Annotated in this window: 59 protein-coding genes; 9 read left to right on the top strand and 50 right to left on the bottom strand. The window is 66.4% G+C overall.

Annotated features, from left to right (window positions below; translation table 11 throughout):
• Window positions 1–42: 42 nt before the first annotated feature.
• The 3 genes from folC to serA all read right to left on the bottom strand — a co-directional run bounded on the left by folC (window position 43) and on the right by serA (window position 3,897).
• Window positions 43–1,338, bottom strand: coding sequence for a bifunctional tetrahydrofolate synthase/dihydrofolate synthase (gene folC / locus EER27_RS16345; protein WP_123089210.1), 1,296 nt, complete (start codon window positions 1,336–1,338; stop codon window positions 43–45).
• Window positions 1,339–1,511: 173 nt separating this feature from the next.
• Window positions 1,512–2,153, bottom strand: a complete 642-nt coding sequence (locus EER27_RS16340; RefSeq protein ID WP_123089209.1) for a histidine phosphatase family protein — start codon at window positions 2,151–2,153, stop codon at window positions 1,512–1,514.
• A 163-nt stretch (window positions 2,154–2,316) separates the two neighbouring features.
• The gene (gene serA / locus EER27_RS16335; protein WP_123089208.1) at window positions 2,317–3,897 is read right to left on the bottom strand and encodes a phosphoglycerate dehydrogenase; all 1,581 of its coding nucleotides are present in this window, start codon (window positions 3,895–3,897) and stop codon (window positions 2,317–2,319) included.
• A gap of 458 nt (window positions 3,898–4,355) precedes the next feature.
• On the opposite strand from serA, the gene EER27_RS16330 reads away from it, so the two are divergent.
• Window positions 4,356–4,757, top strand: a complete 402-nt coding sequence (locus tag EER27_RS16330; RefSeq protein ID WP_123089207.1) for a DUF3224 domain-containing protein — start codon at window positions 4,356–4,358, stop codon at window positions 4,755–4,757.
• A 225-nt stretch (window positions 4,758–4,982) separates the two neighbouring features.
• Here EER27_RS16330 and EER27_RS16325 read toward each other — a convergent pair whose 3' ends face one another.
• Together EER27_RS16325 and EER27_RS16320 are read right to left on the bottom strand one after the other, a co-directional pair.
• Window positions 4,983–7,145, bottom strand: coding sequence for a S46 family peptidase (locus EER27_RS16325; RefSeq protein ID WP_123089206.1), 2,163 nt, complete (start codon window positions 7,143–7,145; stop codon window positions 4,983–4,985).
• A 195-nt stretch (window positions 7,146–7,340) separates the two neighbouring features.
• Window positions 7,341–9,491: a S46 family peptidase gene (locus EER27_RS16320; protein ID WP_123089205.1), complete on the bottom strand. Its 2,151-nt coding sequence runs from the start codon at window positions 9,489–9,491 to the stop codon at window positions 7,341–7,343.
• 156 nt (window positions 9,492–9,647) lie between these two features.
• Between EER27_RS16320 and tdh the strand changes: the two genes are divergently transcribed.
• Window positions 9,648–10,685, top strand: a complete 1,038-nt coding sequence (gene tdh / locus EER27_RS16315) for an L-threonine 3-dehydrogenase (RefSeq protein ID WP_190285842.1) — start codon at window positions 9,648–9,650, stop codon at window positions 10,683–10,685.
• Between the two features lie 130 nt (window positions 10,686–10,815).
• Window positions 10,816–12,009, top strand: coding sequence for a glycine C-acetyltransferase (gene kbl / locus EER27_RS16310; protein WP_123089204.1), 1,194 nt, complete (start codon window positions 10,816–10,818; stop codon window positions 12,007–12,009).
• A gap of 87 nt (window positions 12,010–12,096) precedes the next feature.
• Here kbl and EER27_RS16305 read toward each other — a convergent pair whose 3' ends face one another.
• The 4 genes from EER27_RS16305 to EER27_RS16290 form a co-directional block, all read right to left on the bottom strand.
• Window positions 12,097–12,975: a pseudouridine synthase gene (locus EER27_RS16305; RefSeq protein WP_223807380.1), complete on the bottom strand. Its 879-nt coding sequence runs from the start codon at window positions 12,973–12,975 to the stop codon at window positions 12,097–12,099.
• Window positions 12,976–13,126: 151 nt separating this feature from the next.
• Window positions 13,127–13,696, bottom strand: a complete 570-nt coding sequence (locus EER27_RS16300; RefSeq protein ID WP_223807379.1) for a hypothetical protein — start codon at window positions 13,694–13,696, stop codon at window positions 13,127–13,129.
• 160 nt (window positions 13,697–13,856) lie between these two features.
• Entirely contained in the window at window positions 13,857–14,945 is a 1,089-nt protein-coding gene (locus EER27_RS16295; protein ID WP_123089202.1) for an OmpA family protein, read from the bottom strand.
• A gap of 293 nt (window positions 14,946–15,238) precedes the next feature.
• Window positions 15,239–16,354, bottom strand: coding sequence for an OmpA family protein (locus EER27_RS16290; protein WP_123089201.1), 1,116 nt, complete (start codon window positions 16,352–16,354; stop codon window positions 15,239–15,241).
• A gap of 270 nt (window positions 16,355–16,624) precedes the next feature.
• Between EER27_RS16290 and EER27_RS16285 the strand changes: the two genes are divergently transcribed.
• The gene (locus EER27_RS16285) at window positions 16,625–17,416 is read left to right on the top strand and encodes a DODA-type extradiol aromatic ring-opening family dioxygenase (RefSeq protein WP_123089200.1); all 792 of its coding nucleotides are present in this window, start codon (window positions 16,625–16,627) and stop codon (window positions 17,414–17,416) included.
• A gap of 93 nt (window positions 17,417–17,509) precedes the next feature.
• Here EER27_RS16285 and prpF read toward each other — a convergent pair whose 3' ends face one another.
• Together prpF and acnD are read right to left on the bottom strand one after the other, a co-directional pair.
• Window positions 17,510–18,697 carry a 2-methylaconitate cis-trans isomerase PrpF gene (gene prpF, locus EER27_RS16280; protein ID WP_123089199.1) on the bottom strand — a complete coding sequence of 396 codons (1,188 nt, stop codon included), beginning with the start codon at window positions 18,695–18,697 and terminating at the stop codon, window positions 17,510–17,512.
• 156 nt (window positions 18,698–18,853) lie between these two features.
• Window positions 18,854–21,451, bottom strand: a complete 2,598-nt coding sequence (gene acnD, locus EER27_RS16275) for a Fe/S-dependent 2-methylisocitrate dehydratase AcnD (protein ID WP_123089198.1) — start codon at window positions 21,449–21,451, stop codon at window positions 18,854–18,856.
• Window positions 21,452–22,131: 680 nt separating this feature from the next.
• Here acnD and EER27_RS16270 point away from each other — a divergent pair.
• From EER27_RS16270 to EER27_RS16260, 3 genes are all read left to right on the top strand, one after another.
• A complete protein-coding gene (locus EER27_RS16270; RefSeq protein WP_425480858.1) occupies window positions 22,132–24,171 on the top strand; it encodes an oxidoreductase in 2,040 nt (679 codons plus the stop codon).
• Between the two features lie 365 nt (window positions 24,172–24,536).
• Window positions 24,537–24,995 carry a cell wall hydrolase gene (locus EER27_RS16265; RefSeq protein ID WP_123089196.1) on the top strand — a complete coding sequence of 153 codons (459 nt, stop codon included), beginning with the start codon at window positions 24,537–24,539 and terminating at the stop codon, window positions 24,993–24,995.
• Between the two features lie 122 nt (window positions 24,996–25,117).
• On the top strand, window positions 25,118–25,729 hold the full coding sequence (locus EER27_RS16260; protein WP_123089195.1) for a glutathione binding-like protein: 612 nt from the start codon (window positions 25,118–25,120) through the stop codon (window positions 25,727–25,729).
• Window positions 25,730–25,770: 41 nt separating this feature from the next.
• Here EER27_RS16260 and EER27_RS16255 read toward each other — a convergent pair whose 3' ends face one another.
• The 4 genes from EER27_RS16255 to prpE form a co-directional block, all read right to left on the bottom strand.
• Window positions 25,771–26,253: a hypothetical protein gene (locus tag EER27_RS16255; protein WP_123089194.1), complete on the bottom strand. Its 483-nt coding sequence runs from the start codon at window positions 26,251–26,253 to the stop codon at window positions 25,771–25,773.
• Between the two features lie 295 nt (window positions 26,254–26,548).
• Window positions 26,549–27,703, bottom strand: coding sequence for a bifunctional 2-methylcitrate synthase/citrate synthase (gene prpC, locus EER27_RS16250; RefSeq protein ID WP_123089193.1), 1,155 nt, complete (start codon window positions 27,701–27,703; stop codon window positions 26,549–26,551).
• Window positions 27,704–27,881: 178 nt separating this feature from the next.
• Entirely contained in the window at window positions 27,882–28,772 is an 891-nt protein-coding gene (gene prpB, locus EER27_RS16245) for a methylisocitrate lyase (protein ID WP_123089192.1), read from the bottom strand.
• Window positions 28,773–28,896: 124 nt separating this feature from the next.
• On the bottom strand, window positions 28,897–30,789 hold the full coding sequence (gene prpE, locus EER27_RS16240) for a propionate--CoA ligase (RefSeq protein WP_123089191.1): 1,893 nt from the start codon (window positions 30,787–30,789) through the stop codon (window positions 28,897–28,899).
• Between the two features lie 195 nt (window positions 30,790–30,984).
• Here prpE and EER27_RS16235 point away from each other — a divergent pair, with 195 nt between their 5' ends.
• Window positions 30,985–32,433 carry a hypothetical protein gene (locus tag EER27_RS16235; protein ID WP_123089190.1) on the top strand — a complete coding sequence of 483 codons (1,449 nt, stop codon included), beginning with the start codon at window positions 30,985–30,987 and terminating at the stop codon, window positions 32,431–32,433.
• On the opposite strand, the gene EER27_RS16230 is transcribed toward EER27_RS16235, so the two are convergent.
• From EER27_RS16230 to EER27_RS16210, 5 genes are all read right to left on the bottom strand, one after another.
• On the bottom strand, window positions 32,390–33,310 hold the full coding sequence (locus tag EER27_RS16230) for a glycosyltransferase (protein WP_123089189.1): 921 nt from the start codon (window positions 33,308–33,310) through the stop codon (window positions 32,390–32,392). The genes EER27_RS16235 and EER27_RS16230 overlap by 44 nt on opposite strands.
• 96 nt (window positions 33,311–33,406) lie before the next feature.
• Window positions 33,407–34,393 (bottom strand): malate dehydrogenase, encoded by a 987-nt coding sequence (locus tag EER27_RS16225; RefSeq protein WP_123089188.1) that lies wholly within the window; start codon window positions 34,391–34,393, stop codon window positions 33,407–33,409.
• Window positions 34,394–34,436: 43 nt separating this feature from the next.
• A complete protein-coding gene (locus EER27_RS16220) occupies window positions 34,437–34,793 on the bottom strand; it encodes a glutaredoxin family protein (RefSeq protein WP_123089187.1) in 357 nt (118 codons plus the stop codon).
• Between the two features lie 11 nt (window positions 34,794–34,804).
• Entirely contained in the window at window positions 34,805–36,049 is a 1,245-nt protein-coding gene (locus EER27_RS16215) for an aminotransferase class I/II-fold pyridoxal phosphate-dependent enzyme (RefSeq protein ID WP_223807378.1), read from the bottom strand.
• A 236-nt stretch (window positions 36,050–36,285) separates the two neighbouring features.
• Window positions 36,286–36,792 carry a peptidylprolyl isomerase gene (locus tag EER27_RS16210; protein ID WP_123089186.1) on the bottom strand — a complete coding sequence of 169 codons (507 nt, stop codon included), beginning with the start codon at window positions 36,790–36,792 and terminating at the stop codon, window positions 36,286–36,288.
• Between the two features lie 200 nt (window positions 36,793–36,992).
• On the opposite strand from EER27_RS16210, the gene typA reads away from it, so the two are divergent.
• The gene (gene typA, locus EER27_RS16205; RefSeq protein ID WP_123089185.1) at window positions 36,993–38,837 is read left to right on the top strand and encodes a translational GTPase TypA; all 1,845 of its coding nucleotides are present in this window, start codon (window positions 36,993–36,995) and stop codon (window positions 38,835–38,837) included.
• 338 nt (window positions 38,838–39,175) lie between these two features.
• Here the strand turns inward: typA and EER27_RS16200 are convergent, their stop codons facing one another.
• From EER27_RS16200 to EER27_RS16055, 30 genes are all read right to left on the bottom strand, one after another.
• Window positions 39,176–40,561: a class II 3-deoxy-7-phosphoheptulonate synthase gene (locus EER27_RS16200; RefSeq protein WP_123089184.1), complete on the bottom strand. Its 1,386-nt coding sequence runs from the start codon at window positions 40,559–40,561 to the stop codon at window positions 39,176–39,178.
• Window positions 40,562–40,651: 90 nt separating this feature from the next.
• Window positions 40,652–41,155 carry a disulfide bond formation protein B gene (locus EER27_RS16195; RefSeq protein ID WP_123089183.1) on the bottom strand — a complete coding sequence of 168 codons (504 nt, stop codon included), beginning with the start codon at window positions 41,153–41,155 and terminating at the stop codon, window positions 40,652–40,654.
• Window positions 41,156–41,410: 255 nt separating this feature from the next.
• Complete coding sequence (gene rplQ, locus EER27_RS16190; protein ID WP_123089182.1) at window positions 41,411–41,785, bottom strand: 50S ribosomal protein L17; 375 nt, start codon at window positions 41,783–41,785, stop codon at window positions 41,411–41,413.
• A gap of 15 nt (window positions 41,786–41,800) precedes the next feature.
• The gene (locus tag EER27_RS16185) at window positions 41,801–42,799 is read right to left on the bottom strand and encodes a DNA-directed RNA polymerase subunit alpha (RefSeq protein ID WP_123089181.1); all 999 of its coding nucleotides are present in this window, start codon (window positions 42,797–42,799) and stop codon (window positions 41,801–41,803) included.
• 52 nt (window positions 42,800–42,851) lie between these two features.
• Entirely contained in the window at window positions 42,852–43,481 is a 630-nt protein-coding gene (gene rpsD, locus EER27_RS16180) for a 30S ribosomal protein S4 (protein WP_123089180.1), read from the bottom strand.
• Between the two features lie 14 nt (window positions 43,482–43,495).
• Window positions 43,496–43,888: a 30S ribosomal protein S11 gene (gene rpsK / locus EER27_RS16175; RefSeq protein ID WP_055902370.1), complete on the bottom strand. Its 393-nt coding sequence runs from the start codon at window positions 43,886–43,888 to the stop codon at window positions 43,496–43,498.
• 12 nt (window positions 43,889–43,900) lie between these two features.
• On the bottom strand, window positions 43,901–44,257 hold the full coding sequence (gene rpsM / locus EER27_RS16170) for a 30S ribosomal protein S13 (protein ID WP_123089179.1): 357 nt from the start codon (window positions 44,255–44,257) through the stop codon (window positions 43,901–43,903).
• A gap of 280 nt (window positions 44,258–44,537) precedes the next feature.
• A complete protein-coding gene (gene secY, locus EER27_RS16165) occupies window positions 44,538–45,908 on the bottom strand; it encodes a preprotein translocase subunit SecY (RefSeq protein ID WP_123089178.1) in 1,371 nt (456 codons plus the stop codon).
• A gap of 7 nt (window positions 45,909–45,915) precedes the next feature.
• Window positions 45,916–46,353, bottom strand: coding sequence for a 50S ribosomal protein L15 (gene rplO, locus EER27_RS16160; protein WP_123089177.1), 438 nt, complete (start codon window positions 46,351–46,353; stop codon window positions 45,916–45,918).
• A 10-nt stretch (window positions 46,354–46,363) separates the two neighbouring features.
• Window positions 46,364–46,564 (bottom strand): 50S ribosomal protein L30, encoded by a 201-nt coding sequence (gene rpmD / locus EER27_RS16155; protein ID WP_123089176.1) that lies wholly within the window; start codon window positions 46,562–46,564, stop codon window positions 46,364–46,366.
• A complete protein-coding gene (gene rpsE / locus EER27_RS16150; RefSeq protein ID WP_123089175.1) occupies window positions 46,557–47,096 on the bottom strand; it encodes a 30S ribosomal protein S5 in 540 nt (179 codons plus the stop codon). The genes rpmD and rpsE overlap by 8 nt, the downstream gene beginning before the upstream one ends.
• 158 nt (window positions 47,097–47,254) lie before the next feature.
• Entirely contained in the window at window positions 47,255–47,608 is a 354-nt protein-coding gene (gene rplR / locus EER27_RS16145) for a 50S ribosomal protein L18 (protein WP_123089174.1), read from the bottom strand.
• Between the two features lie 29 nt (window positions 47,609–47,637).
• Window positions 47,638–48,165 carry a 50S ribosomal protein L6 gene (gene rplF, locus EER27_RS16140; protein WP_123089173.1) on the bottom strand — a complete coding sequence of 176 codons (528 nt, stop codon included), beginning with the start codon at window positions 48,163–48,165 and terminating at the stop codon, window positions 47,638–47,640.
• A gap of 14 nt (window positions 48,166–48,179) precedes the next feature.
• Window positions 48,180–48,578 (bottom strand): 30S ribosomal protein S8, encoded by a 399-nt coding sequence (gene rpsH / locus EER27_RS16135; protein ID WP_123089172.1) that lies wholly within the window; start codon window positions 48,576–48,578, stop codon window positions 48,180–48,182.
• Window positions 48,579–48,690: 112 nt separating this feature from the next.
• Entirely contained in the window at window positions 48,691–48,996 is a 306-nt protein-coding gene (gene rpsN / locus EER27_RS16130; protein WP_123089171.1) for a 30S ribosomal protein S14, read from the bottom strand.
• 18 nt (window positions 48,997–49,014) lie between these two features.
• On the bottom strand, window positions 49,015–49,557 hold the full coding sequence (gene rplE, locus EER27_RS16125; protein WP_123089170.1) for a 50S ribosomal protein L5: 543 nt from the start codon (window positions 49,555–49,557) through the stop codon (window positions 49,015–49,017).
• A gap of 11 nt (window positions 49,558–49,568) precedes the next feature.
• On the bottom strand, window positions 49,569–49,883 hold the full coding sequence (rplX, locus tag EER27_RS16120; RefSeq protein ID WP_123089169.1) for a 50S ribosomal protein L24: 315 nt from the start codon (window positions 49,881–49,883) through the stop codon (window positions 49,569–49,571).
• Window positions 49,884–49,897: 14 nt separating this feature from the next.
• On the bottom strand, window positions 49,898–50,266 hold the full coding sequence (rplN, locus tag EER27_RS16115) for a 50S ribosomal protein L14 (protein WP_027070130.1): 369 nt from the start codon (window positions 50,264–50,266) through the stop codon (window positions 49,898–49,900).
• Between the two features lie 15 nt (window positions 50,267–50,281).
• Window positions 50,282–50,551, bottom strand: a complete 270-nt coding sequence (gene rpsQ / locus EER27_RS16110) for a 30S ribosomal protein S17 (RefSeq protein ID WP_123089168.1) — start codon at window positions 50,549–50,551, stop codon at window positions 50,282–50,284.
• Window positions 50,552–50,560: 9 nt separating this feature from the next.
• The gene (gene rpmC, locus EER27_RS16105) at window positions 50,561–50,746 is read right to left on the bottom strand and encodes a 50S ribosomal protein L29 (RefSeq protein WP_123089167.1); all 186 of its coding nucleotides are present in this window, start codon (window positions 50,744–50,746) and stop codon (window positions 50,561–50,563) included.
• On the bottom strand, window positions 50,746–51,159 hold the full coding sequence (rplP, locus tag EER27_RS16100; RefSeq protein ID WP_036111797.1) for a 50S ribosomal protein L16: 414 nt from the start codon (window positions 51,157–51,159) through the stop codon (window positions 50,746–50,748). Before rplP ends, rpmC begins: the two co-directional genes overlap by 1 nt.
• Window positions 51,160–51,165: 6 nt before the next feature.
• Complete coding sequence (gene rpsC, locus EER27_RS16095) at window positions 51,166–51,918, bottom strand: 30S ribosomal protein S3 (protein ID WP_123089166.1); 753 nt, start codon at window positions 51,916–51,918, stop codon at window positions 51,166–51,168.
• Between the two features lie 14 nt (window positions 51,919–51,932).
• Window positions 51,933–52,268: a 50S ribosomal protein L22 gene (gene rplV / locus EER27_RS16090; RefSeq protein WP_123089224.1), complete on the bottom strand. Its 336-nt coding sequence runs from the start codon at window positions 52,266–52,268 to the stop codon at window positions 51,933–51,935.
• 10 nt (window positions 52,269–52,278) lie between these two features.
• On the bottom strand, window positions 52,279–52,545 hold the full coding sequence (gene rpsS / locus EER27_RS16085; RefSeq protein WP_123089165.1) for a 30S ribosomal protein S19: 267 nt from the start codon (window positions 52,543–52,545) through the stop codon (window positions 52,279–52,281).
• A 6-nt stretch (window positions 52,546–52,551) separates the two neighbouring features.
• On the bottom strand, window positions 52,552–53,379 hold the full coding sequence (gene rplB, locus EER27_RS16080; protein ID WP_123089164.1) for a 50S ribosomal protein L2: 828 nt from the start codon (window positions 53,377–53,379) through the stop codon (window positions 52,552–52,554).
• 10 nt (window positions 53,380–53,389) lie between these two features.
• Window positions 53,390–53,686, bottom strand: a complete 297-nt coding sequence (rplW, locus tag EER27_RS16075) for a 50S ribosomal protein L23 (RefSeq protein ID WP_123089163.1) — start codon at window positions 53,684–53,686, stop codon at window positions 53,390–53,392.
• The gene (gene rplD, locus EER27_RS16070; RefSeq protein ID WP_123089223.1) at window positions 53,683–54,288 is read right to left on the bottom strand and encodes a 50S ribosomal protein L4; all 606 of its coding nucleotides are present in this window, start codon (window positions 54,286–54,288) and stop codon (window positions 53,683–53,685) included. Before rplD ends, rplW begins: the two co-directional genes overlap by 4 nt.
• Before the next feature lie 12 nt (window positions 54,289–54,300).
• Window positions 54,301–54,954, bottom strand: coding sequence for a 50S ribosomal protein L3 (rplC, locus tag EER27_RS16065; protein WP_123089162.1), 654 nt, complete (start codon window positions 54,952–54,954; stop codon window positions 54,301–54,303).
• A gap of 11 nt (window positions 54,955–54,965) precedes the next feature.
• Complete coding sequence (gene rpsJ, locus EER27_RS16060; RefSeq protein WP_027070119.1) at window positions 54,966–55,277, bottom strand: 30S ribosomal protein S10; 312 nt, start codon at window positions 55,275–55,277, stop codon at window positions 54,966–54,968.
• Window positions 55,278–55,613: 336 nt separating this feature from the next.
• The coding region (locus EER27_RS16055) for an EF-Tu C-terminal domain-related protein (RefSeq protein ID WP_484502470.1) at window positions 55,614–55,734 on the bottom strand (121 nt) is incomplete at its 5' end.

Below are 55,734 nucleotides of genomic sequence, written 5' to 3'. Positions count from 1 at the left end.
TACGCGTGCACCGCGCCAGGGCCGGCGGCATCGCGCCAGCGTTCAGGCGACGCCGAGGTGCATGAACGCGTCCGCGGCCGTATGGAACGAGCCGAACACCAGCACGCGATCGCCCGGCCGGGCGGACGCCAATGCCGCATCGAGCGCCGTGGCCACGTCCGCGTGGCGCGTTCCGGCGGCCGCGGCGCTGCCGCCCAGCCGCTGCGCGAACGCGTCGACGTCGCTGCCGCGCGCGCCGTGCGCGGCCAGCCCGGCCAGGTGCCAGACGTCGACCTGGCCTGCCAGCGCCTCGGCCACGGCGGCGGCGTCCTTGTCGACCAGCGCGGCGTACACCGCGATGCTGCGCCCGGCAGCCGGCGTTGCCGCGAGCCAGGCCGCAAGTTCGCGTGCGGCCTGCGGGTTGTGGCCGACATCGACGACGACCGTGATGCCATCGCGTTCGAAACGCTGCAGGCGCCCGGCGATGTGCGCCCGGGCCACGCCGGCGACGATCGCGGCATCGGTCAGGCCATCGCCCGGCAACGGCGCGTCGAGGGCACGCAATGCGGCGATGGCCACGGCGGCATTGCGCTTCTGCACCGGCGCGGCCAGCGTCGGCAGCGGCAGTTCGAGCTCATACCCCACCTCGCGCCAGCGCCACGAATCCACACTGGCCTGCTCGCCGTAGCCGGGCTCGAAGAAGAAGTCGCAGCCGGCACGCACCGCCGAGGCGCCGATCGCGTACGCGTGGCGCAGCACGCTGGACGGCGGATCGTCGTCGCCGAGCACCAGCGGTTTCCAGGCGCGGGCGATGCCGGCCTTCTCGAAACCAATGGCCTCGCGGTCTGCGCCGAGGTAGTCCTGGTGGTCGAGATCGACCGTGGTGATCACCGCGACATCGGGGTCGACCAGGTTGGTGGCGTCCAGCCGCCCGCCCAGGCCCACCTCGAGGATCGCCAGGTCCAGTTCCGCGCGCTGGAACAACCACAGCGCGGCCAGCGTGCCGTACTCGAAGTAGGTCAGCTGGGTGTCGCCGCGGGCGGCTTCGATCGCCTCGAACGCCTCGATCAGTGGCGCATCGCCGGTGTCGGCGCCTTCGATACGAACGCGTTCGTTGTAGGCCAGCAGGTGCGGCGAGGTGTAGGCGCCGACCTTCCAGCCGGCCGCGCGCGCGATCGCCTCGATGAAGGCGACCGTCGACCCCTTGCCGTTCGTGCCCGCGACCGTGATCACGTGCGTGGCGGGGCGGCCGATGGCCAGCCGGTCGGCCACCGCGCGGATGCGCTCCAGGCCCATGTCGATGGACCTGGGGTGTATTCGCTCGATGTAGTCGAGCCAGTCAGCGAGGGAGCGAGTCATGCTGCGGATTCTCGCAGATGACGTGGCGGCGATGTTCCGGCGCTGGCAACGCAACGTTGCGTGCAGCGCCCACACGGCCGCATGAACGCAAGCGTTGCGATGCTGGAATCGGCGGCCGCGCCGGCCTGAAAGCGCGTGGTGGTGCCAGGGTTTCCGGCCAACACGATGCGCCGCTACAACGCGCGGTGCACCGCCTCGCCGAACAACGCGGTGTGGTGGCTGCAGTCGTTCAGGCGCACCACGTCGAGGTGGTCGATGTCGGCGCCTTCGAGCAGATTCAGCGTGGTGGGTGCCTGGCGGAATCCCCACAAACGCGCCAGCGGGATGCCCAGGATCCGGCACAGCAGCACGCGGTTGACCGCGTCGTGCGCCACCACCAGCAAGGTGTCGTCGTCGCCGAGGCCTTCGCAGGCCCGCGCGAACGCCGGCCAGGCCCGATCGAGCACGTGCTGCAGCGATTCGCCTTCCGGCATCAGCACCTCGTGCGGGGCATCGCGCCAGGCCTGCAGGCGATCGCCGTCCCGCTCGCGGATCTCGCTGGCCAGCAGGCCTTCCCACGTGCCGTGGGCGATTTCCATCAGGCCCGGGTCGAGCGTGAGCGGCAGGTCGCGCTCACCCAGAGCGAGTTCGGCGGTAAACCGCGCGCGACGCAGCGGCGACGCCACCGCGCGCGTGATCGGCAGCTCGCGCAGTCGCACGCCCAGCGCGCGCGCCTGTGCTTCGCCGACCGGCGACAGCGGAATGTCTTCCTGGCCTTGGTAGCGGCCTTCGGCGTTCCACGGCGTCTCGCCGTGACGTGCAAGCAGGATCTTCATGTAGGAGGAGTCGGTTGGGAGAAGTGGGAGTGAGATGTGGGATTGCGTGCAGGAAGCGGGACGCGAGGCGTGGAACGCGTCGGGAACCGTTGCCGGCGACGGCGTGCGGCAACCGCGCGGGTGGGCGGGCCGAAGCGCCCCACCCGCCCGCGCGGTGCGCTCGTCAGACCTGCTGCAACGACAGCACGCCGGGCACGGCGCGCAGCGCGACCAGCTGCTCGTCACTGACCGGGCGGTCGATCGTGATGGCGGCGCGGGCCTCTCCGTCGCCGGCCGCACCCAGTGCGAAGTTGACGATGTTGATGCCCGCCGCGCCAAGCTCGCTGCCGACCACGCCGACCATGCCGGGGCGGTCCTCGTTGCGCAGCAGCAGTACATGCGCCTGCGGGTCGAACTCGATCTCGACGCCGTCCAGGCGCACCACGCGCGGGCCACGGTGCAAGGTGGCTTCGATCTCGCGCGTGCGCACCTTGCCGCTGCTGGATTCACCGGTGACCTGGATGCGCAGCAGGCGATCGAAACCGTCGCCGTCGCCGCCCACGGTTTCCGAAACCACCAGCCCGCGCAAGGCGGCCTCCTGCAAGGCGTTGACCGGCGTCACGCGACCCGACGCCGTGCCCAGCAGCGCTGCCACCAGCAGCCGGCTCAGCGGTCGCGTGTCGAGCGCGTCGGTGCGGCCTGCGTAGGTGATGTGCAGTCCGGTCGGCGCCGGCACCAACCGCGCCGCCAGCCGGCCCAGTGCCGACATCAGCGGCATCCAGGGACCGACTTCGCGCGCGGCCTCGGCGGTCAGCGGCGGCAGGTTGACGCAGCCGGCGACGGCACCGGTGGCGCAGAAATCGATGATCTGTCGCGCCAGGATCGTGCTGACCGCCTGCTGCGCCTCGCTGGTGGAGGCGCCCAGGTGCGGAGTCAGGATCAGTCGCTCGTGGTGGCGCAGCGGCGAGTCCGCCTGCAGCGGCTCGGTGACGAAGGTGTCGAGCGCGGCACCGGCGATGTGGCCTTCGTCGAGCAGGCGCAGCAGCGCCGATTCGTCGAGCAGGCCACCGCGCGCGGCGTTGACGATGTAGGCACCCGGCTTCATCGCGCGCATGCGCTGCTCGGACAGCAGATTGGTGGTTTCCTTGGTGCGCGGGATGTGCAGGGTGACGATGTCGGCCCAGGCCAGCAGCTCATCGAGCGTCTTCAGGGGCACGCTGCCCTTGCCGGCCGCCGATGCGGGCAGGAAAGGATCGTGGGCGGCCACTTCCATGCCGATGCCCTGCGCCTTGCGTGCCACCGTGCCGCCGATGCGGCCCAGGCCGATCACGCCCAGCTTCTTGCCTTCGAGCTCGAAACCGGTGAGGCCGGCCTTCGGCCACAGCCCGGCCTTCATGCCGGCGTCGGCGCGCGGGATATGCCGGGCCAGGGCAAACAGCAGCGAGATGGCGTGTTCCGCCGCCGCCAGGGTGTTGCCGTCGGGCGCGTTCATCACCGCGATGCCACGCGCCGTGGCGGCATCGACATCGATGGTGTCGACGCCCGCACCGGCACGGCCAATCACGCGCAAGCCGGCGACGCCGGCCAGGGCTTCGGCCGGTACACGCGTCGCCGAGCGCACCAGCACGGCATCGACGTCGACCAGCGCGCGCGCCAGCGCATCGGGGTCCTTGATCGGTTCGGGGGCAACGATCACGTCCCAGCCCGCATCGCGGAACAGGGCAAGACCGTCGTCGTGGATTCCATCGCAAGCCAGTACTTTCATCGCAACCTCCGTAAGGGACGGGGCGCGGAATCACCTGGCAGCCGGCATTGCGGTGGAGCGGCCGCGCATGGCGGCGTGAAGCGGTCGATGGACCTGTCGTTGCGGGGTCCGGCGACGGGGTCGGCGGCGGCAACACGGGGACATCGGGTAATGCGGTTCGGAAGACGGGGCCGGCTGGCATGGGAATCCGCGAACACCGGCAGGTTCGCATCCACCGGTGCCTGGATGCAAGTCCTGCGTGCGGGCGGGCGCGCGCGCGGATCGGACGGGCGACGGGGCGCGGCAGTTGCCTGAGAGCGTGATGCGACGGGATGGCAGCGCCTTTTCCGAACCGGCGGCGCCCCGCTTCATGCACGAACGGCATCCGCCCGTGACGGCCACGCCGCCCGCGCGGGCGCGGCTGGCCATGCGCGGATGAACGGGCGAGGATGCGTGCTCCACACTTCCAGGAACAACCGATGCACCAGGTAAAAGGCGAGTTCGACGTCAATCGCAGCGCACAGCCCGAGCTCGACATGGGCGACGGCACCGTCGCCGGCCATCATCGGTTCGACAAGCGCTTCCACGGCGAGCTCGACGCCACCAGCGTGGTGCACATGCTGGCCGTCGGCACCCAGGTGCCGGGATCGGCGGCGTACGTCGCGATCGAACGCGTGACAGGCAGCCTGCAGGGCCGCAAGGGCGCGTTCTACCTGCAGCACAACGGCGTGATGGAGCGCGGCGCGGCGACGCTGTCGCTGACCGTGGTGCCGGACTCGGGGAGCGACGAACTCACCGGGCTCGTGGGCGCAATGGCCATCGACATCACCGACGGCAAGCACTTCTACCGCTTCGATTACCGCTTCGCCGAAGAGGCGTGACGGCTGCGCGCGCGACGGCGTCGCGCGCATCGCAGTTTCGGCCGGGGGCCGGGTTGGTGCCGGCTCGTGGCGATCACGCACGCGTTGCGCCGCACGACCGCACGACCGCACGACCGCACGACCGCACGACAGCACGCAGCGCGCAAGAAAAACGCCGGTCGGTTGCCCGACCGGCGTTCTTGTTGGTGCGTTGCGGTGCGGTGCGACGGCGTCGGGCGCGGTGATTTACTGCCTCGCCGGAACGCCCATTTCCTGCAGCAGGCGCGGGGCCGGATAGACCTCCTGCATGATCCAGCGCATGTAGCGCTGATCGACCGAGATCATGCGTGTCATCGCCGGGTCGAACACCCAGTTGCTGCTGACCGATTCCCAGTTGCCGTCGAATGCCAGGCCGAGCAGCTTGCCCTGCGAATCGAGCACCGGCGAACCGGAATTGCCGCCGGTGATGTCCAGGTCGGACAGGAAGTTGACCGGCACGGTACCGAGCCTACGGTCCTCGAGGCCGCCGTACCGCTTGGCCGCGATCGCATCGAGCAGGGCCTTGGGCGCGTCGAACGGCGCCTGCCCGGTGGCCTTGGCGGCGACTTCCTCCAGCTTGGTGAACGTCGCGTGCTGGGTGCCATCGGTGCCGGTGTAGCCGGTCACCTTGCCGAACGTGATGCGCAGGCTGGAGTTGGCATCCGGGTACACGAACTGGCCGCGGCTGCGGCGGTAGTCCGCCACGGCCTGCAGGTACACCGGACGCGCCATCAGCGTGTCGCCGGCGCGCGTCTTGCCCTCTTCTTCCAGCTTGAGCACGGTGGGCATGATCGCCACGGCGAACTGCACGGCTGGGTCGCGGCTCTTCTCGAACGCAGCGCGGTCGGCGTTGAACAGCGCGATGCGATCGTCGGCATTGCGCAGCTTGGTGCGAGCCAGCCTGTCCAGCGCACGGTCAATCGCGGATTCGTCGTTGCCGTTGAGCCAACGGTCGACCGCCGGCAGGCGCTGCGCCTGCGGCAGCTTCACGTACTCGCGCAGCCAATAGGCCTGCAGCTCGCGATCCATGCGCGGATCGTAGCGGCGCTCCATCTGCCGGATGCCGCCCTCGATCGCGGCGATGTCGCGCTGCTGGTAGCCCTGCTCGCGCTCGGCGTCGGGCTTGGTCCGCTCGATCGACAGGCGATACAGCTGGGTTGCCGCGCCGATGGCGCCGGTGTTGCGCAACTGGTTGAAGACGACGTCGCGTTCGCGGTTCGCGCGCGATTGATCGCCCAGCTCAACCAGGCGCGCATGCGCGGCCAGTGCCGGCTCGCCCTTCGTGCCCTGCTTGCGCAGCCAGTCGAGCACGGCCGCTTCGTCGGCGTGCTTGCGCTCGCTGGCACCGATGCGTTCGAACCCGGCCAGCTGGCCGTCGTAATTCTTCATCGCGTTCTGCCAGCTGCGCACGGTGCTGGCGTACTTCACGGCGATTTCCGGCTCCTGCTTGCCCATCGCGTCGACCAGCGCCACCAGCTTCTTGTAGTGGCCGCCGACGGTGGGATAGGTCCATTGCGAGGTCGCGTCGAAATCGCTGGCCAGTGCATAGCGACTGGTCGAACCGGGATAGCCGGCGACCATGACGAAGTCGCCCGGTCCGAGCGGGCGATCGGCGACCTTGAGCCAGTGCTTGGGCTGGTACGGCACGTTGTTGGCCGAGTAGGCGGCCGGCTTGCCGTCGGCACCGACGTAGGCGCGGTAGAACGAGAAATCGCCGGTGTGGCGCGGCCACATCCAGTTGTCGACCTCACCACCGTAGTTGCCGATGGCGCCCGGCGGCGCGTAGACCAGGCGCACGTCCTTGATCTCGAGGTTGCGGAACAGGCGATAGCTGTTTCCGCCGGAGAAACTGTACAGGCGGCAGCGGAAGCCAGGCTCGGCCTCGCAGTTGGCGATCAGTTGCTTCTCCAGCGCGTCCAGCGCGTTGGTGCGGCCCAGCGCGTCGGGCGCTGCGGCAAGCGCCGCCTTGACCTGATCGGTTACGTCCTCGATCGAGTCCAGCGCGTAGATGCGGGCGTTCGGTCCGGCCGACACTTCATCGGCGCCGCTGGCCGCGTTGAAGCCCTCGGCCATGAGGTTCTTTTCGGCCGTCGAGTTCAGCTGGATCGCGCCGTAGGCGCAGTGGTGGTTGGTAACCACCAGGCCCTGCGGCGACACGAAGCTGGCGGTGCAGCCGCCCAGCGAGACCACCGCACCCATCGGGTCGGCGGTGAGGTCGGCCAGCTTGCGCGGGTCGAGCCGCAGGCCGGCCTGGCGCAACGGGCGCGCGATCTCCGGCAACTGCTGCGGCACCCACATGCCCTCGCCGGCAACGGCGTCCCCCACCAGCGTGGCCAATACAATGGCCGAGGCCAACACCGAAAAACGCATCGCGCATGCTCCTCGCAAAAGTCAGCGCCCGAGTTTAGCCGCTGTGGCCGGAACGCCACCCTGTCGATAGTCAGGGTCCAGCGGCCGGAGGGATTGGGTGTGGGACGGGACCCGGCCGCGCGCGCCAGGGCGAGCGACCGAAACGGACAGCCGGGGGGCGCCTGGGGCCGGAGCCCGTGTCGACCCGGCGGCGCCTTATTCTGCCGGCAGGTTCATTTCCTGCAGCAGGGCCGGGGCCGGGTAGACCTTGGCCAACAGCCAGCGCAGGTAGCGCATGTCGACGTGGATCGCGCGCTTGTAGCGCGGATCGAACATCCAGCTGGCGCTGACGGCCTCCCAGTTGCTGTCGAAGTTCAGGCCGATCAGGCGACCGCGCGCATCGAGCACCGGTGAACCGGAGTTGCCGCCGGTGGTGTCGAGGTTGGTCAGGAAGTCGACCGTCTGGGTGCCCAGCTTGGCGTCGGCGGTGCTGCCGAAGTCGCCCTTGGCGATGGCCGCCAGCAACGGCGCCGGCGCTGCGAAGGGAGCCTGCCCGGTGTGCTTATGGGCGATGCCGGCGACCGTGGTCAGCGGTCGGTAGCTGACCGCATCGCGCGCGTCCAGCGCGCTGACCCGGCCGTAGCCCACGCGCAGCGTCGAGTTCGCATCCGGATAGACCTTGCGGCCCTGGGAATCGCGATAGCCGATCAGCGCACGCATGTACGCCGGGCGCAGCCGCAGCAGTTCACCGGATTCGGCCTTGCTCTCGGCCTCCAGGCGCAGCGTCGCCGGCAACAGTTGCGCGGCGGCTTTCAGCAGGGTGTCGGTGGACGCGGCCAGGCTGGTCGCGTCGGCCGACATCAACGCCATCCGCGTGGCCTCGTCGCCCAGTCGCGTTCCGGCGTACAACGCCTCCAGGCGCTCGTCGATCTGCGCCGGCGTGGTGCCGAACACCGCATCGAACTCGGCCACGTGCTGCGCGGCCGGCAGGGCCTGGTACTGACGCAGCAGGTCGGCCAGCAACGCCTTCTCCACCGCCGGCGCGTAGCGACGCTGCACCTGGCGCAGGGTTGCCTCGATCAGTGCCTCGTCGCGCTGCTGGAACCCCGATTCGCGTTGCGCATCGGGCTTGCCGCGCTCCAGCGCGAGGCGCTGCAGGCCGATGGCCGAACGCAGCAGCTGCGTCTGCGAACGCATCGCGGCGATCAGCTGGTCGCGCTCGCGCATCGCCGCGGCCCCATCCAGTACGGCCTGCGCGGCCGCGATGTCGGCCTGGATCGCCGCCGCGTCCGGCTGGCGAGCCAGCCACGCCAGCATGGCCGCCTCGTCCTGGCCGCGCACGCGCACCGCGTCGCTGCGACGCAATCCGTCGAGCTCGCCCTGCGCGCGCTTGAGCCCGTTTTTCAGGCTTGCCACCTGCGAGGCATACAGCACCTTGGCGTTCTCGTCAGGCGCGGCAGCGGATTCGATCGTCTTGATCATGGCGCCGAACAGGCCAACGCGCGACGGCAGCTGCCAGTCGATCTGGTTGCGGAATTCCGACGCCATCCGATGGCGGAAGGTCACGCCCGGATAACCGGCGACCATCGCGAAGTCGCCTTCGGCCACCGGATCGGTGGAAACCGTCAGGTGCGCCGGTGGCGCGTACGGCACGTTGTCGGGCGAGTACGCCGCCGGCTTGCCGTCGCGGCCCACGTAGGCGCGATAGAACGCAAAGTCGCCGGTGTGGCGCGGCCACATGAAGTTGTCGATCTCGTCGCCGTAGTTGCCGATCGCCTCCGGCGGCGCGTACACCAGCCGGATGTCCTTCAGTTCCAACTGCCGGATCAGATAGAAGTCGGTGCCGTAGTACATGTTGGCGACGCTGCAGCGATAGCCCGGCTCGCTCTCGCACTCGGCCACGATCGCCTTGGTCGCCACGTCGATTGCGTCGAAGTACGCCCTGCCCTGCTTGCCGCGCGCCGCGTCCAGCACGCGCTGGCTGACCTTGTCGAACGCGGTGGTGACCAGCACGCGGGCCGCCGGCCCGGCCGAGACTTCCTGCGCAAGCGCACCGGCATTGAAGCCGGCTTCCATCAGGTTGCGTTCGGGCGTCGAGTTGAGCTGGATCGCGCCATACGCACAGTGATGGTTGGTGACCACCAGGCCCTTGGGCGACACGAAGCTGGCGGTGCAACCCGACAGCGACACCACCGCGCTCATCGGCGGCCGCGTCAACTCGGCCAGTGCGGCCGGGTCGCCCTGGAATCCCGCGGCACGCAGCTCCTTGGCGATCGAAGGCAATTGCGACGGCATCCACATGCCTTCGTCGGCGTTGGCTGTCGCGCAGCACAGGGTCAGCGCCAGGGCAAGCAGGCGTGGTCGCATGGTGGTTTCCGGGGTCCAGGGAGGGCAAGACGATAGGCGAGCCGGCCGCAGCCGGCAAACCCCGGCACGGGCCGGGCCGGGCCCGCCGCGTATAATTCCGCCCTTCCCCGCAGGCTCCGCGCGCCGTCAAACGGCGCGCCACAAGGCAGACCCGACATGACCCAAACGATGATGAAGGCGCTGGTGAAGCGCGAAGCCGGCAAGGGCATCTGGATGGAAGAAGTTCCGGTGCCGGCACCCGGCCCGAACGAAGTCCTGGTCAAGCTGGAGAAGACCGCGATCTGCGGCACCGACCTGCACATCTACCTGTGGGACGAGTGGAGCCAGCGCACCATCAAGCCGGGCCTGGTGATCGGCCACGAATTCGTCGGCCGGGTGGTCGAGCTCGGTGCCGGCGTGACCGGCTACAAGCTCGGCCAGCGCGTTTCCGCCGAAGGCCACATCGTCTGCGGCCATTGCCGCAATTGCCGCGGCGGTCGCCAGCACCTGTGCCCCAACACCGTCGGCATCGGCGTCAACCGCCATGGCGCGTTCGCCGAATACATCGTGATGCCGGCCAGCAACCTGTGGCCGATCCCGGACCAGATCCCCAGCGAACTGGCCGCCTTCTTCGATCCCTTCGGCAATGCCGCGCACTGCGCGCTGGAGTTCGATGTCGTGGGCGAGGACGTGCTGATCACCGGCGCCGGCCCGATCGGCATCGTTGCCGCGGGCATCTGCAAGCACATCGGCGCGCGCAACGTGGTGGTCACCGACGTCAACGACTACCGCCTCAAGCTGGCCGCCGACATGGGCGCCACGCGCGTGGTCAACGTCGCCAACCAGTCGCTCAAGGACGTCATGAACGACCTGCACATGGAAGGCTTCGACGTCGGCCTGGAAATGAGCGGCAACCCGCGCGCGTTCAACGACATGCTCGATTGCATGTACCACGGCGGCAAGATCGCGATGCTCGGCATCATGCCCAAGGGCGCCGGCGCAGACTGGGACAAGATCATCTTCAAGGGCCTGACCCTGCACGGCATCTACGGCCGGAAGATGTACGAGACCTGGTACAAGATGACCCAGCTCGTGCTCGGTGGTTTCCCGCTGGGCAAGGTGCTCACCCACCAGCTGCCCATCAACGACTTCCAGCAGGGCTTCGACCTGATGGAAGCAGGCAAGGCCGGCAAGGTCGTGCTGAGCTGGAACTGAGCCACGGGACTTCGGTCCGCGAAAGTGCGTAGGGCGGGCCCTGGCCCGCCATCGTCAACCTCCAGATTCGACGGCCTCACCCGCCACCTCATTGATTCGGTGGGCCGGGGCCCACCCTACGGAATCCTCCATGTCCCTGACCCAACGCTACGCCGAAGAACTCGACAACATCCGTGCACAGGGGCTGTTCAAGTCCGAGCGCGTCATCACCAGCCCGCAGTCGGCCGAGATCACGCTCGAGGACGGCCGCACGGTGCTGAACTTCTGCGCCAACAACTACCTGGGCCTGGCCGACCATCCGGACGTGATCCAGGCGGCGAAGGACGCGCTCGACAGCCACGGCTTCGGCATGGCGTCGGTGCGCTTCATCTGCGGCACCCAGGATCTCCACAAGCAGCTCGAGCAGACCATCGCCGACTTCTTCGGCACCGAAGACACCATCCTCTACGCCGCGTGCTTCGATGCGAACGGTGGATTGTTCGAGCCGCTGCTCGGCGAGAACGACGCCATCATCTCCGATGCACTCAACCACGCCTCGATCATCGACGGTGTGCGCCTGTGCAAGGCCAAACGCTTTCGCTACGCCAACTGCGACATGGCCGACCTGGAAGCGCAGCTGCAAGCGGCTGACGCGGCCGGCTGCAAGACCAAGATGATCACCTCCGATGGCGTGTTCTCGATGGACGGCTTCATCGCCCCGCTCGATGAAATCACCGCCCTGGCGCGCAAGTACGGCGCGCTGGTGCACATCGACGAATGCCACGCCACCGGCTTCCTTGGTGCCAACGGCCGCGGCTCGGCCGAGGTCAAGGGAGTGATGGATCGGATCGACATCTTCACTGGTACGCTGGGCAAGGCCATGGGCGGTGCGCTCGGCGGTTTCACCACCGGCAAGCGCGAAGTGATCGAAATGCTGCGCCAGCGTTCGCGCCCTTACCTGTTCTCGAACTCGCTGCCGCCGCACGTGGTGGCTGCGGGCATCAAGGCGTTCGACATGCTGTCCTCGGCCGGTGAACTGCGCGAACGGTTGGCGGCCAATACCGCGTATTTCCGCGAGCAGATGACCGCCGCCGGCTTCGACATCAAACCCGGTGTGCATCCGATCAGCCCGGTGATGCTGTACGACGCGCCGCTGGCGCAGAAGTTCGCCCAGCGTCTGCTGGAAGAAGGCATCTACGCGATCGGCTTCTTCTTCCCAGTGGTGCCGCAAGGCCAGGCGCGCATCCGCACGCAGATGAGCGCCGCGCATACGCGCGAGCACCTCGACCGCGCAATCGCCGCGTTCATCAAGATCGGCCGCGAGCTAGGCGTCATCAAGGCCTGAGTCTTCGCTGGATGCACCGTGCAACGGCGTGCCTGCGCGCGCCGTTGCCGGTTGCCGTCACGTCGGAGGTGCGTGCGCAGCGCTGCGTCACGGCATCGGGAATGGGTGTCCGGACGCAGGGCCGCCGTCTGAGCGGTCCCGGCGCGACGGCGTTGCCAGCGCGACGACTTCCTCGTCCGTCAGTTCGCGCCACTGACCTTTGCCCAACCCACCAAGCATCAGCCCACCAATCGCCACGCGGACCAGCCGCAGCACGGCCACGTCGAACGCCGCCAGCAGACGGCGGATCTGCCGGTTGCGTCCCTCGTCGAGCACGATCTCCAGCCACGCGTTCTTCTCGCCGGCACGCAACACGCTGGCCGATGTGGCGCGCAGCCGCTCACCCTCGCTGTCGATGCCATCGCTCAGCGCCGCCAGCAGCGCGTCATCGGGCACACGATCGACCTGCACGTGATACGTCTTGTCCGGTCCGTGATCGGGATCGCCGATGCGCGCGGCCCACTCCGGGTCGTTGCAGAACAACAGCAGCCCTTCGCTGGCCTTGTCCAGCCGTCCGACAGGGGCCAGCCACGGCAGGCCGGCGCCGTCGAAACAGCGATAGACCGTCTCGCGCCCGCGTTCGTCGCTTGCCGTGGTGACCAGGCCGCGCGGCTTGTTGAGCAGCAGGTAGCGGCGTCGCACGTCGTCGATTGCGCGCCCGTCCACGGCGATGCGATGCCGGTCGCGGAGGATCGGATACTCGGGGTTGTTCACCACGCGCCCATCGACACTGACTCGCCCGGCACGCACCCAGTTCGCGGCTTCGGTGCGGGAACACAGCCCCTGCTTGGACAGCACGCGCGCCAGACCATGGCGCGGTGTGGTCGCATCACGATCGACCGACCGCGCTGTGCCACCGGATGCGGCTCGGCCACCGGCACCCGCGCGGACGACGCGGCGCTCCGGACGCGCCTCTGCGCTCCGGATCGTCGCCGTTCCGGTTGAGGGTGCTGGTTTCGGTGTCTTCCTGGGAACCGCGGTCGCGGGCGGCAGGTCGCGCTCGCCCGAGGCTGCGTCGCGGCGGCGCCGTGGGGGGCGCGCGCCGGGAGGTCGGCGCCCGCTCACCGGTCCGGTGCCGTCACTGACCCTTGGGCGCCTGCGGCGGTGCGACCGGCGCTTCGACGGCCGGAGGCGTACCCGGGGCGACCTCGGCCGACGGTGTAGTACCCGGCACGGCATCGGCCGGCGCCGCTGCCGGCTTCGGAGCGCCCTTGGCCACGCGCACGCCGCGCGCTTCCATCCAGGCACTGAATTCGTCGGCGGTCATGCGCTTGCCATTCTGGTTCATGTCGAACCGCCACGGCGTGTTGTCGTACTGGGTCTGCGGCTTGTAGGCGGCAGGATCGGTGGAGGCCGGGAGGGTGCCCGGGGAGGCCGGAGGGGTCGCCATCGCGGTCGCCGTGCAGGCCTCGATTCGGATGCGCAGCAGGACCTGGTCGACGGACAGCGCTTCGTCGAACGCCTGCGCCAGCACGCCACTGGGAGCACCCAGCTGATGGCGCGGTGTCACAAGTTCTTCGGCCACCGGCGCGAACACGGTCGGTTGCACCGGCATTGCCTGGCTCAACGAGGCGCACTGGCTGGGAACCTGAGCCTGCGCGGACGCGGCGACAAACATGAGGCTGATGGCGATGGCGGCGCGGCGCATGGTGAATCCTCTGGCAAGACAGAACGAGTGTAGGCGCCGGCCCCACAACCGACAACCGAGACGCGACTGAACGGGACGCGCGCGCGCAAAAAACGAAAGCCCGGCACAAGGCCGGGCTTCCGAGGATTGCAACGGGCTGCGAGCAGCCCGCAACTGACGCTTAGTTCTGGACGTTCAGCTCGGTGCGGCGGTTGCGCGCACGGCCTTCCGGATTGTCCGAACCGTCGTCGTTCTGGTTCGGCGCGATCGGACGGCTCTCGCCGTAACCGTTCGGACCGGCCAGACGCGAGGCGTCAACGCCATTGCTGGTCAGGTAGTCGTACACGGCGCGCGAGCGACGCTCCGACAGGGCCTGGTTGTACGCGTCGGTGCCCTTCGAGTCGGTGTGACCGGCCACTTCGACCTTCAGCTCCGGGTAACGCTTCAGGATCTCGATCGCCTCGTTGAGGATGGCAATCGCGTCCGGACGCAGCGTCGACTTGTCGAAGTCGAAGTTCACGCCCTTCAGGTCGATCGTCACGGGAACCGGGCAACCGTCCGGACCGATCGTCTGACCCGACTGCGAACCCGGGCACTTGTCGTTGCAGTTGTTGACGCCGTCACCGTCGTCGTCCATGTCCGCGCAGTTGGCAGCGGCCGGAGCAGCCGGCGCCGGGGCCGAAGCTTCCGGACCCAGCGGGATCACGACGCCGACCGAAGCCAGGATGTCACCGAAGTGGTCTTCGTCGACAGCATGGACGCTGGTGTCGTCGAAATCGGCGCGGTAGGCCAGCTCGGTGCGCATGCCAACGCGACCGAGGTCGGTCTGCAGGCCGACGCCGACCTTGGCGGCGAGGTTGCCGTCTTCACGCTCGCCCGGCGAAACCGGGTTCGGGAACGCGTCGAACTCTTCCTCGGAGCGCTGGTAGCCCAGGCCCATCAGCACGTACGGGTTCCAGCCACGGCCTTCGGTGATGAAGTGGCGGCGCGCATCCAACGAGATGCCGTACTGGCTCCAGTTCAGGTTCTGGTTGGCGTCGTTGTGCGGGTTCTGATAGTTCAGCTCACCGTCGATCGACCAGTTCTGGGAAACGAACTTGCCCAGGCCCAGGCCGACAAACGGTGCATTACGGGTGCCACGGTCGTTGTCCTGGATGTTCATGCCGACCGAGCCGGTAACGTACCAGCGGTCGTCGAAATCCTGCGCGCTGGCCGACTGAGCAAAGGCCAGGCCCGCCAGCAATGCGGTGCTCAACAAGCGGATCTTCATAATCAGACTCCTTCAGAGGTCGGTCGAAATCGGGGGAAAAGCGTTAACACACGGCGCACCACATTGCAGGGACGCGTTGGACACAGGCAAGCCGGCGCCGCGGTCACTGGCCGGGGGATCATACACGCTCAACCACTTTGTTAATACATCTTAACGTTGGCTGACGCCAGCCCACCCAAACCCTTCCACCCCGGGTTTATCGACCTCCCCAGGGACCGCACAAATACGAAGCCCGGCACTGGGCCGGGCTTCGAGTTACTGCCTGCGGGTTTCAGAAAACCCGCAACTGACGCTTAGTTCTGGACGTTCAGCTCGGTGCGGCGGTTGCGCGCACGGCCTTCCGGGTTGTCCGAACCGTCTTCGTTCTGGTTCGGCGCGATCGGACGGCTCTCGCCGTAACCGTTCGGACCGGCCAGACGCGAGGCGTCAACGCCATTGCTGGTCAGGTAGTCGTACACGGCGCGCGAGCGACGCTCCGACAGGGCCTGGTTGTACGCGTCGGTGCCCTTCGAGTCGGTGTGACCGGCCACTTCGACCTTCAGCTCCGGGTAACGCTTCAGGATCTCGATCGCCTCGTTGAGGATGGCAACCGCGTCCGGACGCAGCGTCGACTTGTCGAAGTCGAAGTTCACGCCCTTCAGGTCGATCGACACCGGAACCGGGCAACCGTCCGGACCGATCGTCTGACCCGACTGCGAACCCGGGCACTTGTCGTTGCAGTTGTTGACGCCGTCGCCGTCGTCGTCCATGTCCGCGCAGTTGGCCGCGACCGGAGCCGGGCCGACCGGGGTCTGGGCTTCCGGACCCAGCGGGATCACGACGCCGACCGAAGCCAGCACGTCGCCGAACCAGTCTTCGCCGTCATCGCGCGGCAGATCGTCGTTCAGGAACGCGCCGACGCTGTCGTTGTCCGCGTCGATGCGGTAGGCCAGCTCGGTGCGGATCTTGACGCGACCCATGTCGCCCTGCAGGCCGACGCCCAGCTTGCCGGCGACGTCGCCGCCTTCACGCTCGCCCGGCGAAACCGGATTCGGGAACGCGTCGAACTCTTCCTCGTGGCGCTGGTAACCCAGGCCCATCAGCAGGTACGGGTTCCAGGAACGGCCGTCGCTGATGAAGTGGCGACGCACGTCGATCGACACGCCGTACTGGCTCCAGTTGAGATTCTGGTTGTCGTCGCCGTTGGGGTTCTGGTAGTTCAGCTCACCGTCGATCGACCAGTTGCGGTTGAGGAACTTGCCGACGCCGAGAGCGGCGAACGGGGCATTGCGCGTGCCGCGCTGGTTGTCCTGGATGTTCATGCCAACCGAACCGGTGATGTACCAGCGATCGTCAAAATCCTGGGCGCTTGCGGACTGAGCCATCGCAAGACCACCCAACAGGGCGGCGCAAAGGAGTTTCTTATTCATTCGAGCTTCTCCATGTTCATTCGAATTTCGGAAACCGCTAGAGCGGAGTTCCAACCGTACGTGACGGTCGCCAAATGGCGCCGGCGAAGATTAGGTTCGGCAATGTGAAAGGCGTGTTAACGGCGACCTAACATTCGCGCGGAAGATCGTGGTAGCGCGAAGAACTGGAGCGGACTTCACTTCCCACCCGGCCGATTGGTGCCCCACCCGGAACGCTCCGGACTGAGCCCGTCGCTTGGAAATCCGTCGCGACCGGCCCACCCTTGGGGTATGGACATCCCTGTGCACCTGCCGACCCTGTTCATCTCGCACGGCTCACCGATGCTGGCCATCGAGGATTCACCGGCCGGGCGATTCCTCGACAACCTCGGCGCGCAACTGCCGTGGCCCAAGGCCATCGTGGTCGCGTCGGCGCATTTCACCACCGACCGGCCGATGCTCGGCGGCCACGCCCAGCCGCACACCGTTCACGATTTCGGTGGATTTCCCGAGCCGCTGTACCAGCTCCAATACCCGGCCCCGGGCGACCCGGACCTGGCCGAAGAGATTGTCCGGCGCCTGGCCGATGCCGGCCTGCCGTCCAAGGTGCGCGACAACCACGGCATCGATCACGGGGTATGGGTACCACTGCGGCGCATGTACCCGCAGGCCGACATCCCGGTGGTGCCGCTGTCGGTGATGCCCCATGGCACGGCAGCCCAGCACTACGCCCTGGGCAAGGCCCTGGCACCGCTGCGCGGCGAGGGCGTGCTGGTGATCGGCTCCGGCGGCTTCGTCCACAACCTGGGCGACCTCGACTGGCAGCACAAGGGGGCGCCCCTGGCGCCGTGGGCGGCTGAATTCGGCGACTGGATGCACACCATGCTGGTCGCCCACGACTGGCCTGCCCTGCTCGACTGGCAGCAGCGCGCCCCGCATGCCCGCCACGCCCATCCGACGGTGGAGCACCTGATGCCGCTGTTCGTCGCGCTGGGCGCTGCCGGCGACACGCCAGAAGTACGCACGCTGCACCGCTCTCACGAGTTCGGATCGCTCGCGCTGGACGCCTTCGCTTTCGATTGACGCGCCAGCGCTCGATTGAGTGCAGGCCTGTCGCCTTCTTCGGCGCCCACACCTGGGGCCGCGCGGCCTGACGTCAGGCCGCGCCGCAATCCATCACATCGCATCGCCCGGAACGCGCACGCAGCCTTCCATCAGCACGCGGGCGCTACGGCTCATCACGGCCTTGGTGACGGTCCACTGGCCGTTGACCTGCGCCGCCTGTGCACCGACGCGCAGGGTGCCCGACGGGTGCCCGAAGCGCACCGCTTCGCGCGCGCCACCACCGGCGGCCGCGTTCACCACCGTGCCCGGGATCGACGCGGCCGTGCCAATGGCAACGGCGGCCGTGCCCATCATCGCGTGATGGAGCTTGCCCATCGACAGCGCGCGCACCAGCAGGTCGACGTCATCGGCAGCGATGGGCTTGCCGCTGGACGACAGGTGGCCGGTCGCCGGCGCGACGAAGGCGACCTTGGGAGTGTGCTGGCGCGTGGCGGCGTCTTCGACCTTCGCGATCAGCCCCATCCGTACCGCTCCGTGCGCGCGGATCGTCTCGAATCTTGCCAGCGCGGCCTTGTCTTCGTTGATCGCGCCCTGCAGCTCGGTGCCGGTGTAGCCCAGGTCGGCCGCATTGAGAAAGATCGTCGGGATGCCGGCGTTGATCAGCGTTGCCTTCAGCACGCCCACGCCCGGTACGTCGAGCTCGTCGACCAGGTTTCCGGTCGGGAACATCGCGCCGCCACCTTCGCCCTCGTCGGCCGGATCGAGGAATTCCAACTGGATCTCGGCAGCGGGAAACGTCACGCCATCGAGTTCGAAGTCACCGGTTTCCTGCACCTGGCCGTCGGTGACGGGCACGTGGGCGACGATGGTCTTCCCGATGTTGGCCTGCCAGATGCGCACCGTGGCGATGCCGTCGCGCGGTACGAGCGCGGGGTCGATCAGGCCATTGGCGATAGCGAACGGGCCCACCGCGGACGAGAGATTGCCGCAGTTGCCGCTCCAGTCCACGAAGGCGGTATCGATGGAGACCTGCCCGTACAGGTAGTCGACATCGTGCTCGGGAACCTCGGACTTCGACAGGATCACGCACTTGCTGGTGCTGGAAGTCGCACCGCCCATGCCATCGGTGTGCTTGCCGTACGGGTCGGGAGAACCGATCACGCGCATCAGCAGCGTATCGCGCGCCGGGCCCGGCACCCGCGCGGCCTCGGGCAGATCGTCCAGCTTGAAGAACACGCCTTTCGACGTGCCGCCGCGCATGTAGGTGGCGGGGATGCGGCGTTGGGGTGCGTGGGTCATGGTGGGTGTCCGGTGGAAAGATGGAAGGCGCGCGGATGGCGACCCAATGTGCCGTTGACGACGTGTTGAACGAGGGCCCGCGTCCACAACGCCGCGGGGCCCTTCATCCGGCGCGACTCGCCCCCTTCCGCAAACGGGAGAGGGGCCGGAGGCGACTCAGGCCGCCTTGTTCGCCTCGAGGAAGTCGTTGGCAAAGCGCTGCAGCACGCCGCCGGCTTCGTAGATCGAGACTTCCTCGGCCGTGTCGAGGCGACAGGTCACCGGTACATCCACGCGTTCACCGTTGCGGCGGTGGATCATCAGGGTGAGCGTGGCGCGCGGCGTGCGTGCGCCCAGCACGTCGTACGTCTCGGTGCCGTCGATGCCCAGCGAGTTGCGATCGGTGCCCGGCAGGAACTCCAGGGGCAGCACGCCCATGCCGATCAGGTTGGTGCGATGGATGCGTTCGAAGCCTTCGGCAGCGATCGCCTCCACACCCGCCAGGCGCACGCCCTTGGCCGCCCAGTCACGCGACGACCCCTGGCCGTAGTCGGCGCCTGCGATGATGATCAGCGGCTGCTGACGATCCATGTAGGTCTCGATCGCTTCCCACATGCGGGTCACCTGGCCCTCGGGCTCGATGCGCGCCAACGAACCCTGCTTCACGCCGCCGGCCTCGTCGCGAACCATCTCGTTGAGCAGCTTGGGGTTGGCGAACGTGGCGCGCTGCGCGGTGAGGTGGTCGCCGCGGTGCGTGGCGTAGGAATTGAAGTCCTCTTCCGGCAGGCCCATCTTGGCCAGGTACTCGCCGGCGGCACTGGCCAGCATGATCGCGTTCGACGGCGACAAGTGGTCGGTGGTGATGTTGTCGCCCAGCACGGCCAGCGGACGCATGCCGGAGAGCGTGCGCTCGCCGGCCAGCGCGCCTTCCCAGTACGGCGGGCGACGGATGTAGGTGCTCTGCGGGCGCCAGTCGTACAACGGGCTGATCGCCTCACCGTGTTCGACGCTGAACTTGAACATGGGCTCGTACACCGCGCGGAACTGTTCCGGCTTCACGCTGCTGGCGACGATCGCGTCGATCTCCTCGTCGCTCGGCCAGATGTCCTTGAGCATGACCGGCTGGCCACTGGCATCGATACCGAGCACGTCCTTCTCGATGTCGAATCGCACGGTGCCGGCGATCGCGTAGGCGACCACCAGTGGCGGCGAGGCGAGGAAGGCCTGTTTCGCGTACGGATGGATGCGGCCGTCGAAGTTGCGGTTGCCCGACAACACCGCCGTCGCGTACAGGTCGCGCTCGATCACTTCCTTCTGGATGGCCGGGTCCAACGCGCCGCTCATGCCGTTGCAGGTGGTGCAGGCGAAGCCGACGATGCCGAAGCCGAGCTTTTCCAGTTCGGGCAACAGCTTGGCTTCTTCCAGGTACAGCTGCACGGTCTTGGAGCCGGGCGCCAGCGAGGACTTCACCCACGGCTTGCGGGTCAGGCCGCGCGCGTTGGCGTTGCGCGCCAGCAGGCCTGCGGCGATCACGTTGCGCGGGTTGCTGGTGTTGGTGCAACTGGTGATGGCGGCGATGATCACCGCGCCGTCGGGCATCAGGCCGGCTTCTTCCTTCCATTCGCCGGCGATGCCGCGCGCGGCCAGCTCGGAGGTCGGCAGGCGCTTGTGCGGGTTGGACGGGCCGGCCATGTTGCGCACCACGCTCGACAGATCGAACGTCAACGTGCGCTCGTACTGCGCGGTCTTCAGTGCATCGGCCCACAGGCCGGTGTGCCTGGCGTAGGTTTCCACGAGCTTGACCTGCGCGTCTTCGCGGCCGGTCAGGCGCAGGTAATCGATGGTCTTGTCGTCGATGAAGAACATCGCCGCGGTGGCGCCGTACTCGGGTGCCATGTTGGAGATGGTGGCGCGATCGCCCAGCGTCAGTGCGGACGCACCTTCGCCACGGAACTCCAGGTACGCGCCAACGACCTTGGACTGGCGCAGGAATTCGGTCAGCGCGAGCACGATGTCGGTGGCGGTGATGCCGGGCGAAGGCTTGCCGGTCAGTTCCACGCCGATGATGTCCGGCAGACGCATCCACGATGCACGGCCGAGCATGACGCTCTCGGCTTCCAGTCCACCCACGCCGATCGCGATCACGCCCAGCGCATCAACGTGCGGCGTGTGGCTGTCGGTACCCACCAGCGTGTCGGGGAACGCCACGTCGTCGCGCGCATGCACCACCGGCGACATCCGCTCCAGATTGATCTGATGCATGATGCCGTTGCCGGGCGGAATCACGTCGACGTTCTTGAACGCCTTCTTGGTCCAGTTGATGAAGTGGAAGCGGTCTTCGTTGCGGCGGTCTTCCACGGCGCGGTTCTTCGCGAACGCCTGCTTGTCGAAGCCCGCTGCCTCCACTGCCAGCGAGTGGTCGACGATCAACTGCGTCGGCACCACCGGATTGACCTGCGCCGGGTCGCCGCCCATCTCGGCGATGGCGTCGCGCAGGCCGGCCAGGTCGACCAGTGCGGTCTGGCCGAGGATGTCGTGGCACACCACGCGAGCCGGGAACCAGGGAAAGTCCAGGTCGCTGCGGCGTTCGATCAACTGCGACAGGTAGTCGGTCAGCATCGCCGGCTGCGCGCGGCGCACCAGGTTTTCCGCATGCACGCGTGAGGTGTAGGGCAGCGTGTCGTACGCGCCGGGCGCGATCGCCTCGATGGCGGCACGTGCATCGAAGTAGTCGAGCGCAGTGCCCGGAAGCGGCTTTCGATAGTCAGTGTTCATGGCGGGCAGCGGGAAATCTCATGCGTGGGCTGAGGTGCAGGCGCGCAGGCGGCATCCGTCGTGCGGGTTCGGAAGCCAAGGCGGGCGAACGGTGCTGAGGCCGCGAGGACACGGCGACACCGATTATCCCGCATTCGCTCTCCTGCCGCCGCCCGATGTGCAGGCGTTCGGTCATGACGGCGGCGCGGCGCATTCGTCCACACCATCGAAAGACGAACGCCCGATCCCAACGACAGGCGCGATGTCGACGGACCCGATAACAGACGACGGCGGTGAAGCCCCGATGGTGTGTCGGCGGTGCGCCAGCCCTCGCCCGAGCACGCCATGCCCACCGGTACCGAACGCATCGTGCGCCCATCCGCCGCGCGCGCAGCGCTGCCGGCCTGGCTGCCGGCCGCTGCCACGGCGCCCCTTCGCCAGTACAGGTTCCCAGGGCATCACCCCGGTCCGCACCAATGCCAGCACCGCCGGCACCACGTCGTGCCTCGATGCGGTCGTCGACATCGCATGCAACCGGCTGCGTGCTCCCGGCGCGCACGATCGTCCGCGTTCTTCAGTGGCGATGCACCACCGCCGACCGGTTGAACCCAGCCCGCTTTCGGTTCATCGTGCACGCCTCCATACGCCAGCGTATTCGAATGACGACCGCCAGCCTCTCCCGTGCCGCCCAAACCGCGCCCGTGTCCCACCCGCTGTATCCGAAGCTGTTCGAACCGCTCGACCTGGGCTTCTGCACGCTGCCCAACCGCGTGCTGATGGGCTCGATGCACACCGGACTGGAGGACAAGTCGTCGGATTTCCCGAAACTTGCGGCCTACTTCGGTGAGCGTGCGCAAGGCGGTGTCGGACTGATCGTGACCGGCGGTTTCGCTCCGAACGTGGTCGGCTGGCTCAAACCGTTCGGCGGCAAGCTGAGCTGGCGCTGGGAGGTCGGCAAGCACCGCCAGGTCACCAATGCGGTGCACCAGCATGGCTCCCGGATCTGCCTGCAGATCCTGCATGCGGGCCGCTATGGCTACCAGCCACTTCAGGTCGCGCCATCGCGGATCAAGGCGCCGATCAACCCGTTCACGCCGCGCGCGCTGTCGGCCGGCGGCGTCGAACGGCAGATCCGTGCGTTTGTGCGCACCGCCCAGTTGGCCCGCGATGCCGGCTACGACGGCGTCGAAGTGATGGGCTCGGAAGGCTACCTGCTGAACCAGTTCACCGTGCCGCGCACCAACCACCGTGACGACGCGTTCGGCGGCGACCCCGCGCGACGCATGCGCTTTGCTGTCGAGATCGTGCGCCGCATCCGCGAGGCCTGCGGCAAGGACTTCATCATCATTTACCGGCTGTCGATGCTCGACCTGGTGGATGGCGGCAACCGATGGCAGGACGTCGTCGCGCAGGCGCGCGCGGTCGAAGCCGCCGGCGCCACGTTGATCAACACCGGCATCGGCTGGCACGAGGCGCGCATTCCGACCATCGCCACCTCGGTGCCCCGCGGCGCGTTCACCGGCATCACCGCGCGCCTGCGGCCCGAGGTCGGCCTGCCGCTGGTGACCACCAACCGCATCAACATGCCCGACGTGGCCGAGCGCATCCTGGCTGCCGGCGACGCCGACATGGTCTCGATGGCGCGACCGCTGCTGGCCGATCCGGCGTGGGTAGCCAAGGCACGCGACGCACGCGCGGACGAGATCAACACCTGCATCGGCTGCAACCAGGCCTGCCTGGACCACGTCTTCGAGAACAAGCACGCCAGTTGCCTGGTCAATCCGCGCGCCTGCGCCGAGACCGAACTCACGTACGCACCCACCCGCGCGCCCAAGCGGATCGCCGTGGTGGGCGCCGGACCGGCCGGATTGGCCTGCGCGACGGTCGCCGCCGGCCGGGGCCACCAGGTGACTTTGTTCGAAGCGGGCGAGGCGATCGGCGGACAGTTCAATGTCGCCAAGCAGATCCCCGGCAAGGAGGAGTTCCACGAGACCCTGCGCTATTTCGCACGCCAGATCGAAAAGACCGGCGTTGCGCTGCGGCTGCGCACGCGCGCTGATGCGGCGGCGCTGGCCGGCTTCGACGACGTGGTGCTGGCCACCGGCATCGCGCCGCGCGCGGTCGATTTCCCGGGCAATGATCACCCCAAGGTCGTGGGCTACCTGGACGTGCTGCGCGGTGACGTGGTCGCCGGCAGCAAGGTGGCCATCATCGGCGCCGGCGGCATCGGGTTCGACGTGGCGGAGTTCCTGGTGCACCGCCACGACCCGGACGACCTGGCCCGGCGCGGACCCGACCCGGCGCGCTGGCGCGCCCAGTGGGGCGTCGACCTGGGCTACACCGACGTGCCCGGCGGCCTTGCCCCGGCCCAGCCGGTGGCGCCGGCGCGCGAGGTGTGGCTGCTGCAGCGCAGCCCCGGCAAGCCCGGCGCCCGACTGGGCAAGACCACCGGTTGGATCCATCGCGCCACGCTCAAGGCCATGAAGGTGCGCATGCTGGGCGGCGTCGAATACCTGGGTGTCGACGACGCCGGTCTGCACGTCCGTGTCGACGGTTCCGAACAGGTGCTGCCGGTTGACCACGTCGTGATCTGTGCCGGTCAGGAGCCCTTCAAGCCGCTCGCCGCGGAACTTGCCGCCGCCGGCCAACGGGTGCACGTGATCGGCGGCGCCGACGTTGCAGCGGAACTTGACGCCAAGCGCGCAATAGCGCAGGGAAGCCGCCTCGCCGCCGGATTTTGAGGCCCAGCGGGCCTGAAAACCCTGGATAAATGGGTGCGAGGGTCCCAAAAGCCCCCTGAATAGCCGCAGACGGGGGCGTTCGACACCGGGCAAGCCCGGCGTTTTCGCCCTTGCTGCGGTGACACGACAACCAGGCATTCACGCCGCGTTTAGGAAGCCGCGGCTACCGTGCGCCAACTTTTCCGGCCGCCCACCTTGCGGCCTCCCTCGTCGCCCATGCCGTCTGCATGGGTCGACGCCAGGGCAAAGCGCGCCAGAGAGCCCGCCGCCCTCCCCAGTACGCCATGCCGGTTCGCACCGTAGTAACCGCCCCGCGAGGGACGGACGCTGAAGTGCGGTCTGGCGCAACGGAGCAAGGAGTACGTATGAAGTTGGCATGGATCATGTGGTTGGCTTCGGTATTGCCGCCGCAGACAGCAGATTCGTTGTGCCTGAGCACCACCGTGTACCTCGAGGCCCGCGACCAGTCGGTGCGTGGCCAGCAGGCAGTCGCCGAGGTGGCCTTGCGCCGCCGTGACAGCGGGCTGTGGGGCGACACCGTCTGCGACGTCGTCACGGCCCGCAAGCAGTTCGCGCCGACCCTGGTGCCGCCGTCGACCCGCCTGAGCAATTCCGAGGCGTGGGCGGAGTCGGTGACGATCGCGCTCGAAGCCGAACGCAACTGGGCGCTACCGCCCGGCGAGCGAAAGGAAATCGTCCCCGGCGCCAGTCATTTCATGGCGCACGCGATCGCCAATCCCTCCTGGCGCAACGCGTACCAGGTGGCGACGATCGGCGACCACACCTTTCTGAAGGTGCAATCGCTGAAGCCGCGCAAGTCGTAATCCGTGACCCGCGGTGGCCCGCACAAGGCGGGGCTGCCGTGACGCAGCGTTGCGCCTGAGGCGTTGAGCATGTGCGGTGGGACGGCGATAGTCGCCGACCCGATTCCATCTGGAGACACCGCATGAAGCTCTACACCAAGCCGGGCGCCTGCTCGACGGCCGACCACATCGCGTTGCAGTGGACCGGGCAGCCGTTCGAGATCGAAGTGATGAGCAAGGAGTCGCTGAAGGCGTCGCCCTTCCTGGCGATCAATCCGGCCGGCTCGGTACCGGCGATCGTCGATGGCGACTTCACGCTGACCCAGAACGCCGCGATCCTGGGCTACATCGCCGACACCTACCCGCAAGCCGGTCTCGCCGGCGACGGCAGTGCGCGCCAGCGCGCCGAGGCGACCCGCTGGCTTGCGTTCGTGAACTCCGACCTGCACCCGGCATTCCGGCCGCTGTTCGCCCCGGCCGTCTACATCGCCGACGCCGACCAGCACGAGGCGGTCAAGCAGGCGGCACTCGCCCAGCTGCGCAAGCTGTTCGAACGTGCCGATCGCCAGCTCGAGGGCCGGGAATGGCTCGCCGGCTTCCGCAGCTTCGCCGACCCCTACTTCTACATCACGTTGCGCTGGGCCGATGGGGTGGGTCTGGACCTGGGCGGTCTGGACAACCTGACCGCGTTCAAGCAGCGCATGGCCGCCGATGCCGGCGTACAGGCCGCGTTGAAGGCCGAAGGGTTGACCTGAGTGATGGAACGGCCGGGGCGCGCCGATCGCGCCTCGACCGGTTACGCCGACGCCACCGAGCGCAGGTGCTCGTCGGATTCCTCCGCGAAATCGGTGCCATGCGCCTTGGCCAGCGCGATCTTGAGATCGCCCATCAGCGCCATCAAACCCGCGACGTCGACACAGCGCTCGATCCTGAGCTGCAGGAAGTAGCCGCGCAGCCCGAGATGCTGGCGCACCGTCTCCGACATCAGGGTGTAAAGGATGCCGTAGCGGCTGGCCTCGTCCGAAGCCACGGCGGGCACGGGCTTCGCGCCTTCGGTTGCCGCGTTGGCGCCGCGGGCGATCAGCCCGGCCGCCAGCAACTGGTCGAGCGCATTGGCCGGTCCGTGCAGCCCGGCGACGACACCGCGCAACTGGGCGACGCTACGTTGCCCATCGACCAGCAGCAGAACCGCCCGCAACGCGTTGGGCAGTTTCAGCGTCCGTTTGCGGATTTCTTCTCGACCGGCGTCGGTCTTGTGCGGCAACTCGTCATCGCGCATGGCTCCCCCTCGGGCCTGGAACGACTGGCTTGCACCGGGAACGTCTCCGAACGCGCATCCCGGCGGCGGCGCCGTCCCAAATATCGCACCCCGTGGCGGCAAATCGTGTGCGCCATGCCTCCCATTCGACCAATGGACGCGCCGAACGCGGCGCGGGCGGTCCGTCCGGACCGAGCACCCGACAGGCGGCACATCGTCAGCGCCCCGGAAAGCAGAAGGCCGCGCAACGCGCGGCCCCTGCCTATTCACTCGGCGTGACGCGGCCGGCCCGGTGTGACCGGGCCGGCCGACGCGGTCAGCGCTTGTCGATCGACACGTACTCGCGATCTTCCGGACCGGTGTAGTTGGCGCTCGGGCGGATGATCTTTCCGTCCTCGCGCTGCTCGATCACGTGCGCGCTCCAACCGGTGGTGCGAGCGATCACGAACAGCGGAGTGAACATCGGAGTCGGGATGCCCATCATGTGGTACGCCGACGCGCTGTACCAATCCAGGTTCGGGAACATCTTCTTGGTATCCATCATCAGGTTTTCGATGCGCTCGCTGACATCGAACAGCGTCTGGTTGCCGCCGTCCTTGCACAGCTTGCGCGAGATCTCCTTGATGATCGGATTGCGCGGATCGCCGATGGTGTACACCGGGTGGCCGAAGCCGATCACGATTTCCTTGCGCTCCATGCGCGCGCGGATATCGGCTTCCGCTTCGTCCGCGGTGCCGTAGCGCGAGATGATGTCCATCGCCACTTCGTTGGCGCCGCCATGCTTCGGGCCGCGCAGCGCACCGATCGCACCGGTGAGGCAGGAGTGCAGGTCGGAACCGGTGCCGGCGATCACGCGCGCGGTGAACGTGCTGGCATTGAACTCGTGCTCGGCATACAGCACCAGCGACTTGTCCAGCGCGTCGGCGTGCAACGCGCTCGGCGGCTCGCCGTGCAGCAGGTGCAGGAAGTGTGCGGCGACGTTGTCGTCGTCGGTCTCCACGTCGATGCGACGACCGTTGCGCGTGAAGTGCCACCAGTACAGCAACATCGACCCGAAGCTGGCGATCAGCTTGTCGGCGATGTCACGCGCCTCGGAAGACGGGTGACCGTCGCGCTCGGGCAGCACCGTGCCCAGCACCGAACAACCGGTACGCAGCACGTCCATCGGATGCGCGTTGGCCGGCACCAGTTCGAGCGCCTCGGCCACGATCACCGGCAGGCCGCGCAGGCGCTTGAGCTTGGTCTTGTAGGCATCGAGCTGCGATTGCGTCGGCAGCGCGCCATGCACCAGCAGGTGCGCGACTTCCTCGAACGAGGACTTCGTGGCGAGATCGTGGATGTCATAGCCACGGTAATGCAGGTCGTTGCCGCTGCGGCCCACCGTGCACAGCGCGGTGTTGCCAGCGGCGGTGCCGCTCAGCGCAACCGACTTCTTGGGCTTGGGCAGGACCTGGTTGGCGTTGTCGCTCATGGTTCTCTCCGTTTCGGACCAACGGCTCACGCCGTCAAATATCAGGAAGCGGTGGGTACCGCTTCGGTTGTCAAAAGGCTTCCGCGGGCGGCATCGGCGTCTCAGGTGCGTCGCCGATCTCGCCGGGAGGCGCGGCAGCCACGGTGGGCGCATTGGCCCGCCTCGCTGCCGCCCGGGCTCAGTCCTTCCTGCCGCCCGCGAACAGCTCGTCGAGCTTGTCCTCGTAGGCGTGATAGCCCAGGAAGTCGTACAGGTCGGCGCGCGTCTGCAGCGTGTCGACGATGCCCTTCTGCGTGCCTTCGCGGCGCACCGTCTCGTAGAAGTTCAACGCCGCCTTGTTCATGGCGCGGTACGCACCGCAGCAGTACAGCGCGATGTCGACACCGGCGCCGCGCAGGTCATCGGTGGTGAAAAACGGGGTGGAGCCGAACTCGGTCAGGTTTGCCAGGATCGGCACCTTCACCGCCTGCTTGAACTTGCGGTAGTCGTCGAGCGTCTGGATCGCTTCCGGGAAGATCATGTCGGCGCCGGCTTCGACGTAGGCGCAGGCACGTTCGATCGCCGAATCGACGCCTTCGACGGCCGCCGCATCGGTGCGGGCCATGATCACGAAGCCTGCGTCGGTACGCCCGTCGACGGCGGACTTGATCCGATCGACCATCTCGTCCTTCGTCACCACTTCCTTGCCGGGACGGTGCCCGCAGCGCTTCTGTCCGACCTGGTCTTCCATGTGCACGGCGGCCACGCCCACGCGCTCGAACGACTTGATGGTGCGGCCGATGTTGAACGCGCCGCCCCAACCGGTATCGATGTCGACCAGCAGCGGCATGCCGGTGGCGTCGACGATGCGGCGGGCGTCGGTGAGGACATCCTCCATCGTGCTGATGCCAAGGTCGGGTACGCCCAGCGAATTGGCGGCAACGCCGCCACCGGAAAGGTACAGCGCCTTGTATCCCACTCGCTTGGCCATCAGGCCGGCGTACGCGGTGATGGCGCCCATCACCTGCAGCGGAAGTTCTTCGGCGACGGCCGCGCGAAAACGCGCGCCTGCGGAAGGTTGCGGGGCCATGGCGTCTCCTGAGCTATGCGAAGCCGCCATTCTAGCCGAGGTGGGGAGGTCGGCCGTTGCGTCCGGCTCGGCTGACTCGCGGGCACGCGCTGGCGAGCTCGGTGGGACGAGCCGGTGCCACGCCTCAGCCGTCGGCGCCACGCTCGAGTGCGCGACGGACTTCGTCCAGCGCGGCCGGATCGTCGAGGGTCGACAGGTCTCCCGGATCGCGATCCTCGGCGAGCGCCTGGATCGAACGACGCAGCAACTTGCCCGAGCGCGTCTTCGGCAACGCGTTGAGTACGTAGACGCGTGCCGGTCGTGCAACCGCGCCAAGTCGCTCGACCACCTGTTGCCGCATGCCCGTGGCGGCCTGTGCGGCGCTCTCGGCGTGACCGGTCTGCTTGAGCGTGGCGAACACGACCGGCACCTGCCCTTTGAGCTCGTCGCGCACACCGACCACCGCGACTTCGGCGACGCTGGCGTGGGCCGCGCACGACTCCTCGATCTCACGCGTGCCGAGGCGGTGGCCGGCGACGTTGATGACGTCGTCGGTTCGACCCAGGATGAACGTGTAGCCGTCCGCGTCGCGGATCGCCCAATCCAGCGAGCTGTACACCAGCGATGGGAAGTGGCCGAAATAGCTGGACACGAAACGCGCGTCGTCGCGCCAGATCGTCGTCATGAACCCCGGCGGCAGTGGCGGGACGATTACCAACACACCCTTCTCGCCCGGCGCGACGTCCTCTCCGGTGCGGTCATCGAGCACGCGAAGGTTGTAGCCCGGCGTCGGCAATCCTGGTGATCCGAACTTCACCGGCTTCAACTCGATGCCCGGCATCAACGCCAACACCGGCCAGCCGGTCTCGGTCTGCCAGTAGTTGTCGATGATGGTCTTGCCGATGCCCTCGGTGATCCATTGCGACGTGGTTTCGTCGAGCGGCTCACCGGCAATGAACAGGTACTCCAATGCCGACAGGTCGTGCTTCTTCAGCCACGTGTCGTCCTGCTTCTTGAGCACGCGGATCGCGGTGGGTGCGGTGAACATCGTGCGCACGCCGTAGCGCTCGCAGATCCGCCACCAGACGCCGGGGTCGGGACTGGTGGGCAGGCCCTCGTAAAGGATCGATGTCGCCCCTGCGATCAACGGCCCGTACACGTTGTAGCTGTGGCCGACAGCCCAGCCCACGTCCGACGTGGCAAACATCGCCTGGCCCGCACGCACGTCGTAGATCGACCACATCGACATCGCCAGCGCGACGGCATAGCCGCCCACATCGCGCTGAACGCCCTTGGGCTTTCCGGTGGTGCCGGAGGTGTAGAGGATGTAGCTGGGCTCGTTGGACTCCAGCCACTCGACATCCACCTGAGCGCCATCGTGCTGCGCGCGCAGTGTCGCGTAGTCGACATCGCGCCCTTGGACCATCGTGTGGTCCGGGTCGAGTCCACGGTCCACCACCAGCACCTTGGGCGGTGGCGTCGCCGACTCGGCGCAAGCCGCATCGACCAGCGGCTTGTACGCGATGACCTTGCCGCCGCGCATGCCGGCATCGGCGCAGATCAGCAGCTTCGGTTCGGCGTCGTCGATACGCAATGCGAGGTTGTGTGCGGCAAAGCCTCCGAACACCACCGAGTGGATGGCGCCGATGCGCGCGCAGGCCAGCATCGCGAACACCGCCTCGGCCATGTTCGGCATGTAGATCACGACGCGATCGCCGCGGCCGACGCCGAGCGATCGGACCACCGCCGCGAAGGTGTTCACCTCGCGGTGCAATTGGCGGTAGCTGATCTCGCGCGTCTGGTTGGTCTCGGTCGAGACCGTGACCAGCGCGAGTTGTTCGGCGCGCTCATCGAGATGGCGGTCGATCGCGTTGTGGCACAGGTTGGTCAAACCCCCGACGAACCAGCGCCGGAATGGCGGATGGGAATCGTCGAGGATCCGGTCCGGTTGCCTGTGCCAATGGATGGCCTGCGCCTGCTCGGCCCAGAACGCCTCGGGCTGCTCGATCGAGCGTCGGTGGAAGTCCTCGTACTCCATGCATTGCCCTCCCGGGTGTCTGGCGACGGATCCGAGCATAGTCCGCAGCATTCGCCCAGGCGTTCCGACCTTGGTCGTACGAAGGAGACGCAACGACTCGGGCCGATTGTGCGCCCGTGCGTTTACCATCGTGCGGCCGCGACCCCGCCATGCGACGCACGCCAGGCGTTCACCCACCCACCGCTCAGACCGCCCATGCATCCAGCGCCCGACACCCGCCCGGCAAGCCAAGCTTCACTGCTGTTCGCGCGGGAGGCAGCACTGATCGCGGTGATTGTCCTGGCGATCAAGCTGGCATGGCTGGTCGCCGACCACACGCTGCGCGTCTACATGGGCGACTCGATGGTCTACCTGCAGACGGCCGCGTGGCTCAGCGCGGCGCCGGGTCGCTCGTTCCTGTACGGCGCCGTGCTGCACTTCAGCGCCATGCCGTTGCACACACCGATCGCCATCGTCATCGTGCAGGTGCTGTGGTCGACCCTCAGCACGCTGGGAGTGTTCGCGTTTCTGCGGCGCGCGCTGGGGCTGGGTTTCTGGCTGGCCGCGATCCCGGCATTGGCACTGGCCTCCGATCCGGCGCAGGTGTTCTTCGAGCGCATGGTGATGGCCGAGACGATCGGCCTGCTGGCGCTGGTCGCCACGGTGCTGGCGTACTCGCGTTACCTGTTCAACGGCAGCCTGTGGTGGTTCTTGGGTGCCTGCCTGTGCGGGCTTGGCGCGGCCAATTTCCGCACCAACCTGCTTCCCGTGGTGATCGGCCTTGGCATCACCGTGCCGCTGCTGCGGTTGCTGTTGCAGGCACCACTCGCGGACTGGCGTTTCCGGGCGCAGCACCTCGCTGCGGCGATGGCGATGCTGCTTGGGTCGCACCTTGCGTACACCCATGCCTACGGCTATCTCAACAAGTGCCCGCCGGGCTATCTCGCGCTGTCCGGGATGATGCAGGTCGGCCTGGTCGCCCCGCTCATCCGGGCCGAGGACTTCGAGGGCACGGGCGTTTCCGGCGATGTGCTCAAGCAGGTGCAACTGCCGCTCGACGACCACTGGCAGCGTGGCCACCACATCTGGGACGAGCGCGGTCTGTGGCGCACCATCGAGAAGAACAGCGCCGAGCCGGAGGCGGTCGCACGCGTGGTGACCCGGCGCGCGATGTTGCGCGATTTCACCGGCCTGCTACGCATCAACGTCGAGACACTGGGCGGCTACTTCGACCGCGAGAAGGTCTACTGGCGCATGCAGGACGACAAGGGCGTGATCGCGCCGGACGAGCATGCGTTGCAACGCATCCAGGAATGGTTGCGGTGGGATGCGCGCGGCGTCGATGCCATCGACACGCCCGCGCGCCGCTATTTCGCGGCGTCGACCGCGTGGCTGACGAGCTGCCTGTTCCTGCTGTTTCCGCTGGCCGTTGCAACCGCCGCGGCCGGATGGCGCACCTCGAAACGCGCGCAGTACTGCCTGCTGGCGCTGGTCTCGATGGGGTTGGTGGCGTCACACGTGCTGTTTGCGCACATCGTGTCCTTCCGCTACCTGCACCCGCTGCCCTGGTTCGTGCTGGCCAATGTCGCCGCGATTGCGGGAGCCTTCTTGCCGCAACGCGTCAGTCGCGAGGCGAGGACAGGCGAAGGTACGCCAACGCCTTGAGTTCGCGACGCGAGCGCGCAACCGCGTCCACCACCACGCCCACCATCCACGACAGCACGGCCAGCACCGAAAGTGCGGCGGCCACGATCAGGGTCGGAAAGCGCGGCACCAGTCCGGTCTGCAGGTAGGTCCACAGCACCGGCGACACCAGCACGGCGGCCAGGCCGGCGAAAGATGCACCCAAGGCGCCGTAGAAGTGGATCGGGCGCTCGGCAGCGTAAAGGCGGAGCATCGTGCGCAGGATCCGGAACCCATCGCGCCAGGTGTTGAGTTTGCTGACGGAGCCCGCCGGCCGCTCCTTGTAGGACGTCGCGATTTCGGCTACGGGCATCCGCAGCTCCAGCGCGTGCACGGTCAGTTCGGTTTCGATCTCGAAGCCGGTCGACTGGGCCGGGAAGCTCTTCGCGAAGCGGCGCGAGAACGCACGGTAGCCCGACAGGATGTCGCGGCAACTGCGTCCGAACAGGCGCGACAGGAAGCCGGTCAGCAGGCGATTTCCCCAGACATGGCCGGGGCGGTACGCCAACTCGCCGGTCGCCTCGCGCAAGCCGACCACCATGTCGTGGCCTTCCAGCACCTTTTCGACCAGCGCAGGGGCGGCGCTGGCATCGTAGGTGTTGTCGCCGTCGACCATCACGTAGACGTCGGCGTCGATGTCCGCGAACTGCCGACGCACGACGTTTCCCTTGCCCTGCAACTGCACCGAACGCACTTCGGCACCTGCAGCCCGTGCGACTTCGATGGTGCGGTCGCTGGAGTTGTTGTCGTAGACGACGATCCGCGCGTCGGGCAGCGCCTGGCGCATGGCGTCCACCACCTGCCGGATCGCCACTTCCTCGTTGAAGCAAGGGATCAGAACCGCAACTCGTGGTGTCACCGCGTCCCTTCCTTTTTCCCGCCCCGAATCGAAAGACGCCCGCCATTGCGGCGGGCGTCCGGGATGGCAGCCGGGGCTGCCGGTATTGCGTGCAGATCAGCCCAGCAGGTGCGCCACGCCGGCGCGCTCTTCCTCGAGCTCGGCCAGGGTCTTGTCCATCGCCGCGCGGCTGAACTCGTCCACCGGCAGGCCTTCAACGCGGGTGTACTCGCCGTTTTCGGTGATCACCGGCACGCCGTACATCACGCCTTCCGGAATGCCGTAGCTGCCGTCGGACGGAACGCCCATCGTCACCCACTTGCCGTTGCTGCCCAGGACCCAGTCACGGATGTGGTCGATGGCGGCATTGGCTGCCGAGGCCGCCGACGACAGGCCGCGCGCTTCGATGATGGCCGCGCCACGCTTGCCGACCTGCGGGATAAACGCGTTGGCGTTCCAGTCGGCGTCGTTGATCTGGTCCTTCAGCGACTGGCCGTTGACAGTGGCGAAGCGGTAGTCCGGGTACATGGTCGGGCTGTGGTTGCCCCACACGACCAGCTTCTCGATGTCGCCCACGGCCACGCCGGCCTTGGTGGCCAGCTGCGACAGCGCGCGGTTGTGGTCCAGACGCAGCATCGCGGTGAAGTTCTTCGCCGGCAGGTCCGGCGCCGACTTCATGGCGATGTAGGCATTGGTGTTGGCCGGGTTGCCGACCACCAGCACCTTGACGTTGCGCGAGGCCACCTTGTTCAGCGCAGCACCCTGCGCAGTGAAGATCTTCGCGTTCTCGAGCAGCAGGTCCTTGCGCTCCATGCCCGGGCCGCGCGGACGCGCGCCGACCAGCAGGGCCACGTCGGCGTCCTTGAACGCGACCTCGGCGTCGTCGGTGCCGACCACGCCGGCGAGCAGCGGGAACGCGCAGTCCTCAAGCTCCATGATCACGCCCTTGAGCGCGGCCTGGGCCTTTTCCATCGGCAGCTCGAGCAGTTGCAGGATGACCGGCTGGTCCTTGCCGAGCATCTCGCCCGAGGCGATGCGGAACAGCAGCGAGTAGCCGATCTGGCCGGCGGCACCGGTGACGGCAACACGAACGGGAGTCTTCATGGGAAATTCCTTGCGCAAGAATTAGGAGGCATGGGCTGCCGCGTCAGAACACGCGATAGCCAAGTGGGGCGAGTCGTTCTTTCAATTCGGCGGTCTGGTAACCGTGCACCACGTGCTGACCGATCACGGTGGTGGGCACGCCTTGCGCGCCAAGGGCCTGCATTGCCCGATTGCCTTCCGGCGTTTCCACGTCCAGGACGCGGTAGCGCACGTTGGCCATCTCGAACTCCCGCTGCTGCTTGCGGCAATAGCCGCACCACTGCGCGAAGAGCATGACGATGCGGTTGTCGCCGGTTGCCATGCGCGGATCGTCCGGATGCATGGGCTGCTCGCGCGGGCCGGTGAGCTTGAACAGCCCACCGATTGCCGCAAGGATCAACAACAGCCAGATGACGCGCATGGCGGTCCCGGTCAGCCCAGCTCGGAGAAGAACTCCTGGAACCGCTGCAGGCCCGGGGCCAGCTGCGGTGTCGGGCAGGTGTAGCTGATGCGCAGCGCGCGCGGTTCACCGAACGCCGAACCGGGTACGCACGCCACACCCTTGGCTTCGAGCAGGGCGTTGCAGAAGTCGACATCGTTGTCGATGCGGACACCCGTCGGGCCGTGGGTCTTGCCGAACGCGACGCTGATGTCCGGGAACACGTAGAACGCGCCCTGCGGCCGCGGGCAAACCACGCCCGGGATCGCGTTCATGACGTCCATGACCTGGTCGCGCTTGGCCTGGAACTCGGCGCACTTGGCCACCGGCACGTCCTGCGGACCCGACAGCGCGGCCACTGCGGCGGCGCTGACGACTTCGGGCAGGTTGGTGATGTGGTTGGAATTCATCGTCACCACGGCCTGGGCCACGGCTTCGGGACCGGCCATGAAGCCGACGCGCCAGCCGGGCATGCCGTAGGTCTTGGACAGCGAGTCGATGAAGATCACGCGGTCGCGCAGCTCGGGACGGGCGTGCACGAAGTTGTGGTAACCCAGGCCGTCGAACACCATGCGGTTGTAGATGTCGTCGGTGATGATCCAGGTGTCCGGATAGTTCACCAGCACGTCGGCCAGGGCGCTGATCTCTTCCTTCGAATAGACCATGCCCGTCGGGTTGGACGGGTTGTTGAACAGGAACACGCGCGGCTTCTTGGCCAGCGCCGCATCGAGCTGGGCCGGCGTGAGCTTGTAGTCCTGCGCGGCCGGGCACGGCAGCAGCTCGATCTTCGCGTTGACGATCTCGGCGATGTCGAGGTAGCTGGTCCAGTACGGCGCCGGGAAGACGATGGTGTCGCCCTCGTCCAGCAGCGCCTCGGCGAGGTTGTAGATCACGTGCTTGGCGCCGACGCCGGTGGCGCAGTTGACGCGGCCATAGCCACTCAGCCCCACCTTGTCCATGTGCGCCAGGAATGCGTCGAGCATCGCGTCCGCGCCGCGATTGCTGCCGTACTGGCCGCTGTCCTTGGCCAGCGCGTCGCGCGCTGCCGCGTAGACGTGGTCGCCAGGCAGGAAATTCGGGACGCCGATCGAGAAGCTGATGATGTCGCGGCCTTCGCCCTTCAGGCGTTTGGCTTTTTCAGCGACCTGCATGATCGCGCTGGGCTTGGCGCGACCGATGCGCCTGGCAAGCTGGGGCATCGTGATGACCTCGTGGGAGTCGAAAGTGGGGTCCGGCATGGCCGGTGTCGAGCCCCAAAATGGTAGCACGCAGGCCCGCCGCGACCCCTTGCGGACATGGCCGCGACAGCGTGCCCGGCAAAGGCCCGCACAGCACGACGCCCGCTCCGGCAAGCGGTGGCGGGCGTCGGGACGGCCTGTGTGATGCAAACCAACTGAACAGGCCTGCTGGGCAGGCCGGTTGAGCTGGGCAGGCCGGTTGAGCAGGTCGACGCAGCGGTCGACCACGTCCGGAATCAGGCGCTGGCGCGCTCGTCGAGGATCCGGTTCCAGTCAGCAACGCGGTCGGCCTTCGCGGCCAGCACGGCGGCGGTATCGCCCTCGATCTTCACCGACTTGATGGTGTCGCCCTGCTTCACCGCGTCGACCACTTCGATGCCCTCGAGCACTTTGCCGAACACGGTGTGCTTGCCGTCCAGCCACGGGCAGGCGACGTGTGTGATGAAGAACTGGCTACCGTTCGTCGCCGGGCCGGCATTGGCCATCGACAGCACGCCACGCTGGTGGCCCAAGCCGTTGCGGGCCTCGTCCTCGAACTTGTAACCCGGGCCACCGGTGCCACGGCCTTCCGGGCAGCCGCCCTGGACCATGAAATCCGGGATCACACGGTGGAAGTTGAGGCCGTCGTAGTAGCCGCGAAGGACCAGATTCACGAAGTTGGCGACGGTCAGCGGCGCCTTGTCGGCGGCAAGTTCAACGCGGATCGGGCCGCGGTCGGTGTCGAAGGTGGCGATCAGGCTCATGGACGTCTCCTGGGACGTTGGGGGACTAGCGGGTGGGTCGGGGCCGGGTCAGGCCGGGGTACGGCGTCGACATGGCGACGATCCGGGCGATCCACAAGGATACCCCGCCCCGTTCAGGCAATCCGGCAGCCGTCATCGCAGACCGGTATACTTGTCGGCTTCCTTAGCTGCCTCAGCGCCCTTCGTGGCGCCCTCCCCGCATGTCCATCGAACGCCTGCGCAATATCGCCATCGTCGCCCACGTCGACCATGGCAAGACCACCCTCGTCGACCAGCTGCTCAAGCAGTCCGGCACCCTCGACGAGCGCGCCATCGTTCCCGACCGGGTGATGGACAGCAACGACATCGAAAAGGAACGTGGCATCACGATCCTGTCGAAGAACACCGCCATCCGCTGGACCGACAAGGACGGCGAAGTCTGGCGCATCAACATCGTCGACACCCCGGGCCACGCCGACTTCGGTGGCGAGGTCGAGCGCGTTCTGTCGATGGTCGACTCGGTTCTGATCCTGGTCGACGCGATGGACGGCCCGATGCCGCAGACCCGCTTCGTCACGCAGAAGGCCTTCGCGATGGGCTTCAAGCCGATCGTCGTGGTCAACAAGGTCGACCGCCCGGGCGCCCGCGCCGACTGGGTGCTGGACCAGACCTTCGACCTGTTCGACCGCCTCGGCGCGACCGACGACCAGCTCGACTTCACCACCGTCTACGCCTCGGGCCTGCAGGGCTATGCCGGCGACACCCCCGACGTGCGTGGCGGCGACATGACCCACCTGTTCGAGACCATCTGCAAGCACGTGCCGGCACCGCCGGTCGATCCGGATGGCCCGTTCCAGTTGCGCGTCACCTCGCTGGACTACAACAACTACGTCGGCATCATCGGCGTCGGCCGAATCCAGCGCGGCAAGGTCAAGACCAACCAGCAGGTCACCGTGATGGACCGCGAGGGCAAGACCCGCAACGGCAAGGTGCTGCAGGTGCTGGGCTTCATGGGCCTGGAGCGTGTGGAAGTGAACGAGGCCCAGGCGGGCGACATCATCGCGTTCAGCGGCATCGAAGGCCTCGGCATCTCCGATACGGTCTGCGATCCGGCCGCGGTCGAACAGCTGCCCATCCTGACCGTCGACGAGCCGACCATCTCGATGACCTTCCAGGTCAACGACTCGCCGTTCGCCGGCGTGAAGGACCGCAGCGGCGGCAAGTTCCTGACCTCGCGCCAGCTGCGTGACCGCCTGACCCGCGAGACCGCGCACAACGTTGCACTCAAGGTCGAAGACACAGGCGACGCCGACAAGTTCAAGGTCAGCGGCCGCGGCGAGCTGCACCTGTCCATCCTGATCGAAAACATGCGTCGCGAAGGCTACGAGCTGGCCGTGTCGCGCCCGGAAGTGATCATCAAGGAAATCGACGGGATCATGCAGGAGCCGTTCGAGCAGCTGGTGGTCGACATGGAAGAGCAGTTCCAGGGCGGCGTCATGGGCCGCCTCGGCGAGCGCAAGGCGCTGCTGCAGAACATGGAACCCGACGGCAAGGGCCGCGTGCGCCTGGAGTTCATCATCCCGGCGCGTGGCCTGATCGGCTTCCAGACCGAGTTCCGCACGCTGACCGCCGGCACGGGCCTGCTGTTCCACGTGTTCGACCACTTCGGTCCGAAGATGGAAGGCGAGATCGGCCAACGCCAGAACGGCGTGCTGATCTCCAACGGCACCGGTCCGTCGCCGGCCTACGCGCAGATCGCGATGCAGGAGCGTGGCCGCCTGTTCATCGAGCCGGGCGAGGAGATCTACGAGGGTCAGATCGTCGGCATCAACTCCAAGGACAACGACCTCACCGTCAATGCCCTGCGCGGCAAGCAGCTCACCAACTTCCGCGCCTCGGGCACCGACAAGGACGAGGGCCTGATCCCGGCGATCAAGCTGTCGCTCGAGCAGGCGCTGGAGTTCATCGACGACGACGAGCTGGTCGAAGTCACGCCCAAGCAGATCCGTCTGCGCAAGAAGTTCCGCACCGAGAACGACCGCAAGCGCGCCTCGCGCGCCGCCTGACCGTCGCCACCGGCAGCAGCAAGAAGCCCCGCGAATGCGGGGCTTTTTGTTTGCACTCGCGCCGCGCCCGGGCAGACCCATTGGTGGCGGCGCTCAGCTTGCCTCGAGCGCGTGTCGCCTGACCTCGCCATCGACAACAGCAAAAAACCCCGCGAGTGCGGGGCTTTTGTTTGAATCCGCGCCGATCCCGAGCGGACCCGGGTGGCGGCGCTCAGGCGACCGCGAGCCTCGGGCGTTGCCCTACCGTCGCCATCGACAACAGCAAAAAGCCCCGCGAGTGCGGGGCTTTTGCTTGTTGCATCCGCGCCATTCCCAGGCGGCCTGGGTGGCGACCGTGCTCAGGTGGCCGCGAGCGTCGCGTGCTTGCGCACGATCAGCATCGCCACCTCGAGCGCCTGTTCGTAGTTCAGGCGCGGATCGACGGTGGAGTGGTACGCCCGCTCGAGATCGGTTTCGGTCAGCTCGCGCGCGCCGCCGAGGCACTCGGTGACATCCTCGCCCGTCAGCTCCAGGTGCACGCCACCAAGCCGGGTTCCGGCCGCGGCGTGCATGTCGAACGCCAGCTCGAGCTCGCGCCCGATGTTGTCGAAACGGCGCGTCTTGTAGCCATTCGCGGTCGACTCGGTGTTGCCGTGCATCGGATCGCAGACCCAGAGCACGCGGCGGCCATCGCGCTTCACCGCATCGAGCAGGGCCGGCAGCTTGTCGGCGATGTGCTTCGCACCCATGCGGTGGATGAACGTCAGTCGCCCCGCCTCGTCGTCGGGGTTGAGTACATCGATCACGCGCAGCAGCTGGTCCGGCGTTACCGACGGCCCCACCTTGAGCGCAATCGGATTGCGGATGCCGCGGAAATACTCGACATGCGCGCCATCCACCGCGGCCGTCCGCATGCCGATCCACGGGTAGTGGGTGCTGAGGTTGAACCAGCCCCAATGGCGCGGGACTTCGCGAGTCTGCGATTCCTCGTAAGGCAGCAGCAGGGCCTCGTGCGAGGTGTAGAAATCCACCCGGTTGAGGTTGTGCACCTCGGCGCCGGACAGGGTTTCCATGAAGCGCACCGCATCGCCGATGCCGGCGACCATGTGACGGTACTCGTCGGCCAGTGGCGAATGACCGACCCAGCTGAGGTTCCAGTATTCGGGATGGTGCAGGTCGGCGAAACCGCCATCGATCAGTGCGCGGACGAAATTCATCGTCATCGCCGAACGGGCGTGTCCCTTGACCATGCGGCGCGGGTCCGGGATACGCGCGGGTTCGGAAAACTCTGGCGCATTGACCATGTCGCCCCGGTAGCTGGGCAGGGTCACGCCGTCGATCGTCTCCGAATCCGACGAACGCGGCTTGGCGTACTGGCCGGCGAAGCGCCCCACCCGTACCACCGGCTTGCGCAGGCCGTGCACCAGCACGAGGCTCATCTGCAGCAGCACCTTCAGCCGGTTCGAGATGACCTCGGACGAGCACGAGTCGAAGGTCTCGGCGCAGTCACCGCCCTGCAGCAGAAAGCGTTTGCCTTCCTGGGCCTCGGCAATCTGTTGCTTGAGCGCCAGGATCTCCCAGGACGTCACCAGCGGCGGCAGCGCGCGCAGCTCACCCAGCACGCCGTCCAGCACGGCCTGGTCGGGATACTGGGGCAACTGCAAGGCCGGCCGGCCACGCCACGACGTCGGCGCCCATTCGCTCGGGAGGTTCACGGGATGCAGGTTTCGGCTCTTGTTCGACATGTGCGTTCCATGGCTTGTTGCAAAGCAGCAAGCATCATGGTGGGTGCTACCGCGCCGTGCAACGGTTACGTGGGCAACCGTGGCGCACCGTCAGCGCCGGACAAACGCCGCAAACGCCGCCCAGACAGCCAGCACCACGAAGCAGATCAGGCTCCAGGCCGGCATCGACAGGCCGAGGAACGTCCAGTCGATGTCCCCGCAATTCCCGCTCGCGGTGAGCACCTTGCGGACCAGGTCGAACGTAGACATCGTCTCGCGCATGAACGATATCGGCGCGCCGCACCCGCCGGACTCGGCCGGATAAAGCTGCACCCACACGTGGCGCGCGGCGATGCCGATGCCGGACAGGGCCGCGATCGTCGCCAGCACGCCGTACGCGCGGCGACCGCCCACGCTTCGCGGCGAATGCAATCCGGCGACAAGAAACACCAGGCCGAGCGCAGCGAACGCAATGCGCTGGAAGATGCACAGGTTGCAAGGCTCGAAGCCATCGTGGAGCTGCACGAAAATGGCGTAAGCCAGCACGGCGACGCAGGCCAGGAAACCGAGCAGATACTGGGTGCGGAACGAACCGCGCAGAAGAGGATTGGTCATGCGCGAAGCTTAGCCGCTGCCAAGGGCGAAACGAAGCGGCGCCCGCTGTCCGAACGCGATGCGCGGGATGAGCGCAGGGCGCCAATGGCCCGCCACGGCAGGCGCAAGCGGCGGCGTTCGATTGAACGCCATCGAACGGCAACCCGGCGCCGTAGACCCGGCATCCCACAGGGCGCAGAAACGCAAGAAGCCCCGGCAAGCCGGGGCTCCTGCGACGGCTGGCGAACCTCCGCCAGTCGATGGACGTGCTACGGATTACTCCGTGGCGGCGTCCGGGCGATCAACGAGCTCGACATAGGCCATCGGCGCATTGTCACCAGCGCGGAAACCGCACTTGAGGATGCGCAGGTAACCGCCCGGACGCTCGCGGTAACGCGGGCCCAGTTCGATGAAGAGCTTGCCGACGGCCTGCTTGTCACGCAGACGCGAGAACGCGAGACGGCGGTTTGCAACGCCATCGGCCTTCGCCATCGTGATCAGCGGTTCTGCGACGCGACGCAGTTCCTTGGCCTTCGGCAGGGTGGTACGGATCAGTTCGTGCTTGATCAGGGACGCAGCCATGTTGCTGAACATCGCATCGCGATGCGAGCTGGTGCGGCTGAACTTGCGTCCGGATTTCTGGTGGCGCATGGTCGTATTTCCTAATTAGCCCATCATGCCGTGCGAGGCGATGCCGGCGGGCGGCCAGTTTTCGAGCTTCATGCCGAGCGAAAGGCCGCGCTGTGCCAGCACTTCCTTGATCTCGGTGAGCGACTTCTTGCCAAGGTTCGGGGTCTTGAGCAGTTCGACTTCGGTCTTCTGGATCAGATCACCGACGTAGTAGATGCTCTCGGCCTTGAGGCAGTTCGCCGAACGCACGGTCAGCTCGAGGTCGTCGATCGGACGCAGCAGGATCGGGTCGATGCCGCTGGTCGCCGGCTTCGCCGCACCGCGGTCGCGGTGGGTGAAGTCGCCGAACACCGACAGCTGATCGGTGAGGATGTCGGCCGCAGTACGGACGGCTTCCTCGGCGTCGATCGTGCCGTTGGTCTCGATGTCCAGGACCAGCTTGTCGAGGTCGGTGCGCTGTTCGACGCGAGCCGCTTCCACGGCATACGCGACGCGACGGACCGGCGAGAAGCTCGCGTCCAGCATCAGGCGACCGATGGTGCGGGTCTCCTCGTCCGGACGACGACGCGCGGCGGCCGGCTGGTAGCCGTAACCACGCTCGATCTTGAGGCGCATGTTGATCGCGGTGTCCTTGGTCAGGTGCGCGATCACGTGCTCCGGATTCAGGATCTCGACGTTGTGGTCGGTCTTGATGTCGGCAGCGGTGATGACGCCCGGACCCTGCTTGGCCAGCGAAAGCGTGGACGCTTCACCGGTGTGCATGCGGATCGCGACGTCCTTGAGGTTCAGCAGGACCTCGAGCACGTCCTCCTGCAGGCCTTCGACCGTGGTGTACTCGTGCAGCACGCCATCGATTTCAACTTCGGTGATGGCGAAACCCGGAATCGACGACAGCAGCACCCGGCGCAGCGCATTGCCGAGGGTGTGGCCGTAGCCACGCTCCAGCGGCTCGATCACTACCTTCGCGCGGTTGCCGGCGAGGCGTTCGATCTGGGGACCGCGGGGACGCAGTACCTGGTTGGCGGTAACCGTCATGTTGTGGTGTCTCCTGCGGACCCCCGCCGCAGCGGGGATCCAAAACAATGGATTACTTCGAGTACAGCTCGACGATCAGCGCTTCGTTGATGTCTGCCGGCAGGTCCGCACGATCCGGAACCGCCTTGAACACACCGCTGAACTTCTTGCTGTCAACCTCGACCCACGACGGCGACAGGTCCATCTGCTGCGACACGGTCAGGGATTCCTGAACGCGAAGCTGCTTCTGGGCGCGCTCGGAGAGCGCAATCGCATCACCAGCCTTGACCTGGTAGGAAGGCAGGTTGACCGACTTGCCGTTGACCGTGACACCGCGGTGCGAGACCAGCTGACGGGCGGCCGGACGGGTGACCGCGAAGCCCATGCGGTAGACGACGTTGTCGAGACGCGTCTCCAGGAGCTGCAGCAGGTTCTCGCCGGTGTTGCCCTTCTTGGTCGAAGCCTTCTTGTAGTAGTTGCGGAACTGACGCTCCAGCAGACCGTAGATACGCTTGACCTTCTGCTTCTCGCGAAGCTGGTTGGCGTAGTCGGACAGCTTGCCCCTACGGGCGATGGGGCCATGCTGGCCGGGCTTCTGCTCGAGCTTGCACTTGGAATCCAGTGCGCGCGAGGAGGACTTCAAGCCCAGGTCGGCGCCTTCGCGACGAGCGAGCTTACAGGTGGGACCGATATAACGAGCCATTTTTCTTCAGCTCCTCAGACGCGACGCTTTTTCGGCGGACGGCACCCGTTGTGCGGGATCGGCGTCACGTCGATGATGTTCATGATCTTGTAGCCCACGTTGTTCAACGAACGAACGGCGGACTCGCGACCCGGACCCGGACCCTTGATGCGCACTTCCAGCGACTTGACGCCGTAGTCGAGCGCAGCACGGCCGGCCTTCTCAGCAGCAACCTGCGCGGCGAACGGGGTCGACTTGCGCGAGCCGCGGAAACCCGCGCCACCCGAAGTTGCCCACGACAGCGCATTGCCCTGACGGTCGGTGATCGTGATGATCGTGTTGTTGAAAGAAGCGTGGACGTGGGCGATGCCGTCGGTGACGACCCGCTTGATCTTCTTCTTGGTTTTTGCAGCTGCCGGCTTGGCCATGATGTCTGCCCCTTACTTCTTGATGGCCTTGCGCGGACCCTTGCGGGTGCGTGCATTGGTACGCGTGCGCTGACCACGCAGCGGCAGGCCGCGGCGGTGACGCAGGCCGCGGTAGCAGGCCAGGTCCATCAGACGCTTGATCGACATGCCGATCTCGCGACGCAGGTCGCCCTCGACCACGAACTTGCCGATCTCGGCGCGCAGGCGCTCGACTTCAGGCTCGGACAGGTCGCGGATCTTGGTCGTCGAAGTCACGCCTGCGGATTCGCAGACCTGCTTCGAACGAGTACGGCCGATGCCGTAGATGCTTTGCAAGCCCACCCAGACATGCTTCTGGGCAGGCAGATTGACGCCCGCAATACGCGCCATAACGCGATCTCCAACTGATTGGCGGCCGGATTTGTCACAACCCGGCGGAGTGAATCGGAAATGTTATCAAGGTCTCGGGTTAATAGGAAGCCCTGCGGCGCACGAGGCGTCGCAGTGCCACGGCATGGGGAGTGTGCCCATGCTCCGGCGACGGATCCCGACTGTACCGTGGGAGAGAGGCATCTGACTGCCCTCCCCGGCCCCGCGCGCTACTCTGGCGCGCGTTCGGTCCAGACCCACCCGCGCGCGAGACCGCCGCGCGAGCCGCCCTCTTGTTGGCTTACCCGCGGGCCAATCCGCCGCGCGAGCCGCCCTTCAAATTTGCCTTCTTCAGAAGGCTCTCGTACTGGTGGGACATCAGGTGCGCCTGAATCTGCGCAATGAAGTCCATCACCACCACGACCACGATCAGCAGCGAGGTGCCGCCGAAGTAGAACGACGTACCCATCTTGGAGCGCATGATCTCCGGCAGCAGGCACACCACCACCAGGTAGATCGCACCGGCCGCCGTCAAACGGGTCAGCACACCGTCGACGTAATCCGCGGTCGCCTTGCCCGGACGGATGCCCGGAATCAGCGCGCCAGACTTCTTGAGGTTGTCAGCGGTTTCCTGCGAGTTGAACACCAGCGCGGTGTAGAAGAACGCGAAACCGATGATCAACGACGCGTACAGGATCATGTGCAGCGGCTCGCCGGGGTTCAGCCACTGGCTGACCCGCTGCAGCATCGACGCCGTACCGGACTCACTGCCCTGCCCGAACCAGGTCGCGATCGTGGCCGGGAACATCACCAGGCTCGAAGCGAAGATCGCCGGAATGACACCCGCCATGTTGAGCTTCAGCGGGAGGAACGACGACTGGTTCATGTAAGCGTTGCGACCGCCCTGACGCCGGGCGTAGTTCACCGTGATGCGACGCTGGCCGCGCTCGATGAACACCACCAGGTAGGTGAAGCCCAGGACGATCGCCACCACCGCAATGGCGGTGAGGATGTTCATGTCACCGTTGCGGATCTGCTCGACCATCCCGATCACGGCGGCCGGAAGCCCCGCGACGATACCGGCGAAGATGATCAGCGAGACACCGTTGCCGACGCCGCGCTCGGTGATCTGCTCGCCCAGCCACATGAGGAACATGGTGCCGGCGGTCAGCGAAATGACAGCAGTGATGATGAAGCCGGGCCCGGGGTTGTACACCACCTGGAGACCCTCGCTCGCACCACCGGCCTGCAGCGCCGTCGCGATACCCCACGCCTGGAACACGGCAAGCGGGATCGCGCCCATGCGCGACCACTGGTTGATCTTGCGTCGACCCGACTCGCCTTCCTTCTGGATGGCTTTCAGGCTCGGCACGATCTGTACCAGCAGCTGGATGATGATCGACGCCGAGATATACGGCATCACGTTCAGCGCCAACAGGCTGAAACGCGACAGCGCACCACCGGAGAACATGTTGAACATGTCCACGATGGTGCCCTGCTGGCTTTCCATCAGGCGCAGCATTGCTTCGGGATTGACGCCTGGCACCGGGATGTAGCAACCGATGCGATAGACGATCAATGCCCCGACCACAAACAGCAGGCGCTGACGGAGCTCGGTGAACTTACCGAGCCCGCCGCCCATACCAGCCATTGCGTTGCCGCTCTGCGCCATCCGTCGCTTACTCCTCGACCTTGCCGCCAGCCGCTTCGATCGCGGCCTTGGCACCGGCCGTGGCGAGCAAGCCCTTGAGCACGAACGCCTTGGTCAGCTCGCCCTTGACGACGATCTTGGCCTGCTTGGCGGTGGTCGGAATCAGCTTGGCCGCGCGCAGCTTGGCCAGGTCGATCTCGCCCGCTTCCAGCTTGTCCAGCTGGTACAGCAGCACTTCGGCGGTGTCCTTGGCGGACTTGGAGCGGAAGCCGATCTTCGGCAGGCGCATGTACATCGGCATCTGGCCGCCTTCGAAGCCGGCCTTGATCTTGCCCTTGCCCGAACGAGCGAACGAACCCTTGTGGCCGCGGCCGCAGGTCTTGCCCAGGCCGGAACCGATACCGCGACCGACGCGCTTGCGGTCTTCGCGGGCACCCTCAGCGGGCTGAAGTGTATTGAGACGCATAATGTTCTCCTTAGTCCTCGACCTGAACCAGGTAGTGGACCTTGTTGATCAGGCCACGAACCTGCGGGCTGTCCTTCAGCTCACGCACGTCGTTGAGCTTGTTCAGGCCCAAGGCGCGGACCGACAGGCGGTGGCGCGACTGGGTGCCGCGCAGCCCCTTGACCAGACGCACCTTGACGGTGCCGCCCGGAACGGCTTCGTTCTTAGCCATGGATCAGATCCTCCACCTTCTTGCCGCGCTTGGCCGCAATCTTGGCCGGCGAGTGCATGTCGGACAGGCCACGCAGCGTGGCACGGACCAGGTTGATCGGGTTGCGCGAACCGACGGCCTTCGCCAGAACGTTCTTCACACCGACCGCTTCGAGCACAGCGCGCATCGCGCCGCCGGCGATCACGCCGGTACCTTCCGAAGCAGGCTGCATGAACACGCGAGCCGCGCCGTGACCGGCCTTGACCGAGTGCCACAGGGTGCCGTTGTTCAGGTCGACGTTGATCATGCTCTTGCGGGCGTATTCCATCGACTTCTGGATAGCGACCGGCACTTCGCGCGCCTTGCCGTAGCCGAAACCGATCTTGCCGGCGCCGTCACCCACCACCGTCAGTGCGGTGAAGGTGAACTGGCGACCACCCTTGACGGTCTTGCTGACGCGGTTGACCGCGATCAGCTTCTCGATCATGCCGTCGTCGACTTCTTCGCGGTTACGGTCGCGATCACGACCCCGCGGTGCACGTTCTTCTGCCATTTCAGTTCCTGGGAGTTGAGGGATTTGCGGCTTGGCCGCTTATGGTTGTGATGTACCGCGGGTGATGCGCGAAAACGGGAATCCGCCTTCACGCCCGACACGAACCGTGCCGGCAGCTGGAACCAAGGCATGGGGACGAATCCCCATGCCTTCAAGCATCAGAACTGCAGGCCGCCTTCGCGAGCTGCATCGGCGAGCACCTTGATGCGGCCGTGGTAGCGGTAGCCCGAGCGGTCGAACGCGACCTTCTCGATGCCGGCAGCGCGGGCGCGCTCGGCCACCATGCGACCAACCTTGGCGGCTGCGTCGCTGTTCTTGCCGTTCTTCAGGCCTTCCTTCACGTCGGCCTGCAGGGTCGAGGCCGAAGCCAGAACCTTGGAGCCGTCGGCGGTGAAGACCTGAGCGTACAGGTGCTGGCCGGTGCGGAGCACCGTCAGACGGGCGACGCCGAGATCCCGGATGTGGGAGCGGGTCGACTTGGCGCGGCGCAGGCGGGCGATGTTCTTGTTCATGATCGTGTCCTTCAGAAAGCGGATAGGCCTTAGGCCTTCTTGGCTTCCTTGCGAATGATGACTTCACCGGCGTACTTCACACCCTTGCCCTTGTAGGGCTCCGGCGGACGGAAACCGCGAATCTTGGCCGCGACTTCACCGACGCGCTGCTTGTCCGCGCCCGAGACCAGGATTTCGGTCTGGGTCGGGGTAGCGATGGTGATGCCTTCGGGCGTGTTGAACAGGATCGGGTGCGAGAAGCCCAACGCGAGGTTGAGGTCCTTGCCGGCCATCGAGGCACGGTAACCGACGCCGACCAGCTCAAGCTTGCGCTCGAAGCCTTCGGAGACGCCCTTCACCATGTTGGCGAGGATGGCGCGCAGCGTGCCGGTCAGCGGGATCAGGGCGGCATCGCCGATCTCGAACACGGCTTCGCCGTTCTCGACCTTCAGGTTGATGGCGGCCGGCTTGGCGATCGACAGGGTGCCCTTCGGGCCCTTGGCGCTGATGCTGTCAGCCTGGATGTTCAGCTCGACGCCCTTGGGCAGGGCGATCGGCTTCTTGGCAACTCGGGACATGGTCGATTACTCCCTTAAGCCACGAAGCACAGGACTTCACCGCCGACGCCCTGCTGGCGCGCCTGCGCATCGGTCATGATGCCCTTCGAGGTGGAGATGATGGCAACGCCGAGGCCGCCGAGGACCTTCGGGATCGCGTCCTTGCCGCGGTACTGGCGCAGGCCCGAACGGGAGTAGCGCTCGAGGCGCTCGATCACCGGCTTGCCTTCGTAGTACTTCAGCGAGATTTCGAGTTCGGACTTGCCCGGACCAGCTTCGGTCACGCGCGAATCCAGGATGTAACCCTCGTCCTTCAGGACGCCGGCGATGGCGACCTTGATCTTGGACGACGGCATCTTCACCGTCTGCTTCCGAACAGCGGCCGCATTCTTGATGCGGACCAGCATGTCGGCGATGGGATCAGTCATGCTCATGTGTATTCACCTGATGAGTGCACCGATATCCGCGAGCTGCGAATTTCAGTTGTAGTGTCGCGTTGCCGCGCCCCCGATGGGAGGCGCGACATGGTACAGGACCGGCTGGAAATTACCAGCTGGCCTTGCGCAGGCCCGGAACGTCGCCGCGCATGGTGGCTTCACGCAGCTTGTTGCGGCCGAGGCCGAACTTGCTGTAGACGCCACGCGAACGGCCGGTCAGCGCGCAACGGTTGCGCTGGCGGCACGGCGAGGAGTCACGCGGGAGCTTGGAAAGCTTGGTGACGGCCTCGGCCTTGTCGTCGTACGACGCGGTCTCGCTGGAGATGATCTTCTTGAGCTCTTCACGCTTCGCCGCGAACTTCTTCGCCAGCTTCGCGCGCTTGAGATCGCGGTTGATCATTGAAGTCTTTGCCATGGTGTCAGTGCTCGCTGATCAGTTGCGGAACGGGAAGCGGAAGGCTTCCAGCAGGGCGCGCGCTTCGGCGTCGGTCTTCGCGGTCGTGGTGATCGCGATGTCCATGCCACGCAGCGCGTCGACCTGGTCGAAATCGATTTCCGGGAAGATGATCTGTTCCTTGACGCCCATATTGTAGTTGCCACGGCCGTCGAACGAACGTCCCGACACGCCGCGGAAGTCACGCACGCGCGGAAGCGAGATGTTGATCAGGCGGTCCAGGAACTCGAACATCTTGGCGCGACGCAGGGTCACCTTGGCGCCGATCGGCCAACCGTCGCGGATCTTGAACGAGGCCACCGAAACGCGGCTCTTGGTCACGATCGGCTTCTGGCCGGCGATCTTGGTCATGTCCGCAACGGCGTTCTCGAGAATCTTCTTGTTGGTGGCGGCCTCGCCCACACCCATGTTCAGGGTGATCTTGACGAGACGCGGCACTTCCATCGGATTCTTGTAACCGAACTTCTCGGTCAGCTGCGGAACGACTTCTTCCTTGTAGAACTTTTCAAGCCGGGTGTTCATTTCAGCATTCCTCAGGCGTCGACCGCCTCACCGCTGGAGCGGAACACACGCAATTTGCGTCCATCCTCCAGCACCTTGATACCGATGCGCTCGCCCTTGCCGGTGGCCGGGTTGAACAGCATGACGTTGGAAATGTGGATCGGAGCTTCACGCTCGATCACGCCGCCGGGCTGGTTGGCCTGCGGGTTCGGCTTGGTGTGGCGCTTGACGATGTTGATGTTGGCGACGACAACCTTGTCGCCAGCAACGCGAAGCACATCGCCCTTCTTGCCCTTGTCCTTGCCGGCGGTGACGACAACCTGGTCGCCCTTCTTGATACGGTTCATGTCAATTCCTCCGCTCAGAGCACTTCGGGCGCGAGCGAGACGATCTTCATGAACTTCTCGGAACGCAGTTCACGGGTAACGGGCCCGAAGATGCGGGTGCCGATCGGCTCATGCTTGTTGTTGAGCAACACAGCAGCGTTGCCATCGAAGCGGATCAGCGAACCGTCCGGGCGGCGAACGCCCTTGCGGGTGCGGACCACGACGGCGTCATAGACGTCGCCCTTCTTGACCTTGCCACGCGGAATCGCGTCCTTCACGGTGACCTTGATGATGTCGCCGATCGCGGCGTAACGGCGCTTGGAACCGCCGAGCACCTTGATGCACATCACTTCCTTGGCACCCGAGTTGTCCGCCACGTCGAGGTAGCTTTGCATCTGGATCATGGTTCAGCCCTCCTCTTATTCGGCCGCGCGGCTGACGATTTCAACCACGCTCCAGTTTTTGGTCTTGGACATCGGAGCAATCTCCTTCACGCGCACGACATCGCCTTCCTTGCAGGCGTTGTCGGCATCGTGGGCGTGGAGCTTGGTCGAGCGACGGATGTACTTGCCGTACAGCGCGTGCTTGACCTGGCGCTCAACGAGCACGGTGACGGTCTTGTCCATCTTGTTGCTGACGACCCGGCCTTCAACCGTGCGCAGCGCCTTCTCTGTTTTGTTGTCGGTCATGGCGGGTCCTTACTTCTTCTCGCCGAGCAGCATGTTGACGCGAGCAATCTCGCGGCGCACGCGGCGGGCCTCGTGGGTCTTGGCGAGCTGACCGGTGGCCTTCTGCATGCGGAGAGCGAAGCTCTCCTTGTGCAGCTCGACCAGATGGCTCTTCAGCTCATCAGCCGATTTCTCGCGCAGTTGCTTGAGTTCCATTAGCGCACCGTCCGGGTAACGAAAGTGGTGGTCACCGAGAGCTTGGCGGCGGCCAGGCGGAACGCTTCACGCGCCACGTCCTCGGCAACACCTTCGATCTCGTAAATCATGCGACCGGGCTGGATCTGGGCGACCCAGTACTCAACGTTGCCCTTACCGGAGCCCATTCGGACTTCGATCGGCTTCTTGGTGATCGGCTTGTCGGGGAACACGCGGATCCACATCTTGCCGCCACGCTTCACGTAGCGGCTGATGGAACGGCGGGCTGCCTCGATCTGGCGCGCGGTCAGCTGACCGTGCGCCGTCGCCTTCAGGCCGTACTCGCCAAAGCTGACAGCGTTACCGCTCCAGCTCAGGCCGTCGTTGCGGCCCTTGTGTACCTTGCGGTACTTGGTTCGCTTGGGTTGCAGCATGGCGAATTACCTCTGTTCGCGGGCCGGGCGAGCCGGACGGTCGTTGCGGTCACGGCGGTCGCCGCGATCGTTGCGATCGCCACGGTCGCTGCGCGGACTGTCGTCCTGCTTTTCCTGGCCAACCTGGGAGAAATCGAAGATCTCACCCTTGTAGACCCACACCTTGATGCCGATGATGCCGTACGTCGTCTTGGCTTCAGCGAAGCCGTAGTCGATGTCGGCACGCAGCGTGTGCAGCGGCACGCGACCTTCGCGGTACCACTCCGAACGCGCGATCTCGGCGCCGTTGAGACGGCCGGCGACGTTGACCTTGATGCCCAGGGCACCGAGGCGCATCGCGTTGCCGACCGCGCGCTTCATCGCACGGCGGAACATGATGCGGCGCTCGAGCTGCTGAGCGATCGACTCGGCAACCAGCTGCGCATCGAGCTCGGGCTTGCGCACTTCGGTCACGTTGATGTGCGCCGGAACGCCCATCAGTTCGCTGACTTCCTTACGCAGCTTGTCGATGTCCTCGCCACGCTTGCCGATCACCACGCCCGGACGGGCGGTGTGGATCGTCACGCGGGCGTTGTTCGCCGGACGCTCGATGAAGATCTTGGAAATACCGGCCTGGGCAAGCTTCTTGCGAAGCATCTCGCGGACCTTCAGGTCGGCAGCGAGGTACTCGGCGTACTGCTTCTTGCCGGCAAACCACTTCGAATTCCAGTCCTTGGAGATACCAAGGCGGATTCCGGTCGGATGTACTTTATGACCCATTGTCTGACTCCGCCTTACTTGCCCGCGCCCACAACCACAGTGATGTGGCTGGTGCGCTTGAGGATGCGGGTGCCGCGGCCCTTCGCACGCGCCATGAAGCGCTTCAGCGAGGGACCCTCGTCAACCATGATGGTCGTGACCTTGAGCTCGTCGACGTCAGCGCCCTGGTTGTTCTCGGCGTTGGCGATGGCGGACTCCACGACCTTGCGGATCAGGGAGGCAGCCTTCTTGTCCGAGAACTTGAGGAGGTTGACGGCGCGCTCGGCGGACAGACCACGCACCTGGTCGGCGACCAGGCGGGCCTTCTGGGCGGAGATGCGCGCGCTGCGCAGGATGGCTTTCGCTTCCATGGTCATCTCCTTAGCGGCTCTTCTTGTCGCCGCCGTGACCCTTGAAGGTACGGGTCAGGGCGAACTCACCGAGCTTGTGGCCAACCATGTTTTCGTTGACGAGCACGGGAATGTGGTTGCGACCGTTGTGCACGGCGATGGTGAAACCCACCATCTCCGGCAGAACCATCGAGCGACGCGACCAGGTCTTGATCGGCTTCTTGTTGTTGCCTGCCGTCTCCACCTTCTTCATCAGGTGGTGGTCGACGAACGGGCCTTTCTTGAGTGAACGTGCCATGGCCGATTAGCTCCTGCGATCGCGAACGATGAACTGCTGCGTACGCTTGTTCTTACGCGTCTTGTAACCCTTGGTCGGAACACCCCACGGGGTGACCGGATGCGGGTTGCCCTGGCCAGCCTTGGCCTCACCACCACCGTGCGGGTGATCGACCGGGTTCATGGCCGCACCGCGAACGGTCGGCTTGACACCGCGCCAGCGCTTCGCGCCCGCCTTGCCGAGCTTCTCGAGGCTGTGCTCGTCGTTGCCGACTTCACCGATGGTCGCGCAGCACTCGACCGGCACCTTGCGCATTTCGCCGGAGCGAAGACGCAGCGTGGCGTAGCCCTGCTCGCGAGCGACCAGGTAGACGCTGGCGCCAGCGGCGCGAGCGATCTGGGCGCCCTTGCCCGGCTTCATCTCGATGCAATGCACGGTGGAACCGACCGGGATGTTGCTCAGCGGCAGCGTGTTGCCGACGCGGATCGGGGCGTCACGGCCCGCGATCACCTGGTCGCCATCCTTCAGGCCCTTGGGCGCGATGATGTAGCGACGCTCGCCGTCGACGTAGCACAGCAGCGCGATGTGCGCGGTGCGGTTCGGATCGTACTCGATGCGTTCGACGCGGGCGGGGATACCGACCTTGTCGCGCTTGAAGTCGATGATGCGGTAGTGCTGCTTGTGGCCACCACCGATGTGACGGGTGGTGATGCGGCCGTGGTGGTTACGACCACCAGTCTTGCTCTTCGGCTCGACGAGGGCCGCGTGCGGCGCGCCCTTGTGCAGGCCCGGCGTGACCACGCGGACGGCCGAACGGCGGCCGGGCGAGGTGGGTTTGAAAGTCATCAATGCCATGGGTCTTTCCTCAGGCCTTGGCCATCACGTCGATCGTCTGGCCTTCGGCCAGCTTCACGTACGCCTTGCGCCAGTCGGCGCGACGGCCCATGCGGAACTTGAAGGCCTTGCTCTTGCCCTTCACGTTCAGCACGTTGACCGATTCGACCTTCACGTCGAACAGCTTTTCCACGGCGACCTTGATGTCGGCCTTGGTAGCGGTCGTCGCAACTTCGAAGACGTATTGGTTGGAAACTTCCTGCAGGCGTGCGGTCTTTTCGGACACGCGCGGCGCGCGGATTACGTTGTAGAGCTTGGCGTCGTTCATGCCAGCCACTCCTCGATCTTCTTGACGGCGTCGGCGGTCATCACGACGGTGTCGGCGCCAACGAGCGCGACCGGGTCGAGACCCTGCACGTCACGCACTTCGACGTACGGCAGGTTGCGGGCCGAGAGGTACAGGTTCTCGGTAGCGTCCTCGGTGACGATCAGCGGACGACGACCGACTTCCAGGCCCTTGAGCTTGGCAACCAGACCGGAGGTCTTGGCAGCGTCGAGATCGAACGCTTCCACGATCTTGATGCGGCCCTGGCGGTTCAGCTCGGACAGGATCGACGAGATCGCAGCGCGGTACATCTTGCGATTGACCTTCTGCGCGAAGCTGCGCGGCTTGGCCGCGAAGGTCACGCCGCCGCCGACGAAGATTGGAGCCGTCAGCGCGCCATGACGCGCACCGCCGCCCTTCTGCTTCTTCGACTTCTTGGTGGTGCCATTGACTTCCGAACGGGTCTTCTGCGCCTTGGTGCCGGCACGACCGGCATTGCGGTACGCAACGACCACCTGGTGGACCAGGTCTTCGCTGAAATCGCGGTCGAAGATCGCCTCGGAAACCGAGAGCGTCTTGCTGCTATTGGTGATGGCGAGTTCCATCGTCATCTCTCCTTAAACCTTGCTCGACGGACGAACGATCACGTCGCCGCCCGGAGCACCCGGCACTGCGCCCTTGATCGCGATCAGGCCACGCTCTGCGTCGACCTTGACCACTTCAAGACGCTGCGTCGTCTGCTGCACGTCACCCATGTGGCCGGACATCTTCTTGCCCGGGAACACACGGCCCGGCGTCTGGCGCTGACCGATGGAGCCCGGCGAACGGTGCGACAACGAGTTACCGTGCGTCGCGTCGCCCATCTTGAAGTTCCAGCGCTTGATCGTGCCCTGGAAGCCCTTGCCCTTCGTCACGCCCTGGACGTCGACGATCTGGCCGACTTCGAAGATGTCAGCCTTGATCTCGCCGCCGACATTGAAGTCGCCGATCAGCTCGTCGGCCACGCGGAACTCCCACAGGCCACGACCGGCTTCGACCTTCGCCTTGGCGAGGTGACCGGCTTCGGGCTTGTTGACCAGGGCCGCGCGGCGGACGCCGACGGTCACCTGCAGCGCGCTGTAGCCGTCGCTGTCGAGGGTCTTGATCTGGGTAATGCGGTTCGGGGTCGCCTCGATGAGGGTCACCGGCACCGACTTGCCGTCTTCGGTGAAGAAGCGGCTCATGCCGGCCTTGCGACCGACGATGCCCAACGAATATTTCTTCGCGGTCATGGTGGGCGGCCTCAGGTCAGCTTGATCTGGACGTCAACGCCAGCCGCGAGTTCGAGCTTCATCAGCGCGTCCACGGTCTTGTCGTTGGGGTCGACGATGTCGAGCACGCGCTTGTGCGTGCGGGTCTCGTACTGGTCACGCGCGTCCTTGTCGACGTGCGGCGAAACGAGAATGGTGTAGCGCTCGATCTTGGTCGGCAACGGGATCGGGCCGCGCACTTGCGCGCCGGTCCGCTTTGCCGTCTCGACGATCTCGCTGGCCGAGCGGTCGATCAGACGATGATCGTACGCCTTGAGCCGGATTCGGATCTTTTGGTCCGCCATGACGGGATTCCTTCATTAAAGAGCGACGGGCCGGCGACTGGGTGCGCCGAACCCCATGAGACAACCTGATAACGCACATACACCGGCACGGGAAAGCAAGATCCGGACCAGAAATTCAGTTGTAAAACAGGGCGGCCCGGTTACCCGGGCCACCCAGACAGAAAAGTATAAGGCGCGTGTCACAGCCCCGTCAAGCGAGCCCCGAACAAGTCGAGGCCCGGCTCCCGGGACATTGCCACGCGACGCTTCCCTGTCGGGCGAACACGAGGGACATCCTGTCCCTCCTTTCGCTGGTTGCGCCATCCGGACCCAGCCGGACGGCGCGGTGGTGCATTCTTACTTGAGGATCTTGGCGACGACGCCGGCGCCGACGGTGCGGCCGCCTTCGCGGATCGCGAAACGCAGGCCTTCGTCCATCGCCACCGGGTTGATCAGCGACACGACCATCTTCACGTTG

The sequence above is a fragment of the Montanilutibacter psychrotolerans genome (assembly GCF_003719825.1).
In the GTDB taxonomy this organism is placed as follows: Bacteria; Pseudomonadota; Gammaproteobacteria; order Xanthomonadales; family Xanthomonadaceae; genus Montanilutibacter; species Montanilutibacter psychrotolerans.
Note: the sequence above shows the minus strand (reverse complement) of the source record. Positions and strands in the feature narration are given on the sequence as shown.

Coding starts and splice junctions, on each gene's coding strand:
- rplR (WP_123089174.1), bottom strand. CDS start 47,608: ATGAACAAGAACATCGCCCGCCTGCGCCGCGCCAAGTCGACCCGCTCC.
- rpmC (WP_123089167.1), bottom strand. CDS start 50,746: ATGGAACTCAAGCAACTGCGCGAGAAATCGGCTGATGAGCTGAAGAGC.
- acnD (WP_123089198.1), bottom strand. CDS start 21,451: ATGAACACTGACTATCGAAAGCCGCTTCCGGGCACTGCGCTCGACTAC.
- folC (WP_123089210.1), bottom strand. CDS start 1,338: ATGACTCGCTCCCTCGCTGACTGGCTCGACTACATCGAGCGAATACAC.
- EER27_RS16290 (WP_123089201.1), bottom strand. CDS start 16,354: ATGAATAAGAAACTCCTTTGCGCCGCCCTGTTGGGTGGTCTTGCGATG.
- rpsM (WP_123089179.1), bottom strand. CDS start 44,257: ATGGCGCGTATTGCGGGCGTCAATCTGCCTGCCCAGAAGCATGTCTGG.
- kbl (WP_123089204.1), top strand. CDS start 10,816: ATGTCCCTGACCCAACGCTACGCCGAAGAACTCGACAACATCCGTGCA.
- EER27_RS16295 (WP_123089202.1), bottom strand. CDS start 14,945: ATGAAGATCCGCTTGTTGAGCACCGCATTGCTGGCGGGCCTGGCCTTT.
- secY (WP_123089178.1), bottom strand. CDS start 45,908: ATGGCGCAGAGCGGCAACGCAATGGCTGGTATGGGCGGCGGGCTCGGT.
- rpsS (WP_123089165.1), bottom strand. CDS start 52,545: ATGGCACGTTCACTCAAGAAAGGCCCGTTCGTCGACCACCACCTGATG.
- EER27_RS16260 (WP_123089195.1), top strand. CDS start 25,118: ATGAAGCTCTACACCAAGCCGGGCGCCTGCTCGACGGCCGACCACATC.
- prpB (WP_123089192.1), bottom strand. CDS start 28,772: ATGGCCCCGCAACCTTCCGCAGGCGCGCGTTTTCGCGCGGCCGTCGCC.
- prpC (WP_123089193.1), bottom strand. CDS start 27,703: ATGAGCGACAACGCCAACCAGGTCCTGCCCAAGCCCAAGAAGTCGGTT.
- rplQ (WP_123089182.1), bottom strand. CDS start 41,785: ATGCGCCACCAGAAATCCGGACGCAAGTTCAGCCGCACCAGCTCGCAT.
- prpE (WP_123089191.1), bottom strand. CDS start 30,789: ATGGAGTACGAGGACTTCCACCGACGCTCGATCGAGCAGCCCGAGGCG.
- rpsE (WP_123089175.1), bottom strand. CDS start 47,096: ATGGCAGAAGAACGTGCACCGCGGGGTCGTGATCGCGACCGTAACCGC.
- EER27_RS16195 (WP_123089183.1), bottom strand. CDS start 41,155: ATGACCAATCCTCTTCTGCGCGGTTCGTTCCGCACCCAGTATCTGCTC.
- EER27_RS16215 (WP_223807378.1), bottom strand. CDS start 36,049: ATGCCGGACCCCACTTTCGACTCCCACGAGGTCATCACGATGCCCCAG.
- EER27_RS16255 (WP_123089194.1), bottom strand. CDS start 26,253: ATGCGCGATGACGAGTTGCCGCACAAGACCGACGCCGGTCGAGAAGAA.
- rplD (WP_123089223.1), bottom strand. CDS start 54,288: ATGGAACTCGCCATCACCAATAGCAGCAAGACGCTCTCGGTTTCCGAG.
- EER27_RS16320 (WP_123089205.1), bottom strand. CDS start 9,491: ATGCGACCACGCCTGCTTGCCCTGGCGCTGACCCTGTGCTGCGCGACA.
- prpF (WP_123089199.1), bottom strand. CDS start 18,697: ATGACCCACGCACCCCAACGCCGCATCCCCGCCACCTACATGCGCGGC.
- rplO (WP_123089177.1), bottom strand. CDS start 46,353: ATGCGTCTCAATACACTTCAGCCCGCTGAGGGTGCCCGCGAAGACCGC.
- rpmD (WP_123089176.1), bottom strand. CDS start 46,564: ATGGCTAAGAACGAAGCCGTTCCGGGCGGCACCGTCAAGGTGCGTCTG.
- rplN (WP_027070130.1), bottom strand. CDS start 50,266: ATGATCCAGATGCAAAGCTACCTCGACGTGGCGGACAACTCGGGTGCC.
- EER27_RS16225 (WP_123089188.1), bottom strand. CDS start 34,393: ATGAAGACTCCCGTTCGTGTTGCCGTCACCGGTGCCGCCGGCCAGATC.
- rplP (WP_036111797.1), bottom strand. CDS start 51,159: ATGCTGCAACCCAAGCGAACCAAGTACCGCAAGGTACACAAGGGCCGC.
- rpsD (WP_123089180.1), bottom strand. CDS start 43,481: ATGGCTCGTTATATCGGTCCCACCTGTAAGCTCGCTCGTCGCGAAGGC.
- EER27_RS16285 (WP_123089200.1), top strand. CDS start 16,625: ATGGACATCCCTGTGCACCTGCCGACCCTGTTCATCTCGCACGGCTCA.
- EER27_RS16330 (WP_123089207.1), top strand. CDS start 4,356: ATGCACCAGGTAAAAGGCGAGTTCGACGTCAATCGCAGCGCACAGCCC.
- EER27_RS16185 (WP_123089181.1), bottom strand. CDS start 42,799: ATGACGGTTACCGCCAACCAGGTACTGCGTCCCCGCGGTCCCCAGATC.
- rpsJ (WP_027070119.1), bottom strand. CDS start 55,277: ATGGCGGACCAAAAGATCCGAATCCGGCTCAAGGCGTACGATCATCGT.
- rpsK (WP_055902370.1), bottom strand. CDS start 43,888: ATGGCCAAGCCGGCAGCTGCAAAAACCAAGAAGAAGATCAAGCGGGTC.
- rpsH (WP_123089172.1), bottom strand. CDS start 48,578: ATGAGCATGACTGATCCCATCGCCGACATGCTGGTCCGCATCAAGAAT.
- rplC (WP_123089162.1), bottom strand. CDS start 54,954: ATGACCGCGAAGAAATATTCGTTGGGCATCGTCGGTCGCAAGGCCGGC.
- EER27_RS16210 (WP_123089186.1), bottom strand. CDS start 36,792: ATGAGCCTGATCGCCACCTTCGACACCGACCGCGGCCCGATCCGCGTT.
- rplX (WP_123089169.1), bottom strand. CDS start 49,883: ATGAACCGTATCAAGAAGGGCGACCAGGTTGTCGTCACCGCCGGCAAG.
- EER27_RS16340 (WP_123089209.1), bottom strand. CDS start 2,153: ATGAAGATCCTGCTTGCACGTCACGGCGAGACGCCGTGGAACGCCGAA.
- rplF (WP_123089173.1), bottom strand. CDS start 48,165: ATGTCCCGAGTTGCCAAGAAGCCGATCGCCCTGCCCAAGGGCGTCGAG.
- rpsC (WP_123089166.1), bottom strand. CDS start 51,918: ATGGGTCATAAAGTACATCCGACCGGAATCCGCCTTGGTATCTCCAAG.
- EER27_RS16235 (WP_123089190.1), top strand. CDS start 30,985: ATGCATCCAGCGCCCGACACCCGCCCGGCAAGCCAAGCTTCACTGCTG.
- rpsQ (WP_123089168.1), bottom strand. CDS start 50,551: ATGACCGACAACAAAACAGAGAAGGCGCTGCGCACGGTTGAAGGCCGG.
- rplB (WP_123089164.1), bottom strand. CDS start 53,379: ATGGCATTGATGACTTTCAAACCCACCTCGCCCGGCCGCCGTTCGGCC.
- EER27_RS16220 (WP_123089187.1), bottom strand. CDS start 34,793: ATGCGCGTCATCTGGCTGTTGTTGATCCTTGCGGCAATCGGTGGGCTG.
- rplV (WP_123089224.1), bottom strand. CDS start 52,268: ATGGAAGCGAAAGCCATCCTGCGCAGCGCGCGCATCTCCGCCCAGAAG.
- rpsN (WP_123089171.1), bottom strand. CDS start 48,996: ATGGCAAAGACTTCAATGATCAACCGCGATCTCAAGCGCGCGAAGCTG.
- tdh (WP_190285842.1), top strand. CDS start 9,648: ATGACCCAAACGATGATGAAGGCGCTGGTGAAGCGCGAAGCCGGCAAG.
- rplE (WP_123089170.1), bottom strand. CDS start 49,557: ATGAACACCCGGCTTGAAAAGTTCTACAAGGAAGAAGTCGTTCCGCAG.
- EER27_RS16200 (WP_123089184.1), bottom strand. CDS start 40,561: ATGTCGAACAAGAGCCGAAACCTGCATCCCGTGAACCTCCCGAGCGAA.
- EER27_RS16325 (WP_123089206.1), bottom strand. CDS start 7,145: ATGCGTTTTTCGGTGTTGGCCTCGGCCATTGTATTGGCCACGCTGGTG.
- typA (WP_123089185.1), top strand. CDS start 36,993: ATGTCCATCGAACGCCTGCGCAATATCGCCATCGTCGCCCACGTCGAC.
- EER27_RS16265 (WP_123089196.1), top strand. CDS start 24,537: ATGAAGTTGGCATGGATCATGTGGTTGGCTTCGGTATTGCCGCCGCAG.
- EER27_RS16300 (WP_223807379.1), bottom strand. CDS start 13,696: ATGCGCCGCGCCGCCATCGCCATCAGCCTCATGTTTGTCGCCGCGTCC.
- serA (WP_123089208.1), bottom strand. CDS start 3,897: ATGAAAGTACTGGCTTGCGATGGAATCCACGACGACGGTCTTGCCCTG.
- rplW (WP_123089163.1), bottom strand. CDS start 53,686: ATGAACGACGCCAAGCTCTACAACGTAATCCGCGCGCCGCGCGTGTCC.